46 protein-coding genes (1 of these 46 running past the window's edge) are annotated in these 57,671 nt (G+C 59.3%); 23 read left to right on the forward strand and 23 right to left on the reverse strand.

All coding sequences use genetic code 11. The annotated features are described in order from the left end of the window. Positions 1-616 precede the first annotated feature (616 nt). On the reverse strand, positions 617-1,921 hold the full coding sequence (tyrS, locus tag FKG94_RS18790; protein ID WP_142928478.1) for a tyrosine--tRNA ligase: 1,305 nt from the start codon (positions 1,919-1,921) through the stop codon (positions 617-619). A gap of 420 nt (positions 1,922-2,341) precedes the next feature. Between tyrS and FKG94_RS18795 the strand changes: the two genes are divergently transcribed. Next, positions 2,342-3,643, forward strand: coding sequence for a peptidoglycan DD-metalloendopeptidase family protein (locus FKG94_RS18795; RefSeq protein ID WP_246125257.1), 1,302 nt, complete (start codon positions 2,342-2,344; stop codon positions 3,641-3,643). Between the two features lie 6 nt (positions 3,644-3,649). After that, positions 3,650-4,783: an anhydro-N-acetylmuramic acid kinase gene (locus FKG94_RS18800; RefSeq protein ID WP_142928479.1), complete on the forward strand. Its 1,134-nt coding sequence runs from the start codon at positions 3,650-3,652 to the stop codon at positions 4,781-4,783. A gap of 22 nt (positions 4,784-4,805) precedes the next feature. Here the strand turns inward: FKG94_RS18800 and FKG94_RS18805 are convergent, their stop codons facing one another. The 5 genes from FKG94_RS18805 to argC all read right to left on the reverse strand — a co-directional run bounded on the left by FKG94_RS18805 (position 4,806) and on the right by argC (position 8,174). Then, positions 4,806-5,348: a DsrE family protein gene (locus FKG94_RS18805; RefSeq protein WP_142928480.1), complete on the reverse strand. Its 543-nt coding sequence runs from the start codon at positions 5,346-5,348 to the stop codon at positions 4,806-4,808. Then, positions 5,338-5,691, reverse strand: a complete 354-nt coding sequence (gene erpA, locus FKG94_RS18810) for an iron-sulfur cluster insertion protein ErpA (RefSeq protein WP_142928481.1) — start codon at positions 5,689-5,691, stop codon at positions 5,338-5,340. Before erpA ends, FKG94_RS18805 begins: the two co-directional genes overlap by 11 nt. A 118-nt stretch (positions 5,692-5,809) precedes the next feature. Then, the gene (locus FKG94_RS18815; protein ID WP_142928482.1) at positions 5,810-6,247 is read right to left on the reverse strand and encodes a bactofilin family protein; all 438 of its coding nucleotides are present in this window, start codon (positions 6,245-6,247) and stop codon (positions 5,810-5,812) included. Between the two features lie 84 nt (positions 6,248-6,331). Then, a complete protein-coding gene (locus FKG94_RS18820; protein WP_142928483.1) occupies positions 6,332-7,072 on the reverse strand; it encodes a DUF6776 family protein in 741 nt (246 codons plus the stop codon). Positions 7,073-7,133: 61 nt separating this feature from the next. Then, complete coding sequence (gene argC, locus FKG94_RS18825) at positions 7,134-8,174, reverse strand: N-acetyl-gamma-glutamyl-phosphate reductase (protein WP_142928484.1); 1,041 nt, start codon at positions 8,172-8,174, stop codon at positions 7,134-7,136. A gap of 190 nt (positions 8,175-8,364) precedes the next feature. On the opposite strand from argC, the gene FKG94_RS18830 reads away from it, so the two are divergent. The 5 genes from FKG94_RS18830 (at position 8,365) to hemL (ending at position 13,622) form a co-directional block, all read left to right on the forward strand. Continuing rightward, positions 8,365-10,134 (forward strand): chloride channel protein, encoded by a 1,770-nt coding sequence (locus FKG94_RS18830; protein WP_142928485.1) that lies wholly within the window; start codon positions 8,365-8,367, stop codon positions 10,132-10,134. A gap of 107 nt (positions 10,135-10,241) precedes the next feature. After that, positions 10,242-10,664: a protoporphyrinogen oxidase HemJ gene (gene hemJ / locus FKG94_RS18835; RefSeq protein WP_142928486.1), complete on the forward strand. Its 423-nt coding sequence runs from the start codon at positions 10,242-10,244 to the stop codon at positions 10,662-10,664. A gap of 80 nt (positions 10,665-10,744) precedes the next feature. Then, complete coding sequence (thiD, locus tag FKG94_RS18840; protein WP_142928487.1) at positions 10,745-11,578, forward strand: bifunctional hydroxymethylpyrimidine kinase/phosphomethylpyrimidine kinase; 834 nt, start codon at positions 10,745-10,747, stop codon at positions 11,576-11,578. Positions 11,579-11,651: 73 nt separating this feature from the next. After that, positions 11,652-12,329 (forward strand): thiamine phosphate synthase, encoded by a 678-nt coding sequence (gene thiE, locus FKG94_RS18845; RefSeq protein ID WP_179957714.1) that lies wholly within the window; start codon positions 11,652-11,654, stop codon positions 12,327-12,329. A 9-nt stretch (positions 12,330-12,338) separates the two neighbouring features. Further along, a complete protein-coding gene (gene hemL / locus FKG94_RS18850; RefSeq protein ID WP_142928488.1) occupies positions 12,339-13,622 on the forward strand; it encodes a glutamate-1-semialdehyde 2,1-aminomutase in 1,284 nt (427 codons plus the stop codon). 67 nt (positions 13,623-13,689) lie between these two features. Here the strand turns inward: hemL and FKG94_RS18855 are convergent, their stop codons facing one another. The 5 genes from FKG94_RS18855 to mrcB all read right to left on the reverse strand — a co-directional run bounded on the left by FKG94_RS18855 (position 13,690) and on the right by mrcB (position 20,380). Beyond that, positions 13,690-14,097, reverse strand: coding sequence for a hypothetical protein (locus FKG94_RS18855; protein ID WP_142928489.1), 408 nt, complete (start codon positions 14,095-14,097; stop codon positions 13,690-13,692). 314 nt (positions 14,098-14,411) lie between these two features. Next, complete coding sequence (locus FKG94_RS18860) at positions 14,412-14,768, reverse strand: PilZ domain-containing protein (protein ID WP_142928490.1); 357 nt, start codon at positions 14,766-14,768, stop codon at positions 14,412-14,414. Beyond that, positions 14,765-17,134, reverse strand: coding sequence for a DUF1631 domain-containing protein (locus FKG94_RS18865; RefSeq protein WP_142928491.1), 2,370 nt, complete (start codon positions 17,132-17,134; stop codon positions 14,765-14,767). Before FKG94_RS18865 ends, FKG94_RS18860 begins: the two co-directional genes overlap by 4 nt. Before the next feature lie 466 nt (positions 17,135-17,600). Further along, positions 17,601-17,960: a tetratricopeptide repeat protein gene (locus tag FKG94_RS18870; protein ID WP_142928492.1), complete on the reverse strand. Its 360-nt coding sequence runs from the start codon at positions 17,958-17,960 to the stop codon at positions 17,601-17,603. A gap of 83 nt (positions 17,961-18,043) precedes the next feature. Next, a complete protein-coding gene (mrcB, locus tag FKG94_RS18875) occupies positions 18,044-20,380 on the reverse strand; it encodes a penicillin-binding protein 1B (protein WP_142928493.1) in 2,337 nt (778 codons plus the stop codon). A gap of 376 nt (positions 20,381-20,756) precedes the next feature. Between mrcB and FKG94_RS18880 the strand changes: the two genes are divergently transcribed. Then, complete coding sequence (locus FKG94_RS18880) at positions 20,757-21,758, forward strand: adenosine kinase (RefSeq protein ID WP_142928494.1); 1,002 nt, start codon at positions 20,757-20,759, stop codon at positions 21,756-21,758. 119 nt (positions 21,759-21,877) lie between these two features. Here the strand turns inward: FKG94_RS18880 and FKG94_RS18890 are convergent, their stop codons facing one another. The 6 genes from FKG94_RS18890 to FKG94_RS18915 form a co-directional block, all read right to left on the reverse strand. Then, positions 21,878-23,890: an EAL domain-containing protein gene (locus FKG94_RS18890; RefSeq protein WP_179957715.1), complete on the reverse strand. Its 2,013-nt coding sequence runs from the start codon at positions 23,888-23,890 to the stop codon at positions 21,878-21,880. 324 nt (positions 23,891-24,214) lie between these two features. Then, complete coding sequence (locus FKG94_RS18895) at positions 24,215-26,590, reverse strand: DNA polymerase II (RefSeq protein ID WP_342779101.1); 2,376 nt, start codon at positions 26,588-26,590, stop codon at positions 24,215-24,217. Next, positions 26,587-27,663, reverse strand: coding sequence for a DUF2333 family protein (locus FKG94_RS18900; protein WP_142928497.1), 1,077 nt, complete (start codon positions 27,661-27,663; stop codon positions 26,587-26,589). Before FKG94_RS18900 ends, FKG94_RS18895 begins: the two co-directional genes overlap by 4 nt. Before the next feature lie 52 nt (positions 27,664-27,715). Further along, the gene (locus FKG94_RS18905) at positions 27,716-28,204 is read right to left on the reverse strand and encodes a copper chaperone PCu(A)C (RefSeq protein ID WP_142928498.1); all 489 of its coding nucleotides are present in this window, start codon (positions 28,202-28,204) and stop codon (positions 27,716-27,718) included. A 15-nt stretch (positions 28,205-28,219) separates the two neighbouring features. Then, positions 28,220-30,184, reverse strand: coding sequence for a bifunctional diguanylate cyclase/phosphodiesterase (locus FKG94_RS18910; RefSeq protein ID WP_142928499.1), 1,965 nt, complete (start codon positions 30,182-30,184; stop codon positions 28,220-28,222). A 71-nt stretch (positions 30,185-30,255) separates the two neighbouring features. Next, entirely contained in the window at positions 30,256-30,984 is a 729-nt protein-coding gene (locus FKG94_RS18915; protein ID WP_142928500.1) for a hypothetical protein, read from the reverse strand. Positions 30,985-31,286: 302 nt separating this feature from the next. On the opposite strand from FKG94_RS18915, the gene FKG94_RS18920 reads away from it, so the two are divergent. The 11 genes from FKG94_RS18920 to FKG94_RS18970 all read left to right on the forward strand — a co-directional run bounded on the left by FKG94_RS18920 (position 31,287) and on the right by FKG94_RS18970 (position 46,286). Beyond that, positions 31,287-33,092, forward strand: a complete 1,806-nt coding sequence (locus FKG94_RS18920; RefSeq protein WP_142928501.1) for a protein-disulfide reductase DsbD family protein — start codon at positions 31,287-31,289, stop codon at positions 33,090-33,092. A 341-nt stretch (positions 33,093-33,433) separates the two neighbouring features. Continuing rightward, entirely contained in the window at positions 33,434-33,880 is a 447-nt protein-coding gene (gene aroQ / locus FKG94_RS18925) for a type II 3-dehydroquinate dehydratase (RefSeq protein WP_142928502.1), read from the forward strand. Positions 33,881-33,962: 82 nt separating this feature from the next. Then, on the forward strand, positions 33,963-34,418 hold the full coding sequence (accB, locus tag FKG94_RS18930) for an acetyl-CoA carboxylase biotin carboxyl carrier protein (RefSeq protein WP_142928503.1): 456 nt from the start codon (positions 33,963-33,965) through the stop codon (positions 34,416-34,418). 47 nt (positions 34,419-34,465) lie between these two features. Then, positions 34,466-35,806, forward strand: a complete 1,341-nt coding sequence (accC, locus tag FKG94_RS18935) for an acetyl-CoA carboxylase biotin carboxylase subunit (RefSeq protein ID WP_142928504.1) — start codon at positions 34,466-34,468, stop codon at positions 35,804-35,806. Between the two features lie 26 nt (positions 35,807-35,832). Then, positions 35,833-36,717: a 50S ribosomal protein L11 methyltransferase gene (prmA, locus tag FKG94_RS18940; RefSeq protein WP_142928505.1), complete on the forward strand. Its 885-nt coding sequence runs from the start codon at positions 35,833-35,835 to the stop codon at positions 36,715-36,717. A gap of 420 nt (positions 36,718-37,137) precedes the next feature. Further along, the gene (locus FKG94_RS18945; protein WP_142928630.1) at positions 37,138-38,550 is read left to right on the forward strand and encodes a DUF3426 domain-containing protein; all 1,413 of its coding nucleotides are present in this window, start codon (positions 37,138-37,140) and stop codon (positions 38,548-38,550) included. A 247-nt stretch (positions 38,551-38,797) separates the two neighbouring features. Next, positions 38,798-39,799, forward strand: a complete 1,002-nt coding sequence (gene dusB, locus FKG94_RS18950; RefSeq protein WP_142928506.1) for a tRNA dihydrouridine synthase DusB — start codon at positions 38,798-38,800, stop codon at positions 39,797-39,799. Then, positions 39,796-40,107, forward strand: a complete 312-nt coding sequence (gene fis, locus FKG94_RS18955) for a DNA-binding transcriptional regulator Fis (RefSeq protein WP_142928507.1) — start codon at positions 39,796-39,798, stop codon at positions 40,105-40,107. The genes dusB and fis overlap by 4 nt, the downstream gene beginning before the upstream one ends. A gap of 177 nt (positions 40,108-40,284) precedes the next feature. Beyond that, positions 40,285-41,898: a bifunctional phosphoribosylaminoimidazolecarboxamide formyltransferase/IMP cyclohydrolase gene (gene purH, locus FKG94_RS18960; RefSeq protein ID WP_142928508.1), complete on the forward strand. Its 1,614-nt coding sequence runs from the start codon at positions 40,285-40,287 to the stop codon at positions 41,896-41,898. A 308-nt stretch (positions 41,899-42,206) separates the two neighbouring features. Continuing rightward, positions 42,207-43,496: a phosphoribosylamine--glycine ligase gene (purD, locus tag FKG94_RS18965; RefSeq protein WP_142928509.1), complete on the forward strand. Its 1,290-nt coding sequence runs from the start codon at positions 42,207-42,209 to the stop codon at positions 43,494-43,496. Positions 43,497-43,922: 426 nt separating this feature from the next. After that, positions 43,923-46,286, forward strand: coding sequence for a hybrid sensor histidine kinase/response regulator (locus tag FKG94_RS18970; protein WP_179957716.1), 2,364 nt, complete (start codon positions 43,923-43,925; stop codon positions 46,284-46,286). Here the strand turns inward: FKG94_RS18970 and FKG94_RS18975 are convergent. Next, positions 46,250-47,707, reverse strand: a complete 1,458-nt coding sequence (locus FKG94_RS18975; protein ID WP_246125268.1) for an AAA family ATPase — start codon at positions 47,705-47,707, stop codon at positions 46,250-46,252. The two genes, FKG94_RS18970 and FKG94_RS18975, sit on opposite strands and share 37 nt — an antisense overlap. Positions 47,708-47,826: 119 nt before the next feature. Here FKG94_RS18975 and coq7 point away from each other — a divergent pair, with 119 nt between their 5' ends. Further along, the gene (coq7, locus tag FKG94_RS18980; protein ID WP_142928512.1) at positions 47,827-48,471 is read left to right on the forward strand and encodes a 2-polyprenyl-3-methyl-6-methoxy-1,4-benzoquinone monooxygenase; all 645 of its coding nucleotides are present in this window, start codon (positions 47,827-47,829) and stop codon (positions 48,469-48,471) included. A 7-nt stretch (positions 48,472-48,478) separates the two neighbouring features. On the opposite strand, the gene FKG94_RS18985 is transcribed toward coq7, so the two are convergent. Further along, positions 48,479-48,898: an OsmC family protein gene (locus tag FKG94_RS18985; RefSeq protein ID WP_142928631.1), complete on the reverse strand. Its 420-nt coding sequence runs from the start codon at positions 48,896-48,898 to the stop codon at positions 48,479-48,481. Positions 48,899-49,238: 340 nt separating this feature from the next. Here FKG94_RS18985 and crp point away from each other — a divergent pair, with 340 nt between their 5' ends. Continuing rightward, entirely contained in the window at positions 49,239-49,874 is a 636-nt protein-coding gene (gene crp / locus FKG94_RS18990) for a cAMP-activated global transcriptional regulator CRP (protein ID WP_142928513.1), read from the forward strand. Positions 49,875-49,967: 93 nt separating this feature from the next. Here the strand turns inward: crp and FKG94_RS18995 are convergent, their stop codons facing one another. The 4 genes from FKG94_RS18995 to FKG94_RS19010 all read right to left on the reverse strand — a co-directional run bounded on the left by FKG94_RS18995 (position 49,968) and on the right by FKG94_RS19010 (position 53,290). Continuing rightward, the gene (locus FKG94_RS18995; RefSeq protein ID WP_179957717.1) at positions 49,968-50,471 is read right to left on the reverse strand and encodes a peptidoglycan recognition protein family protein; all 504 of its coding nucleotides are present in this window, start codon (positions 50,469-50,471) and stop codon (positions 49,968-49,970) included. Positions 50,472-50,591: 120 nt separating this feature from the next. After that, positions 50,592-51,386, reverse strand: a complete 795-nt coding sequence (trpC, locus tag FKG94_RS19000) for an indole-3-glycerol phosphate synthase TrpC (protein ID WP_142928515.1) — start codon at positions 51,384-51,386, stop codon at positions 50,592-50,594. A 77-nt stretch (positions 51,387-51,463) separates the two neighbouring features. Next, entirely contained in the window at positions 51,464-52,501 is a 1,038-nt protein-coding gene (trpD, locus tag FKG94_RS19005) for an anthranilate phosphoribosyltransferase (protein WP_142928516.1), read from the reverse strand. 195 nt (positions 52,502-52,696) lie between these two features. Further along, positions 52,697-53,290 carry an anthranilate synthase component II gene (locus tag FKG94_RS19010; protein WP_142928632.1) on the reverse strand — a complete coding sequence of 198 codons (594 nt, stop codon included), beginning with the start codon at positions 53,288-53,290 and terminating at the stop codon, positions 52,697-52,699. Between the two features lie 624 nt (positions 53,291-53,914). Here FKG94_RS19010 and FKG94_RS19015 point away from each other — a divergent pair. Further along, positions 53,915-56,200, forward strand: a complete 2,286-nt coding sequence (locus FKG94_RS19015) for a DUF1631 domain-containing protein (protein WP_142928517.1) — start codon at positions 53,915-53,917, stop codon at positions 56,198-56,200. 93 nt (positions 56,201-56,293) lie between these two features. Next, a protein-coding gene (gene prsK, locus FKG94_RS19020; RefSeq protein ID WP_246125261.1) for an XrtA/PEP-CTERM system histidine kinase PrsK crosses the window boundary here: on the forward strand, positions 56,294-57,671 show its 5' portion. The gene runs 707 nt beyond the window's last position; only the first 1,378 of its 2,085 coding nucleotides appear in the window; the start codon lies at positions 56,294-56,296; its stop codon lies off the right edge, out of view.

Raw genomic sequence — 57,671 nt, forward strand, 5'->3', positions numbered from 1 at the left:
AATGAATTGTTAGGTCACTTGCAAATGATAATCTTGTGCGTCTTATCATATCGCAAGCGCCCACACGCATTGCTTGATGACTTGTTAAAGAGCTCGGCCAGGGGCTGCGCCTTTGCCGATCACGGCCTTGCCAGACTGCCTGGCCCCGAACCGTGGGATGCGAATTATACGCATCTCTACGCGCTTGTAAACTGTTAATGTACTTCAACAATTCCTGTTTGGCCGGCACCGGCACCGGGCGCTGTCACTACTGTCACGCCGCCCCCGCCAACACCTGCTCACACTGCGCAAGAGGCGCGCATTATACGCACTCCAAAACTCTCTGCAAGGCATTTGTGAAAAGATTTTCAGCCCCTCTTGCAGCCCGCAGAACGAGATGACAGCCGCCACCCATATAGTGCCTGCAGCCCGCTCTCAGGTTCAGCTTCGGCGTTATTTTTTGCGCCAATAATTGAGGCCGAACAACCTCCATGGAAATAGTGCAGTTTTATAATTAGTATTCATGAAACCACTGGCTGCTTAGAAAGGAGGATGCTTAGGGTGGATATCACCTCCCGAGGCCGACAAGGACTACACCAGCCACTCGAACCTCTCGTCCCACCACTAAGCCCCACCACTATTCGATATCAAACAGGTGATACTTTTTCTTGCCCAGGCGAACAACGAAAAATCGACCGTAGAACGCCGATGCAGGCGCAAAGCTCTGCGGCAACTTCATATTATCGCCCAGCGATTGGGCGACCCCGTTTATCCAAACCGCACCGCGCCCCAGGGCGTCTTTGACCTGCTTGCCGGAGGTCGCCAGACCGCAGTCAACCAGCAGTTGTGTCATGGGCATATCCGCCAGTTCGACAGCGAGGGTGGACGAGGGCAAACCATCCAGTTTGAGCTGTTCGAAATCCGCCTCGCTGAGCTGCTCCAGCGTACCGTTGAACATCGCCGCGCTGATACGCTGCGCCGCCTGCAGGCCGGCCTCACCGTGAATCAGGCGGGTGACCTCTTCCGCCAGCACGCCCTGGGCCCTGGGACGCCCCTGGGCGGCAAGATCCTCGGCTTCGATCTGCTCGATCTGCGCGACCGGCAGGAAGGTGAAGTAGTGCAGAAACCGGTAGACATCGGCATCGGCAGTGTTCAGCCAGAACTGGTAGAAAGCATAGGGCGAGGTCTTGGCGGCATCCAGCCAGATGGTACCGGTCTCGGTTTTGCCGAATTTAGTGCCGTCAGCTTTGGTTACCAGGGGTAGCGTCAGGCCGAAAACCTGACCGCCGTACAACTTGCGGGTCAAATCGACACCGCCGACGATATTGCCCCATTGGTCGGACCCGCCAATCTGCAGGGTACAGCGGTGGTGCTGGTAAAGTTCGGCAAAATCGAAAGATTGCAGCAGCATGTAGGTGAACTCGGTGAAGGAAATACCTGCACCTTCCCGATCGATGCGCTGCTTTACCGACTCTTTGTTAATCATGTTGTTGACGGAAAAGTGCTTGCCTACATCCCGCAGGAAGTCCAGCAAACTGACCTCGGCCGTCCAGTCCAGGTTATTCACCACTGTAGCGGCATTGTCACCGCAGTCAAAATCCACAAAGCGAGACACTTGGCTTTTGAGCTTCTGAACCCAGCCAGACACTGTATCCGGGCTGTTCAGTTTGCGCTCCTGGGCTTTGAAACTCGGGTCACCGATCAGGCCTGTGGCACCGCCGACCAGGGCAATGGGCTTGTGTCCGGCCAACTGGAACCGCTTTAGTACCAACAGCGGCACCAGGCTGCCGATGTGAAGACTCGCGGCCGTAGGATCAAACCCGCAGTAAAGAGTGCGGGGACACTCCGCCAGATGGCTTTCCAGCGCGCCGTCTCCTGTCATCTGGGCTATCAGGCCACGGGCCTTCAAGTCCTCTATCAGTTTCACATCCACTGCCGACATCTTCTCAACCTTCTCAACTTTTACCCTGTTTTCACGGTCAACCCATATCCGACCACCCTATGCACGGTGGAGATAGAGCCTATCCACGCTTAATCCAGCCAAGGTTTGCAAACACTCACTTTCGTCTCGGGACTCTGAAGCGGGGCTCTGAAAATAGCCGCACACAATACCGAATCCCCAACCAAAAACAAGCCTCGGCGTCCGCCCGCGCGGACGGCGCTGCAGGCGCCCACGGCAACAGCCGGATACGGATATTTACTACGAATTCACATTAACCGGCCTCCCGGTTAGTCACTTGGGTGATATTCGTTTATTTTTCTGTTATAAACAGTCAGGTTAGCGACCTCTTTTTATTCATAAAATAGATGTCTTATGGAAACCACTGAAAACAAACGAAAAAATACTAAGCGTATGGTTTTTATGCATTTTCCGCGCAGCCATATGCTGGCCGCATCGGCCCTGGCGGTTGCGCTCACCCTGCTGCTGTCGCTGTTTCCCTCCGGGGAGGTGGAAGCCAAGCGCCACAAACAGACCCTGCTACTCACCCTGCCGGAAACCCCACTGGTCGAAGAAGACGCCATTATCGAAGCCACCATGGCACCCGAATTGCCTTGGCAGCGTCTCACCGTCAAAAAAGGCGATAACCTGTCTCTGCTGTTTCAGCGGGCCGGACTGAACGACCGCGATGTTTACGAGTTGGTAAGCAGCAACAAGCAGGCAAAATCCCTGACCCGCATACACCCCGGCCACAGGCTCGACTTCCAGGTGGACGGCAATGGCAAGCTACAGCAACTGCGCTATGTGCAAAGCCTGCTTGACAGCCAGTTGTTCACCCGCGGCCCAGAGGGTTTTAGCGCCAGCAACGAGACCAAACAGCCCGATATCCAACCCGCCTACCGCACTGCCACTATCACCAACTCACTGTTTTTAGCCGGCCAGGAGGCTCGCCTCGACACCACGTTGATTATGGAATTGGCCAATATCTTCGGCTGGGACATCGATTTCGTACTGGATATCCGCAAAGGCGACAGTTTCCGGGTACTGTTTGAAGAGCAGTTCCTCGACGGCGAAAAAATCGGCAACGGCGCTATCCTGGCAGCCGAATTCGTCAACCAGGGCAAAACCTACCGGGCGGTGAGGTACACGGATCAGGACGGTGAAAGCCAGTACTACACCCCCGGCGGCAAGGCCATGCGCAAGGCTTTCTTGAGGGCCCCGCTGGATTTCAGTCGCATTTCCTCCAACTTTAATCTGCGGCGCAAGCACCCGATTCACAAGAAAATCCGCGCCCACCGCGGCACCGACTACGCCGCGGCGCGAGGCACGCCGGTATATGCATCAGGCAGCGGGCGGGTTATTGCCTCCAGTTACAACAAAGCCAACGGCAATTACGTGTTTATCCAACACGGTAACGACATCGTCACCAAATACCTGCACCTGCACAAGCGCAACGTCCGCAAAGGGCAAAAGGTAAAACAAAAGCAGCTTATCGGCACCGTCGGCTCCACCGGCTATTCCACCGCCCCGCACCTGCACTATGAATTTGTCGTCAACGGCGTGCACCGCAATCCGCGCACTATTTTGCGCAAGCTGCCAAAGGCCAAGTCCATTCCCAAACAGGAGCAACCGGCGTTCTCTGAACAAGTAGCGCCCATTTTGGCCAAACTCGACAGCTACGGCACCACCAGGCTGGCACTGGCGGAACCGGTTACCGTCAATTAGACGCCTATGGACGGGCAAGAGCTTTATATCGGCTTGATGTCCGGCACCAGCGCCGACGGTGTCGATGCGGCCCTGGTCGACTTTGCACAGTCGCCGCCACAACTGCTGGCCCACCACAGTCACTCAATGGAAGCGGGCGTCAAGCAGCGTATCCACCGGCTCGCCACCCCGGCCGACAACGAAATTGATCGCCTCGGCGTACTCGATCGGGAGCTGGGCGCCATTTTCGCCGCTGCGACTCTGGCACTGCTGGACAAGGCACAGCTCGAGCCCGGCGACATCGCAGCCGTCGGCAGCCACGGCCAGACCGTGCGCCACCGGCCGCCCCACACCACTGAACTGCCATTTAGCCTGCAGATAGGCGACCCCAACGATATTGCCGCGCGCACCGGGATCACGACAGTGGCCGATTTTCGCCGCCGCGATATCGCCGCCGGTGGCCAGGGAGCGCCGCTGGCACCGGCGTTTCATCGAGCGGTTTTCCAATCACCGGACAACGACCGCATGATTGTCAATATCGGCGGCATGGCCAATGTGACCTACCTGCCGGCGACTGGGGTTGCACGCGGCTTCGATACCGGACCCGGCAATGCCCTGATGGATGCCTGGATACTCCAGCACCGCGGCGAGGCCTTTGACCAAAACGGTCGCTGGGCGGCCACCGGCGCGGTAGACCCGACTCTGCTGGCAAAACTGTCGGAACATCCCTTTTTCCATCAAAGCGGTCCCAAAAGCACGGGCAGGGAGGCGTTTAATGAGGGATGGCTGCAACGGGTGCTGGCCGCTATTAACCGTCCCCTGGCGGCGGCGGACGTGCAGGCGACACTGCTTGAATTGACCGCCGGGAGCATTGCCGGGGGGATTAAATCCCTGCGCGAAGACAGACGTTGTGAAGTTTTTATCTGCGGTGGCGGGGCTCACAACCAACAGTTGCTGCTGCGCCTGCAAAAACTACTGCAGCCGACGCCAGTAGCTTCCACAGACGCGCTGGGAATAGCGCCGGATTGGGTCGAGGCGGCGGCGTTTGCGTGGCTGGCTCGCCAGACCATGGGCCGACTGAAAGGCAACCTGGCAACGGTGACCGGTGCCGATAAAGAGGTCATTCTAGGGGGTGTTTACTTCGGTGATCCTGCAGACTAGTGACCGGTCAATAGCGAACTGACTAAAAATACACATACTCTTCGGTATTCACGAGTCGGTTAACTTCCGCCGGGCCAAAAGGCACTGTCTCGACAAAGGGCACCAATTCGGTTTTCTTGCGCCCCAATACACCCATACGGGTTTCGCAAACTTTAACCTGGATCACCTCGAAGGCGGTCAACCGCGCAGCCAGATCGACAATGGCTTTATAGGCTGGATAACTGTCTTTGAAAAAAATAGCCGCTTCCGGCCCGTGAATGACAAATGCCAGAGGACCGGACTCCGGATCAATCCTTCCGTCGAGGAACAGTTGTTCGGCCCGCCGCAAGGCCCTCTCGATATCCTCGGGCGAGTCCTTTTGAATGCGGGCCAGGTAGCCGTTGGGAGCCGCCGACTGAGCCTGGTCGCCGGCAATAGCGATGGGATTGCTAACATCGGCAGCACTGCCGGCAGCCAGTAGACTCAGTAGACACATACCCGCCCAGCGGGCCGGCAGCGATCTCGCCGGCAGTGCACCCATCCACAGTCTTTTCATCGACGTCAATAACAGGGAGCTAAACGGCAAACGACGCCCCACAACCGCAGGTCGTACTGGCGTTGGGGTTTTGCACAACGAATTTTGAGCCCTGCAGCCCTTCCTCGTAGTCAACTTTGGCTCCCATCAGGTAGGGGTAACTCATGGCATCAACAACCACGGTAATGCCGTCTTTTTCGACTACTGCATCGTCTTCAGTCACAATTTCGTCAAACGTAAAACCGTACTGAAAGCCTGAGCAACCGCCTCCGGTCACAAACACTCGCAACTTCAGGTCGTCATTAGCCTCTTCCTCCACCAGGCTTTTGACCTTGTTAACGGCACTTTCAGTCACCAGCAACGGCTCGGGCGTAAACACTTCGGGGGCAGTCATAGCAATCAGTTTCTCCGCACACAACCACTTCCGGGCACAGCACCCGGTGAGCGCACATCGGCGGGCTCCTGAGCAACCGCCGGACGGACGTCATTATGGCTTTACCCGACTAAAACAGTCAACTATTAACGGGCTGGCCGGATACCCCTACAGTATCCACACTCACATCGGCCTCAACCTCTCCAACCTGGGGGTTAGACGCCGGATGGCGGGGTTTTTCTCCGCTGTAGACCAGATTACCGTTGACCTGCGACCCTTTCACCATCTCGATCAGGTGATAGTGCACATTACCGTTGACCACGGCAGTAGCCCCCAGTTCAACGTGCTTGGCGGAGTGCACATCGCCAACGATACTGCCGTTGATAACAATATTCGGGGCGCGGATTTCGCCCTCGACCACACCCTTGTCAAACACGGATACCTTGGCACTGCCGCCACCTTCGGCAATGATATTGCCGCGCACCTTGCCCTCCAGGTCCAGTTCGCCGTCAAAGTGTACATCACCCACAACCTCGGTACCCTTGGCAATCAAGGTGTGATTATTCGAAAATGGCATATCGCTATTTTTCCCCCACATGCTCATGCTGTCGTCGCTCTCTCTTTGCGTTACCCGTTCTTTGGCTATTTGGCGCCGCGTCCGTCAACCCTGCTGCACCAGCCAGCCAAACTGTTTTTCCACGGTGGCGGCATTGCGACCGGTGGACTTCGCCAACAGTTCGATTCTTTCCGGCTCGAATCCTTCAGGCAGCACCAACTTGCCCTCAAGGTTCTGAAAATACTTGAAGCGCAGCCTGATATTATCGGAACCGACCTGCTCGGACAGGTCTTTCAGCGGGATCGTGCTGACAATACCCGCCTGCCGGCCGACAACATTGAACTGCAAATAACCGCTCAACACCTGATGGTTGACAGCCAGTTGCTGCACCACCACCCTGTATTGGTACTCCCGCGGTGCGCCGGTGGAGATGACATCCAGAGAACCGATGGTGAGGCCGCGCTTATTGCCTGTCGGTGCCATCAGCCCCCGATAGAAGGTGATATCCTCCTGCAGTTCGGCAATCTGGGCCTTGAGTTCAATCACCTCGCCGCGCACATCCTCACTTGCCTTGCGATCCACCTGGGCGCCGAGTTTGAGGTTGGCAACCTGTTGGCGCAGCTCATCGGCCTCCTGGGTTTTGGCAGCCACCTCCAGGCGCAACCTGTCTCTCTCGGCAACGGCCTGCGCTTGCAGCTGACCACCATTGAAGTCACCAAACAGGTAACTCCCCACCACCGCGAGCACTACACCCGCTGCTACCACCAACCCCACCGTCACTCTGCGCATGGGGCGGTAGGGCACAACAACTTTACGAAACTGCTTGCTGCCTCTTACGGCGACCATAGATTTTTCTCCGTTTTCGACCCGTTTCTGCGGTGCGCAATACCGATAACAGGACTGGATATCAGGGCAATAGCGCCACGTGATCCAACCCCGCTTCCTCGGCAAAACCAAACATAATATTCATATTCTGAACGGCCTGGCCCGATGCACCCTTGGTCAAATTATCTATCACCGACAGCACCACTACTGTATCTCTTTGCTGCGGCTGAAACACTGACAGGCGGCACATATTCGAACTTTTCACGCTGCGTGTCTGCGGGTGCTGTCCCGCCGGCAACACGTCGACGAAGGGCTCACCGGCATAGCGCTCCTCGAACAGCGCCTGCAAATCGCCCGTGGCCGCAATCGCCGTCGCGTAGAGTGTGGCGTGAATACCGCGGACCACCGGCAGCAAATGCGGCACAAAAGTCACCTGCGCCGGCACCGCCCGCTCGGGTTGCACGGCCCGCAACCCCTGCTCGATTTCCGGCAGATGCCGGTGCCCGCCGCAGGCATAGGCCTTGAAACTATCCGCTACTTCGGCGAGCAGGTTGTCAATCTTGGCCTGGCGCCCGGCGCCGCTGGCGCCACTGGCGGCGTTGGCAATCAGGCTGGCCGGATCGACCAGTTCCTGCTCCAGCAACGGCAGTAACCCCAACTGGACTGCAGTCGGGTAACACCCGGGACAGGCCACTAACTGCGCCTCGCGAATCTGCTCGCGATTGACCTCTGGCAACCCGTATACCGCCCGCTCGATCAGTTCGGGACTGCCGTGGGGCTGGCCGTACCAGCGGGCCCAGATATCGGCATCGCGCAGGCGAAAATCCGCCGACAGGTCAACCACCCGCACCCCCCGGTCGATCAACGCGGCCATCATCGCCTGCGCGACGCCGTGCGGCGTCGCAAAAAACACCAGATCGCACTCGGTCAGTACATCTACGCTGGGTGGACTGAACGCCAGCGATAAATGGCCGCGCAGACTGGGAAACAACTCCGCCACCTCAAGGCCGGCTTCGGCACGGGAGGTAATCACTTTTACCCGGACCTTAGGGTGCCGTGCCAACAGCCGCAACAGTTCGATACCCGTGTAGCCGGTACCGCCGACAATCGCCACTTCAATCATAGTTCAATTCCCCGTGGTAAACCTCGGGCCCCGCGCCTGCCGGCCCGGACAACCCCACACCGGCTTCCACACACATCACGCCGGCAAACAAACCCTTAATAATACCCCAATCTCGCGCAGAAAAATGACTTAACAGCGGGTTTACACAATAATAAGAACACAAGCCACCCGAAAACCCGATATCATACCTATGGCCGAGCCGGATGCCCCGTCACTGCGAAAAAAAATACAAAAGCGCAAACTTTTCATTATCGAGAATTTCCGCCATCAACTGGCTTATATCGACGCCCTGCCGCAACTGACACTGCTGGGTCTGATCAGCGGCATCTTTGTCGGCCTGGTCATTGTCGCCTTTCGGTGGCTGATCAACACACCGCTGAGCCACCTGCTAAGGGGCGGCAACGACAATTTCGAGAGCCTCGGTTCACTCTGGCACTTCGGCCTGCCGCTGGCCGGTGCCTGCGCTATCGGCCTGTGTCTCAGCAGGCTGGACAAAAAGCACCACCGGGTGGGCGTAGGCCATGTCTTGGACCGCCTGCACAATCACCAGGGCCAACTGCCATTGAGCAACTGGCTGGTGCAGTTTTTCGGCGGTGTCGTGAGCCTGGCCAGCGGCCAGAGTGTGGGTCGCGAGGGTCCGGCGGTACACCTGGGCGCGGGCGCCGCCAGTCAGTTGGGGCAGTGGCTCAAATTGCCTAATAACAGTCTGCGCACGCTGATCGGCTGCGGCGTCGCCGCCGCCATTGCCGCCTCCTTCAACACCCCCATGGCGGGCGTCGTCTTCGCGATGGAGGTGGTGCTGATGGAATACACCATCACCAGCTTCATTCCCGTCATTCTGGCGTCGGTCAGCGGGGCAGCCATCACCCAGTTGGTGTTTGGTGAAGGCGTGACCTTCAATGTCACCCCGGTGCAGACCACGACCTTGCTGGAGCTGCCCTACATCGCCGCCAGCGGTATTGTTATCGCCGCCTGTGCCGCGGCCTTTATTCGCCTGCACTTGGCAGTACAGAACATCCGCACCCCCTCTATCGCCATGCGCCTGGGTCTGGCGGGCCTGCTGACCGGCAGCGTGGCGGTGCTGGTGCCCCAGATCATGGGGGTCGGTTACGACACTGTGGCGGCGGCCATGCTCGGCGAGCTAAGTCTCACTCTGCTTGTCAGTATCGTTATCGCCAAGCTGGTAGTGGCGGCGACCAGCACCGGGCTGGGCATGCCCGGCGGCGTTATCGGACCGGCCCTGGTCATCGGCGCCTGCCTCGGCGGCGCCCTGGGCCTGCTGGGCAATATTATGGTGCCCGCCGGCACTGCAACCCCCGGTATCTATGTGCTCCTGGGGATGGCGGGAATGATGGCGGCGGTTGTGAACGCCCCTCTGGCAGCACTGATGGCGGTACTGGAGCTGACTTACAACCCCAATATGATTTTTCCCACCATGCTGGTGATCGTGGTGGCCTGCCTGGTCACCCGCCAGGTGTTTCGCTGTGACGGTATCTTCGTCGCAGCACTGTCGGCCGGGGGCACGTCGCTCGCATCCGGCCCCATGTATCAGGCCCTCAGTCGCGCCGGCGTGCGCAGCGTCATGGATACCCGCTTCGGCTGCAGCCGCCAGTCTCTGAGCCTGGACGAGGCGCGGCAGTTACTGACCGATAAACCCATGTGGATCGTGATAGAGGAACTCGGTAAGGAAAAATACTTGTTAAGGGCGGCGGACCTGGCCGGCTATCTGGACAACGCCCCGGAAGAAGTGCTGACGCTGGACAAGGACATTGATCTGCTGGCAATTCCCGCACGGCGCCACCAGACGGTGCCGATACACCAGCAGGCGAGTCTCTACGAGGCCCTGCAGCTCCTGCAACAGGGCGCCGAAACCCTCTATGTCGAACGCCCCAACACGCCGCTGACCTCGCCGGTCATGGGTATTATCACCAGCAGCACCATCGACAACTATTATCGATAGGCGCTGTTCAATCAGCGTTTCAATCACAATGCCCACCGGCTCGCAGCAGTGGCCTGCAACAGCGCCTCGGGCTACCATAGACGCGCATTGGCGCCTGGGGAAAATCTATGCTGTGGTTTAAAGCTTTTCACATTATTGCGGTGATATGCTGGTTTGCCGCGTTGTTTTATCTGCCGCGGCTATTCGTCTACCACGCCATGAGCGAGGATGAAACCAGCCGCGAACGCTTCAAGATCATGGAGCGAAAACTGTATCGCGCCATCGCCAACCCTTCGATGATTGCGACGCTGCTGTTGGGCGGCGCCGCAGCGGCGGCGAACTGGAGTTATTACGCCGCCAGCGCCTGGTTCTGGTGGAAACTGGCCCTGGTCGCCGTCCTGATCGGTTACCACCATGCCTGTGGACGTATCCTGCGCCGGTTTGCCGAGGACCGCATGGAGCGCAGTCACGTCTTCTTCCGCTGGTTTAACGAATTCCCCGTGCTGTTGCTGATTCCAATCGTGCTGCTGGTGGTGCTCAGGCCGGGTTGAAGACCTATTTGCCGCCGGCAGGCGGCCAAACGGCAGCCCTGTGTTAAACTTAGGTGTCCCTGTTCTAGTAGATACTGACCATGACTCAATTCGACTGCACCACCCCGGTGGTCATGTCTTTTTCGAACCATGACCCCTCCGGCGGCACGGGTATTCAGGCCGATATCGAGACCACCGCCAGTCTGGGTTGTCACAGCACCCCCATCGTCACCGCCCTGTGTGCAAAAGATACCCGGGATTTGAAAGATGTGTTGCCCGTGGAGACGCCGCTGCTGATAGAACAGGCCCGGGCCATTCTTGAGGACATGCCTGTCAAAGCCATCAAGGTGGGTTTTACCGGCAGCGTGGAAAACATCGAAGCGATGCATACGATTTTGCGGGATTACCCCAAGATTCCCGTGGTCTTACACCCTGTTACCAGCTTTTGTCACAGCGAGCTGCTGGACGCGCCCGCTATCATTCACGCAACCCAGGCGCTGCTGCTGCCGCTTGCCACGATCGTCACCCCGAACCTGGTAGAAGCCCACGATCTGGCCCAGCAGGCCGATACGATCGATGCCTGCGCCCAGGAAATTCTCGACAGTGGTTGCCGTCACCTGTTGATCAGTGGCACCAAACGCAGCCACAACAGTATAGAGAGCAGCCTCTACGGCCCCGAGGGGCTGGTAAAACACTACCGCAAGGAGCGCCTGCAGGCCTGTAACCACGGCTGCGGCGCCACCCTGTCTGCCGCTATCGCCGCCTACCTGGCGCACGGCCTGCGGCTGGTGGACGCGGTCGAGCAGGGCCAGAACTTTGCCTGGCATGCACTGGCCGGCGGTCGCCGCCTGGGTATGGGCAACCGCATCCCCAATCGCATGTACTGGGCCGACCGCAACAGCGACACACTCAACTACCAAACAGAGGGTTCTTGATTAACCGCGCCGCGGCTGCGCACAATAGCGGCGCCGACACCGCTAACTTACGTTTGAAAAGTTAAGCTCGACCATGCCCTACCCGACGATCACGTCCATGTTATATGCGATAACCGACCAGGCCCTCATGGCCGACCAGCTATACGACCAGGTCGAAGTTGCCGTCGCCCAAGGCTGCACCTGGGTGCAGTATCGCGACAAGTCAGGCGCCAGTGGGCAGAAACGCGAGCAGGCGGCCCGCCTGAGAGATATCTGCGAGGCCCACAGCGCGAGCCTCATTATCAACGATGACGTCGACCTGGCCAAAACAGTAAACGCCCATGGGGTGCATCTGGGGCAGGAAGACACGCCGCTGGCCGAGGCTCGCGACAGGCTGGGTGACCGGGCTATTATCGGTATTACCTGCCACGCATCGCCGGCTCTGGCATTGGCCGCCCAGGAAGGCGGCGCCGACTATGTCGCCTTTGGCCGTTTTTTCCCCTCCACCATCAAACCGACCGCACCGGCTGCACCCCTGACAATTTTTTCGGCGCTCCGGCGAGAGATAAACCTGCCGTTGGTGGCCATCGGTGGTATCACGCCCGCCAACGCCGGTCACCTGGTGGGCGCCGGCGCCGACCGGCTGGCGGTCTGCGGCGGTCTGTTTGGCCACGGCGACGTAAAAACCCAGATGGCCAGATTCAATCAGGCCATCCGCTCCGTCCAGTACCGTTACACACGACCGGACACACAACCCAATATCGATAGTTAAGGAATTTTCATGAGCCGCTCTGAACAATTATTTCAACAGGCCCAGGGTTTTATACCCGGTGGGGTCAACTCCCCGGTGCGGGCCTTCAAAGCGGTGGGCGGCACACCGCTCTTTATCGAGCGGGCCCAGGGCGCTTATGTCTACGACGCCGACGCCAAACGCTATATCGACTATGTGCTGTCGTGGGGGCCGATGATCCTCGGTCACGCCCACCCGGAGGTGGTTGCGGCGGTGGTGGAAAAGGCCCGGCAGGGGCTGAGTTTCGGCGCGCCGACTGAAATAGAAACTGCGCTCGCCGGCAAAATCTGCGCCATAGTCCCGGGTATGGACCTGGTGCGCTTCGTCAACTCCGGTACCGAAGCCACAATGAGCGCCATCAGACTGGCGCGGGGGTTTACCGGGCGCGATAAAATTATCAAGTTCGAGGGCTGCTACCACGGGCACAGCGACTCACTGCTGATCAAAGCCGGCTCCGGTGCACTCACCCTGGGCGTACCCAGTTCACCGGGGGTGCCGGCGGCGCTGGCGGAACACACGATCACCCTCACCTACAACGACAGCGAAGGGCTCGAGCGGGCCTTTGCCGATATCGGCGATCAAGTAGCCGGGGTCATTGTCGAGCCGGTAGCGGGCAATATGAATTGTGTGCCGCCGGTACCGGGCTTTTTACAGACGTTGCGACAACTGTGCGACGATTGCGGTGCACTGTTGATTATCGATGAGGTCATGACCGGTTTTCGGCTCGGTCTGGCCGGCGCCCAGGGCCACTATGGCGTCACCGCGGATATCACTACGCTCGGCAAGGTCATCGGCGGCGGTATGCCGGTGGGCGCCTTCGGCGGGCGCCGCGACGTGATGGAACAGATCGCTCCGCTCGGACCGATCTACCAGGCGGGCACGCTGTCGGGCAACCCGGTGGCAATGGCGGCGGGGCTGAAAAACCTGGAGCTGATCAGCCGCCCCGGTTTCTATGAACCGGTTTTCGCGCGCACCGACGCGCTGATGCAGGGACTGCGCGAGCGGGCCGCCGCTGCCGGTATTGGGTTTACCACCAATCACGTCGGCAGCATGTTCGGTGTCTTCTTTACCGATGCCGCCACCGTCACCAATTACGAACAGGTCATGGCCTGTGATGGCGAGCGGTTTAACCGGTTTTTTCACGCCATGCTCGACGCCGGTGTCTACCTGGCCCCCGCCGCTTTCGAAGCCGGCTTCATGTCCGCGGCGCACAGCGGGGAAGATATCCAATTTACGCTGGATGCGGCCGAACGGGCCTTTGCCACCCTGGCGTAAACCGGGGATTGCATCCGGCGTGCGGTTGCCGGGGCGGGCTGCACCATGCAAATCGATTGCCGGCAAGTTACCGGGGGCAATCGGACTCATCAAACGAATACTGCGCAATCGGTTCGCCGGCGAAGCTGCGATAGCTGTACACCAGCGGTATGCCTTTGGATAGTACCTTGTCCTGAACCACATCACTGGAACAGGCCGACTCCCGAAACCAGTCGCGCACCTTGCGACGCAGCTGGTCGCCATCCACCGCGGCGGAGTCGGTGAACAGGGTGTAGGTGAACCTCAGTGTATAGCGGTCGGCAACCATCGAGTCCATTCTGGTTACCTCGTCCACCATCACCGGCAAACGGGAATTTCCCGCGGTCGCAAGCTGATTCAGCTGTTCGACGTTGCTGCGCCTCTCCTCGATGGCGAAGTACAGAACGATAATGGTGATAATCAACACAACCGCCGTTGATACTGCCAGCGTCTTCATCGCCGCACCTCTGCTATTAGCTCGATGCCATCAAGCTGACCTGCAAACTTTCGAAGAGACGGACCTGCTGCCGATACGCTTGTTGTGCATCGCTGGAACCCCGCCGGGCTTGGCGGCAGTTCGAGACTTTCGCCAGAACTTCGCCAGCGGGGATACCGATGTTGCTGACAGCAAGTGCCTTGAGCGGACCCAAAAGGGGTATTGTCAGCGAGTGCCGCTTGATCCGTGCGCCCCGGCGTGCCAGGCACCGACGCCATAGGCGCGGGTGTCCTTACCTTGAGCTCGCTTTAAAAATCCCTGAGGTGACGGGCGGCTTATGCTTCCAGCAATTCGACCAGGGCCTCAATGTCTGCATCCGCCTCGTCTGACTTATCGATAATCTGGCAACCCGCCCAGTGTTGGTCCGGGTCATCCGATTCCCGCACCCACAGGCAGTCCACGCCCAACTGAATCACACGACGACCGTTGATCATCTCCGGCAAATGCAGGTCGAGTTGGTAGAGATGATCCGCCTCCAACCGCACTGTGCCCATCAACATCAAACCGCTGCTGTGAATATTTACCAGGCGTCCCACACAGGACCCGCGCAGCTTGTCGTATACTTCGATCGCCGTCTTGACTTGATGGCGCTTGAGTTTACGCTCGTAGGAACGGGATTCCTCATCACTCATTCAGCGCCTCCCTGCGGCCCCGCTTCTGCCGGCTGCATCGACTCCGCCCGGGCATTGAGGCTGTGGAATATATTCTCCAGCGCCCGCTCAAAGAAGGGTTTGGTGCTACCGGCAATGACTTTCGCCTGTCCGGCCAGCATCTCACGCGCCAATTCCAGGCCGGATTTCATCGCCACTTTTTTGCCCATTTGATCCACCAGCATATAATGGAGCGTTTTGGAGTTGTACCAAGCAACCTTCAGGCGTTTTCCCCCCTGGAACTCGAACCAGGTCCCAAACTCAATCATTTTCAGATTTTCGACCATTTTTTCTTCTTCGGCTGAAGGCCGATCCTCGGCCGGCGCGGTCTGCCCGGCTTTTTCTGCAGCCATGGTTTCCAACTTGTCGCGCATGGGGGCCGGCGCCGGTTGCGCCCGCTTGCTCTGCAACGCCAGCTTCTGCAGCGAGGTGAGTGCCTCCAACAGTTTTTTCCCTTTTGCCTGGTCGTACCCGATCGTCTCGAAGCCGGTCTCGAGAATATCCTGCAACTCCTCCTGCATCGCCTTTTGACGAACCTTGTCGGCATCGCTCTCCTTGGGCTGCAGGCTCCAGAGGATATCGTCCACCGCCTGCAATGCCCGCAACCAACTGTCCGACTGCTCGCCATAGCGCAGTAAAATAAAGGCGAGGTAATCGGACCATGGCTGCAACAGCAACAACAGCACCGCCGAGGGCAACTCGCGCTGATCGGTGCGCGAGCGGACTTCGTCATTGACGCGTATTTTTACTTCCCGCAGTTTTTCCTCGCCCTGCACCTTTTCCATGGCGCGCCGCTCCATCAGTTCCTGGCGACGCGAAATCTTTTTCGTGTAAGAGCTGAACTCCAACAACAACTCGGCAAACAGGCGCACATCATTTTTGAATTCTTCGAGAACCCGCGACACTATTGCCTTGATCTTGGTATAGATATCATATTGGGAGGTGCCGTCGTTACCGACCCACTTGACGCCAGCCTCGGCCAGGTTATTGAGCAACAGCCGGGCCGGGTGTTCGGTCTGCTCGAAAAAGCCGGTGTCGATAAACGCAATTTTCAAAAACGGCGTGTGCAGATAGCTCAACAGGGCTTTGACCGAGTCGGGCAGATTGTCATCCGATAACATGTATTCAAACAACATACCCACCAGATCGATGGTGTGCATATCGCTGCGGTCGACCGCTGCCTCGTCGTCGGACGCCTGTTGCAACTGGGTGCTCAACTGCTGTGACAGTGCCGCCACGTTTTGCGGCTGCAGCGGTTGCAGAGCATCCCCGTCGCCGCGCAAATCCTGGGTGACCGCCAGCGCCTGGGTCTGCAAGTTTTGCAGGGCACCGACCAGTTGACTGTTGGAGTAGACCGCCACCGGCTGACCACCGGTCCCGGCACCCGCCGGCGCGACCACAGGCACTCCCTGAGGCGACCCGCTTACCGGCGCGCCGTATTGGGTGACATGATTTTGCAGTAAGCGGATAGCATCGACTAAATTACCCTGGTACTGTTCGCTCGGCTGATTGGGATCGGGAGCGGGCACCAGGCCGGGCGGCGGCGTCTCAAACTGAAGACTTTGGTCACCGTCCTGCGCTGACCCGGGCCCCACTTGCGTCACCGCCGAAGGCGTTGCAGGCTGGGCGGTGCCGGGGTTGTAACGCAGGTTCGGGAGAATGCCCTCGCTGCTGAGATACATATTGGTGGCGTCGAGCACCTCGCCTATATAGGCGACGAATTCTTTGTCGAACGTTTTGTAGGCGATGATCTTCGCCTTGGTATCGACAGATACCAACAACAGAGCCTTACGCAAGGATTCACAGAACTGTATCGGACCCGCCGGGTTGCCCCGCTCATTCACTTTCTGTCCCATATTGAGCACGGAAAAACGCTGGTTAAGCGCCCACAGCGGCTCGGCGTAATAAGCTTCGGCCCGGTGGGTTATCGAGGAGATGGCGATAGTTTCCTCCAGGTCCTCGTTTTCCACCAATGACAGCATATCGCCTTGAAACTTCTCTTCCCCGGTATGGGTATCGAGTTCCTGACGCTTGAACTTAATAAAACCTTCACCCAGATAGCCGCAAAAGTAGCGCTCGAGTTCATCGGTATGTTGCTGGAATTGCGTGCGGGTGTCGTGAAAGCGCAGGCGCTCCCCGTCGTTTTTGGCCTGCTCGCCAAATTCGCACAAACGCTGGTCCAACTTGCTGAGATACAGCCTAAACAACTCCCGGCCGCGCTCCACCGCAAGTTGTTGGCAGGCCTTCAGGTGTTCAATAACCTTAGGTTCCGACAGGGGTTCTGACAGGCGCTCAGACCCAGTCGGGCGGCCGCTGCCATCGGGTTGTTGAGTACCGAATTCACTCATAGGCATCCGAATCTTGTGGGTTACTTCCGTGGCTCGCCGGACCTGCCCGGCGCGGTGCCAGCAACATAAACGAGGTGACACTACTCAAGTGTAGACAATAAATACCGGGCGCCAAGATAACGGAGTACGCATTACAAGGGACCGCAGGTAACTATTGTCCGCTGCCGTCCACTGCCCTCTACTACCGGTATCCACACCCGTCGACGCCCTCATATCCGGCCAAAACCAGCCAGTCTCTCAGCCTTGATGAGTTGCCGGCAGCCGCACCCGGTTAGTGTTCACTGTGATGTTGTACTTTTTTATCGTTATGCCAAGCCAGTACAGTATTGCCAAGTCTTGTTACCGGGCTGTGTTACAGAACCCGACTGCCGGTAAAAATATCACCTCATTGACAGCTTTCTATAGCAGTCACGTCGAGCCGTGCGACAAACTGATACTAACACTGATACTGTAACCATGACAAAGCTCACCGCGCTATATTCGCGCCGGCGCCGAGCACCGAGCGCAGTTGTGCACCGACGGCAGCGGGCGCATGGTCACTGTACCTGAGTCCCTGCCGGGCAAAGGCTTGCGCCTGATCGCGCTCATCCATGGCTGAGTAAGCACGTGCTAACACGAGGTACAATTCCGCCGAGCGGCGCTCGATACGCAGCCCCCGTTCCGCCGTGGCAATGGCATCGTCCCAACGGCCGGCGCGGTAGTGATCCCAACAACTGTCGATGACGCTGCGCAACGCCGATGATTCAACCGCCGGCGGCGCCTGCCCGGGCAGAATCGGCCGCGATGGCGGCGGTGTTTCAGGCTCGGGAACCGGGGCCTCGGGCACGGGCGACGAAGCCACTGGTACAGTGGTGCAGCCGGGGGCGACCAGCAGGGAAAAAAGGAGAGCAAAGACAACTCGACGGGTTACTACCATAAACGTTTAAACCACCGTAATACCGGGTTTTCAATAAACTGACAGGGCCCGCTGAGCACGGGTTCACTGCCGCGCACAAACGGAATCCACTGCGCCCCGCGGCAATTTTCGCCGCTCAGCAAGCCGCTGTCGATATCGATCCAGTGGTAGTCGACGGCGATGGGTTTCTCAAATACCAGTGAACGCGTGGCCAGGCCCGCGTAAATATCGCCCCATACCCTGGCCGCTCCGGTGGCGCCCGTCAAGGGGGTCTGGCCATTGTCGTCCAATCCCAGCCAGACCACTCCCAGGTGATCGCCACTGAAACCGGCAAACCAACTGTCGCGCTGATTATTGGTGGTGCCGGTCTTGCCCGCCAGCGCCAGGTCCTCGTCGATATGGCGATAGACGCTGCGCCCGGTGCCGGTGCGCATCACTGCCTGCATGGCGTATTGCAACAAGTGAATGGTTTCGGCCGCAAAGCGCTGCTCCACCTGCAGGGGATAGCGACTTAGCGGCTGCCCCTGCGCATCCAGCACTGCGCGCACCGACCGCAGCGGCGTAAACACACCGTCAGCGGCGATAGTGTGGTACATCGCCGCCACCTCCATCGGCGCCAGTTCAGCCGCACCCAGCAATACCGCCGGCACCTGCGGCAACGGGCGCTGGACACCCAGCCCGGACACAGTTTCCAGCACTTTACCCAACCCCAACTGCATGCCCAGTCGCGCCGTAGACTGGTTGTAGGATTGTGACAGAGCCTCGAGCAACGACACCTCGCCGTGATCGCGCTGGGAAAAGTTGCGCGGCTGCCACAACTCGCCGTCGGGTCCGGACACCGTCACCGGAGTATCGCTGAGGCGGGTGGCGAGGGTGTATTGCTGCGACTGGGACAATGCCTGCAGGTAAATCGCCGGTTTTATCAGCGAACCCACCGGCCGTCTGGCATCCAGAGCCCGGTTGAAACCGGCAAAGTGCGGGTGGCGTCCACCGACCACTGCCAGGACTTCACCGCTACCCACCGAGGTCAGCACGGTCGCGCCCTGCAGGGTACCCGCCTCCATGGCGTAATCGCGCTCCAGTTGCTGGATACGGCGCTGCAGCACCCGCGCCACGCGGGACTGAACCGACGGCGCCAGCGTGGTAAACACCTGCAGCCCGGCGGCCTGCAGATCATCAGCGCGATAATCGCGCCGCAATTGACGCTTCACCAGGTCGATAAAGCCCGGGTGATCATGCAACCGGCGCTTGTCGCTGGCAACCACGCCCAGGCTGCTGCCGATAGCGGCCTCTTTCTCCTCGACCGAAATCAACGCCGCCTCCGCCATCAGCGTCAATACCAGATCCCGCCGCTGTTTGGCCCGCTGCGGATAGCTCCAGGGATTGTAAAACGAAGCACCTTTTACCAGGCCCACCAATAGCGCTATCTGCGGCAGCGCCAACTCATCCAGCGGCTTGCCGAAATAGTGCCGCGCCGCCAGCGCAAAACCGTGAATCGCCCGCGGGCCGCTCTGACCCAGGTAGACCTCGTTGATATAAGTTTCGAGAATTTCCGCTTTGCCATAGTGAAACTCCAGCAACAGCGACATGCACGCCTCTAGTATTTTGCGCGACAGATTGCGGTCGTGGCTGAGGTAAAAGTTCTTTACCAACTGCTGGGTCAAGGTGCTGCCGCCCTGGACAATTTTACCGGCGCGCAGATTGACCCAGGCCGCGCGCGCCACCCCTTTGAAGGAAATCCCCCGGTGCTCGAGAAAATCCTGATCCTCCACAGCAATCAGCGCCTCGCCGAGCAACGGGGGAATCTCGCTCAGGCGGATCAACTCGCGATCTTCCATATGGGCGGGGAAAATACCGCCGATAAGCTGCGGATCAAGCCGCGCCAGGGGCACCGCCTGGCCGGCGTCATCCGTGAGCCGGACCAGGCGCGCTCCGGCAAACTCCAGACTCAGCTTGCGCGCCGGCTCCAGCCTGTCCCAGAATTGGAAACTGCGACTGAAAACCTGGTATTGGCCGCCGCGCTTGACCATATCACCGGGGCGTCGCAACTGGTCCGCGGGCCGGTAATCGAGCCCGTTCAGTTCAAATTCGAAGTCCTGCGGTGACAGCGGCAACCCTTCGTAGAGTTCCAGCGGGCGGGCGTAAACGCGGGCCGGCAGGGCCCACTTCTTGCCGTCGAACTTCGACCGCACCACATAGTCCAGATACACTACCGCGACGACCAGCACCAGGCCCAACCCCGACGCCAGACGCCAGTACCAGGCCAGTTGCCAATACCAGGCCAGTGCTCCGCGAACCCGGCCTTTTCCGCGCCGGCGCCGGGTTCTACGGCGTCTCGAATAACGGGCCATAACTAAACATCAATATCCGGTTACAACAACTCAATACAACTGCACCTTGCAATAGCATCACACGATAGCGCCTCAAAACCGCACCTGAGTGCCGTGCTTCGGCACTGTAAAGTGCAGAACACCTGTTTCGAAACTGCTCAGGAGTTCGGCATTGTAGCGGCAAGTGCGCAAAAGCATAGAAAAAATACACCTCATGCTCACCGACCATCGCCGCCATCACGGCAGATGGCGGCAGGCACAGTTACCAATGGCACAGTTGCCTTTCACCACCGGAGTTGCGCATAATGCGCACCCTCAGGGCACCGGTCGCATGGCCAAAACCCGCTATACTCTGAGCAAACCCCTCCCGTTAATCGAATGGAAGAAGAAAGCTGCTATGTCTCAATATCATGTTTATGGCCTCGGCGCCGCCCTGGTTGACACGGAAATAGAGGTCACCGATGCAGACCTCACCGGCCTCGGGGTCGATAAGGGCCTAATGACACTGGTGGACGAGCAGCGGCAGCACGAGATTACCGATTATCTTTCCGGCCACCTGGTCGCCTCCAAACGGGCCAGCGGCGGCTCGGGCGCCAACACCGTTATCGCCTGCAGTTATTTCGGTGCCAATGCGTTTTATTCCTGCAAGGTGGCCAACGATGACAACGGCGAATTTTACCTGAATGACCTGCGCGCCGCCGGCGTCGGCTACCACCACAACGGCAAGCTCGACAGCGGTATCACCGGTAAATGCCTGGTGATGATTACGCCGGATGCAGAGCGTACCATGAATACGTTTCTCGGCATCAGTGAGACGGTATCGGTCAATGAGTTGCACGAAGAGGCCATCAAGGCGTCTCAATACGTCTATATCGAGGGATACCAGGTCACCTCAGACAGCGGCCGCGAAGCCGCCATCAAACTGCGCCGGGTCGCCGAGGACAACGGCGTAAAAACGGCGCTCAGCCTCTCCGATCCGGCCATGGTGGAGTTTTTCCGCGACGGCCTGCAGGCGATGATCGGCGAAGGTGTGGACCTGTTGTTCTGTAACCGCGATGAAGCACTGGGTTACACGCAGACCGACTCCGTCAAGGCCGCGGCGACAGCGCTGCAGCGGGTCGCCAAGACCTTTGCGATAACCCTGGGAGCGGAGGGGGCGGTGATCTACGACGGCGAGCGACTGATCAATATCGAAGCCCATCCGATAAAGGCCGTGGACAGCAACGGCGCTGGCGATATGTTTGCCGGTGCCTTCCTCTACGCCGTTACCCAGGGCTTCGACTTCGAAAAAGCGGGACAACTGGCCAGCTATGCCGCCGCGGTGGTGGTCTCGCAGTTCGGGCCACGGCTGCGCCCACAGCAGCACGAGGAAGTCCTGCGCCATATTCTCGACAAGTAAAATATCCACCTGGCCGCTGGCGCCGGAGGCTGTCGAGCCAGACCACGGTGACACGCGCTTCAGGCACTTGCTTTCGCCTCGAGCGCCTGCAGCGAATACCATCGGCGCCAGGCCAATATTCAAGAGCGTTGCGGCAGCGCACCCACACTGGGCAGCGGTGCCGGCATGGCGATGCCGTAACCCTGCACATAGTCGACGCCGACGGCCCGCAACCATTCCAGCAACACGTCGTTCTCCACATATTCGGCCACGGTTTTGATACCCATGACATGGGCCAGGTGGTTGATGGTGCTGACCATGGCGAAGTTGGTCGAGTCCTCTTCCATACCCTTGACAAAGGTGCCGTCAATTTTCAGGTAATCGATCGGGAAGTCTTTCAGGTAGGCAAATGACGACAAACCGCTGCCGAAATCGTCGAGAAAAAACTTGCACCCGCTTTCACCAAACAACTCCATAAACTCCACCGCCCGCTGCAGGTTGCTGACGGCGACCGTCTCTGTTATCTCAAAATGCAGCAACTTGGGTTTCACCGCACTTTCCGCCAGTTCATTCCAGACAAATTCACAAAAGCTCTCATCGCCGAGGCTGACGCCCGACAGATTGACGGCATAGCTTTCCTCGGGCAGGCCGGCATCGCGCCGCCGGCGCATATACTGCAGCAGGTTGCGCACCACCCAGCGGTCAATCTCATCCATCAGGCCATAGCGCTCGGCGGCGGGAATAAACTCCACCGGCGGAATCAATTCCCCCTCCGGGCTCATCATTCTCACCAGCACTTCATAGTGGGGCAACTCACTCAACAGCGGCGCACTGGCCACTATCGGCTGGCGGTACAGTACCAGCCGATTTTCCGCCAGGGCCTCATTGATTTTCACCACCCAGTGCATTTCGCTGCGCCGCTGCACCAGCGCGTTATCGTTGTGGTAAAAGTGAATGCGATTGCGCCCCGCCTCCTTCGCGGCACAGCAGGCGGCGTTGGCGGCCGACAGCGCCTGGGCCTCGGAATCAATATTCTGGTCGATCATCACCGCGCCGACGCTGATGCCAACCTTATACTGCTGTTCATTCCACAAAAATCGAAATGCCTGCAGTTCGCGCAACAGGGTATCGGCCACCCGCTGGGTACCCGCCAGCGTACAGTTGCGCAACAACACGCCAAACTCGTCGCTGCCGAGCCGGGCCAGCACATCCTGGCTGCGCATGCGCTTGCCAAACAACACCGCCAATTGCCGCAACAGCTCATCTCCCGCCGTGTGGCCGCAAGTGTCATTGATCAATTTAAAATGGTAGAGGTCCACATACAGCAATCCATGGCTGATTTCACCGCTTGCCGCCTCGGTCACCGCGCGCGCCAATTCAGCCTCAAAGTGATGGCGATTGGGCAGTTGCGTCAACACATCATGGTTGACCTGCCAGTTTAAATGGGAGGACGCGCCGGCGGCCTCGTTCACCGACCGCAGGACCATCACACTACCGCTGATATGATTGGCGCTGTTGCGCAGCGGTATCACCTGCGCGGTAACGATCACCGGGCTTGGCTGATCGGCGCTGTAGAGCTGTACCTGACCTTCGACCTGTACCCGCGTCCCGCGCGCGAGGGTCTCCATAACCAGCGACGGCAGAGGGCGCTGGCCTTCGGCATCATACAATGTGAACAACTGATCGACAGGGACGCCCAACCCCTCGTGTGTGGATAGCCCCAGAATCTGGCGGGCCACCGCGTTCAGGGTCTCCACCTCCGTGCGGGCATTGGTGGTTATTACCGCATCGGACACATTGGCCAGTGTTGCCTGCAAGATATCTCGCTGCTGCAACAAATCTTCTTTGAACCAGTCGCCCTCGGAGACCTCCCGCAACAACAACTGACAGTAGTCATCTTCAACCACCCGCGCCGCCAGCAGCGTCAGCCTTACCTCCCGACCGCTGCTGGAGAAGCCGGTCAGATGTGTAGCCACCGGCAAGCGGGCGTTTTTGATCAGAATACTGTCGGCGCCGCGAATCTGCTCGTCGCTCAGGCCGGGAAAAATCTGGCGCAGGGGTTTGGCTTCACTGTTGGCCTCGGCCAGCCCGAACAGGTTTTTGGCGGCCGCATTTAACTGATAAATACGACCCAGGCGGTCAAAAGTAACCACAGCATCACTGATCAGTTGTAGCAAATCGCCAGATTCGGAGGGAGGCGGGGCACCTTTTGGCAACGGACTGTTGCCAAACGCAGTTAGAGGTCGAGACGGTTTAGACGGCACTTCCTTCACAGTGTCAAGCTGATCACCCCGTTATAATTTATACCTGTCATCCCGATCACAGACTCCCCCGCACAAAATGTGACCGAGATCATTGTCAAAGTGTGCCACAGTTAACACACCTATGGTAAACAATTTTTCCCGCCAAACACTTTTTACCTACTGCCAGTAGGTGTAAAAGCCGGCAGCCGGAAATCAATTGTGAAATGACCGGCGTTACAACAGGCGGATTTGGCGGTCGACGATATCCGCAAACGACTCGCCCAGCACCTGCAGAATACTGTCCGCCACCGGGCGCAGCTGGCGATCGATATACTGTTGATAGGCCAGCACAGGGCCGCCCTGGCGGCGTTGCAGTTGCACCGGCGCCGGTCCATTGACGGTGAGGACGTAACTCACCCAGTCGCCGGGCTTGGGCCGCGCACCGGTCGCTGCCCGTAATTGGCGCGCCGCCTGGACATGGGGCGGTACATTTTTTTGATAGTCGTCCAATTTGCGCCGCAGGCGCTTGCGATAGACCAGTTCCTCATCGCGCTGACCGGCCAACACTTCCGCCACAGTGGTGCGGATGTAAGTCGCAAAAGGCTGGTTAAAAAAGATGCGCCGGTAAAGCTCCAACTGAAAGCGCCTGGCCAGCGGCGTCCAGTCGGTGCGGACATTCTCCAGCCCTTTGAAAACGATCTCGTCTTGCCCGGCGCGGCTGACGACGCCTGCATAGCGCTTCTTGCTGCCGATTTCAGCACCGCGCACCGTCGGCATAAAAAATTTCCGGTAGTGGGTTTCGAACTCGATTTCCAGGGTGCTTTCAACCCCAAAGTCCGCCTTCAGACTCGCCTGCCACCAACGGTTCAGACCGCGCTCCAGCTCAGAGCCGATGCGTTGTGCCTCAGTGTCGGTTTGGCAGGCCTCGAGCCAGACGAACAGGGAATCCGTATCGCCATAAATCACCTGGTAATCGCGGGCTTCGATCCATTCGCGGCTGCGCTGAATAATTTCATGACCGCGCAGGGTGATGGAACTGCTGATCCGCGGGTCAAAAAAACGACAGCCGGGCGACCCCAAAACCCCGTAAAAGGAATTCATAATGATCTTGATCGCCTGCGACAGCGGACTGTTGCCATCGGCCTTGGCCTGCTCCCGCGCCCGCCAAAGCTCGCGGATGATTTCCGGCAGCAGAGCGCCCTGTTTGGCGAAGCGGGCACCGTTAAACCCCGGTACACAGTCAGCGTCGGACAACCTATCAATCTCGGCGCGCCAAAAAGCGCAGGGATCGATGCAGAAGCTGCGAATAATGCTCGGGTACAGGCTCTTGAAATCCAGCACCAGCACATGGTCGTAGAGCCCCGGGCGCGACTCCATGACATAGCCGCCCGGACTGACGACATCCGACTGCAACTCGCCCAGATTGGGCGCCACGAACCCCGCCCGGTGCAGGCGCGGCAGATAGGCATACTCGAATGCCGCCACCGAGCCGCCGACACGATCCAGGGCCAGCCCGGTCAACTGGGCTTTGGCCAGGGCAAAGGCCAGCAGATCGGTCTGCTCAAACACATCCCAGACCAATTCACAGTCGCGCAGGTTATAGGCGGCCAGGGAAACTTTGTCACGCTGAAACAGCTCGGTAATATCGCGACCGCGATCTTTGCCGGTCAACAGCTTGCCCTGGCCCAGCACCGCCCGCGCAACGGCCTCCAGAGAAAAGCTTTCAAATGAATAGGTGGCCGCCCGCAGCAGTTCGATACCATCGAGCGCGACCCGACCGGGAATGCTCACATAGCGGCGTTCGCGGGTGCGCTCCTCGCGCCAGTGGCAGGCCTGCCCGCCGCGCCCGAGCGCCAGGGCCATGCCGTAGCGGCGGCATAGTTTTTCCAGCACCCAGAGATCGAACTGAATAAAGTTCCAACCGATCAACAGGTCCGGGTCTCTGGCCGCCAGCCAGGAAAAGAACTGTTGCAGGCAGTCCTGCGCGGAGGCGCACCACTGAATCTGCACCTCTGCACCGTCCGCCGCCGCAGCAGTCCGGTCACCGACCATGAACACGAAACGGTCGCGCCGCCCGAACACGCCGATGGAATAGAGTTCACGCGCATCCATGGACGTTTCGATATCCACCGACACCACTTCCAGCTGCGGTCGATGGGGTTGTGGCCGCAATACCGGGTCGACCAGCGTCGGGCAACCATCGAGCAGTTGCGGCTGCCCCTCGATGGTGACGCCACCGGTGATGAACCTCTCCATCAGATAGCGCTCGGACGGGCGAATGTCCGCCTCCCAGACGGCGATGCCCTGCGCTGCCAGTCGCTCGCGCCATTGCTGCGCGCGCTTGTGACTACGGCTGTATAACGCGAGCACCGGTTCGCCCAGATAATTGCTGAGCGCAACCTCGGCAGTGCGCCAGGCGCCGGTGCCAAGCACCTCGGGCAGTCGAGCGGCCTCGGCACGGCTGACGAAGAATACCGATTCCTGCCGCTCGATCAGCACCCGTAGCGGACCCTGCAGCGAAGCGAACCAGAGTTCGAGCTGAATACCGCGGGCGCTGTCGCGCCAGTGTCGGGTCAGTAAAAAGCCCTGCATAGCGTGACGGGTTTTCACCCCTGCGCCAGCAGCTCCCGCAGATCGATAATGGCGGCGTTGGCGCGGGAGATATAGGAGGCCATCACCAGCGAGTGATTGGCCAGGAAGCCGAAGCCCCCGCCGTTGAGAATCATCGGGCTGAATACGGTTTCCTGCGTCGCCTCAAGTTCGCGAATGATCTGGCGCAGACTGATCAACGCATTTTTCTTCTCCAGCACCTGGCCAAAATCCACCTCTGCCGCTTTGAGGAAATGAATCAGGGCCCAGGCAGTGCCGCGCGCCTCGTAAAACACATCGTCGATCTCCAGCCAGGGTGTCTTCACCATCAATTCGCCAGGGGTGGTGGTGGATTGGCTGGCCCGGTCATCGCCGGCCAGGTCGGTATTCACCCGACGCTGGCCGACACTGGCACTGAGGCGCTGCGACAGGCTGCCGAGGCGGGTTTCCACCGTGCTGAGCCAATAGCGCAGATTGTCCGCGCGGGCAAAAAACTGCGCGTTAAGCTGGTCTTCGTCGGCCAGGCGCTCCTGGTAACCGCGCAAAAAACGTACCCCCTGGCGATACTCGGATTCCGAGGCGGGCACCGCCCAGCTGTCGTGATCAAAATTGAACCGCGATTCGGCCAGCGCCAGATCGGTGTCCTCGGTGGACTGCGACTGGGAGCGGCTAAAGGCCTCACGCATGGCTTTGCTCAAGTCTCGCACCTGGATCAGCACGCCGTATTCCCAGTGCGGCAGATTGTCGAGCCAGGCCCCCGGCGGCAGTATGTCGTTGGACAGAAAGCCGCCCGGTTTCGACAGCAACGTATCGGCGACACGCACCAGCGTCGCGGTCGTCGTCGCCCCGGTCACCAGGCCCTGCTCGCCGCCGGCCAGGCGCAGCGCGGCGGCGTCCCGCACATCGAAGGTATCGGGTTCACTGCTCCAGTACCAACCGACCACCAGCGCCAGTACCAGGTAGAGCATCACCAGGACCAGACCCGCCTTCAACCAGACACTCCCGGACTTGACATCGGCGCGCAATTCCGTGAACCACTCGCCTATACCGCGGGTTATTCTCCCCCAGACATTTCCGCCCTTCTCAAGCGCCATAGTTGCCTTCCACCAATCAATCAGTCAGTTGATATTTACCGTAAGTTAGTGATCACAGACGCTTGATCTCAGCCTCGACCTCGACTTCCCTATCGCCGGCGAACAACAGCGTCATCGGAAACACCCCGCCGGCCTTCAGCTCCCCGCGCAGGCCAAACACCATCAAATGGTGGCCGCCCGGCTTTAGCTCCACCTCACTATAAGCCGGCACCTGCAATTGCGCTACCGGTCGCATGCGCATCATACCGTCGACATGCTCGTGGGTGTGGACTTCCATCTTGCCGGCCAGCTTTGAACGGGCCCCGATAAGCTGGTGCGGCTTAGCGCCGGTATTGCGCAGGTGCAAAAACACAGCCGCCACTGGGCTCCCCGGCGGCGGCAGTCGCAGGTAGGCCTTGGTCACCTGAACATTCTTCACCCCGGTATTTTTCACCCCGGTATTGTCTGTCTCGACGTCGGCCAATACCGGCGCCGCCCACAGGGTCAGGCTGCACAGCAGCAACAGCCCCGACCAGCGTTCATATAACTGTCCCGCTCTCATTAAACCACTCCCCCTCTAGTCACCTGGCGCCCGGGCGCCGTCAATCGATTGTTTTGGTCTGCCCAAATGATATCCCTGCCCGCCGTCCACACCAAGTGCCGACAGCGCCTGCCACTCAGCCGCCGACTCGACCCCTTCGGCGAAAATCCTGACATCGCAACTGTGGGCGATCTGTACCAGCGATTTTACAAAAAACTGATTATCCGCACTCTGCTCTATGGACTGTATGAAACAGCGATCGATCTTCAACATCTTCAGGTGAAGACTCTGCAGGTAGCTGAAATTCGAGCCACCGGCGCCAAAGTGATCGAGCGAAAGGGCTGCGCCGCACTGTTGCAACAGCGCCGATATCTCACGCACCGCCGGCTCGGCCAGAGAGAGGGTTTGTTCGGGCACCTCAAACACAATACGCCCGGCAAACCGGCCGTGGCGCCGCAGGAATTCGCCCAGCCAGCGGCGAAAGCCCTGATCTTGAATGGACCGGGGAGAAAGATTGACACAATAGTCAATCGCCGTGTCCTCATGCGGCTGCGCCAGCAACAGTTCGAGAATCAGCTTGTCGAAGGCAACACTGAGATTAAACCGCTCGGCCATGGGTAAAAACACACCGGCGTTGAGAATCCGGCCATCGTCGCGCAGCCGGCACAGTACCTCGACACAAACCGGGTGCCCGTTGAGATCGACGACCGGCTGGTAGTGTAACAATAACGCCCGCTCCTGCAGGACTTCCTGCAACAACTCCCGCCACTGCCCGGCCGCCCGCGCCCGCAGGTCGCGCTGCCCGGGCGGCGGCGTGAACAGGCGCCAACCCACCGCCCGGTGCTGGGCCTGGCGCAGCGCGGCATCGGCTTCACTCAGCAATTGGTGATCGGGCCCGACCGTGGCGGCAAAAGCCGCCCCCAGGTGCAGTCGCAGCCCGTATTGGCGATCGAACCAGCTCAGGTTGCGCAATGTCGTGTGCAACTGTTCCACACTCTGCTTGACCTCTTCGCGGTGCAGCCCCGGTAAAAACACGCAAAAATCGGCCCCGCCGCGCCGCGATAGGATGGCCTTGCTGTAATCGCCGGTGTACTCGCGCAAAGCCAGCGCCAGCTCGAGCAGGCACTGATCGCCCGTTGCCCGCCCGAACTGATCGTTGAACGCCTGCAGATTGCCAATGTTGATCAGCAACAGCAAACCGCTGCTGCCGCCCGTCTCGGCGTTGATATACGCCTCGAGGCGGGCGTCGAAGTCACGCCGGTTGGACAACTGGGTCACCGGGTCCAGATAGGCTTGCCGGCGCAGGGTCTCACTAAGTTCCACCTGTTCTTGAAACATAGCCTGGGTTTTTTTCACCATCCGATTCATGGCGACAACCATACGACGCAGCTCGCGGGTGCGCGGCAGCTTGTCCTGCACCGGAAACTCGCGCCGGCAAATGGCCTCGGCCTGATTCTCGACCCGGCGCAGCGGGCGCAGCAACAGGCGCAGCCCCAGACCTGCGAGACCGTAACTGAGCACGGCGGTGAAGACAAACAGCCAGAACTGCTCGCGGGATACCCGCCACAGATCGCGATAGGCATAGCCCGGGTGCCCCACCACGATAACCTCGCCCAGCCGGTACCAGCCCGACAGCACCTCGGCGCGCCCGGAGGGCTCCGGCAGTTTAACGAAATCCACAAACCAGCGCGGCACGCCTTCGATATTGATCGGCCGCCCGCGCTCCACCACCGCCTCGCCATCGAGATTGAGATAGACGATGCGGCGGTAGTAGCCGCGGTCGAAAATAACATCGACCATGGAATTGATCTGGGCCAGGTCTTTTTCCTGGGCGGCGTGAGAGATGGTAAACCCGAGTGAGGTGGCGGTGTCCTCAGCGAGCGAGCGCATCTGTTCGTAAAAGTAGGTTCGGGTGTTAAAAACGCTGACCACCAGGTTGCCGGCTAGCAGGCAGGTAATCAAAAAAGTAATGGCAATGATCAACTGCCTGAGTAACGTCACTATCTAAATCCTTCGTCTAACACAATACCCGCACCGATGAGGCGAGGCCCGACCGGCGTTTGCTGTACCGGTCAATCGATCGGCGGCAGCAACAGAATCTTCGGGCGCTTGCCCAGTTTGATGTCGCCGCGCAGGCGGTAGCCCGCCACCGCCTTCTTCATCTGCTGGTAAATCCAGCGTCCCTCGGCATCACTGCGGGCAACGATCAACAGCGAGACGTTCTCCTGGCGGGCCTGGCGGGCAATCGCCTGCAGATACTCGACGGTGTCATTGTTCTGCTGCTCGAGGCCCGCCTCCGTCAGCGGAAACTCATTGTTCGTCCCGATGTACTCCGGTTGCCGGGCCTTCAGCGACGCCACCGCCTGCGCCAACTCCTTGGCCAGAGCTTCGATATCGGCATTGTCGGCCTCCACAAGACGCGCCCGCTCGATCAGGGCCCTGGCCTTTCCATAATGCTGCGCCGCAGCCGCCTCCCGGGCCAACTGCAGGTAGCGCGCAAGTATCATCCGCAAACCGGCCAGCGCCTGCTCGTTGCCCGGCTTCAACATCAGCACTGCCTGAAAGCGGTCAAAGGCATTGTCGTGCAGCGGTGCGGTCAGGCGATCCGCTGCCAGTGCCTGTTCGGCATCGCCTAACAGTTGCCTGACATCGTCATCGACGGTGCGCACCGGGCGCGCCGGCGGCGCGGGCTTGGACTCGGGGGCGGGCGCTGCCTCCGGCAGTGGCACCAACACCGGCACCGTCTCACAGCCGGCCAGCAGCAGAGGTAACACCCATGCGAATTGTCTAATTATCTTCATAAATCTCATTAAACACCGACTTGGCTGCAAATACCGTGAACCGCACCGATAAAGCACCGGGACAAAGCTTCAAAGTGGTTATCAGGTGATCCCGGGCTGGCGCCGCCAAAGCTTACTGCCCTGCGCATAATTAGCCCTGAATTACTGACCTTGGGTCTGTGGTCCTTATTAAGCGGTCCTCTAGGTGATCCTTTTGTGATCCTCTAGGCGACCACCCGGGGCCGGTTCAGCTACAATGGAGCGAACTCTGCCTGAAAGCATAGGTCAAAGCAACGCCCTTCAATCAGACAAAAAGTGGATTTATGCGCCAGACACGCCAACTTCTCCCCAACGCTTTCAGGATGTTTTGTATTTGCCTGCTCGGCGTCGGCCTCGCGGCCCAGGCGCAGTTCGATGCCGTCAGTGGCAGCGCCACAGAAACCGGCGGCTGGGGGGTGCAGGAGTTCCTGCCGGTGGAGGAAGCCTACCAAGTGGAGGTCGACGTTACCGATACCGAGCTGCTCCTGCTCTGGAATATCGCCCCGGGTTACTACCTTTACAAGGAGCGCTTTCAACTGCAAGCCAGCAGCGAGGGACAGCCGCTGGCGCTGGCGCCGGTCTACCGGGAGGGCAAAGTTAAATACGATGACTATTTCGAGAAAGAACTGGAAGTCTTCTACACTAGCACCGATATAACGGCTGCGCTGCCACAGCCTGTACCGGCAACCTTCGAACTTACCGTGACGTCACAGGGTTGTGCCGACGCCGGTCTGTGCTACCCGCCGCAGAAAGCGCATTTTCGTATCGACCTCGCCGACGGCAGCGTCACATCGTTTACGCCGGTGGCGACCCAGGCGGACACCACACCGGGCAGCGCTGGCGGTGCCGGTGCTGCGGCCCCGGCCGGCAGTGACGCCTTCCTGCCTTATATCCTGTTGCTGGCCATCGCCGGCGGCGCCATCCTCAACCTGATGCCCTGTGTGTTCCCGGTATTGTCGATCAAGGCACTGAGCCTGGCATCGGCCGGCGAGTCGCCCCAGCACCTGCGCCTGCACGGCTGGGCCTTTACCGCTGGTGTGGTGATGGCCTTTTTGGCGGTGGCCGCGGCGATGCTGGCAACACGGGCCGGCGGCCAGGCCGTCGGCTGGGGCTTCCAGTTGCAGTCACCACTGTTTATCAGTTTTCTGGTCTATCTGTTCTTTATCATGGGCTTGAGCCTGTCCGGCATGATCAACTTCGGCACCCGACTGATGGGCGTCGGCCAATCACTAACCCAGGGCTCGGGGCTCAGGCCCTCTTTCTTCACCGGTGTGCTGGCCGCGGTGGTGGCAAGCCCCTGCACGGCACCGCTGATGGGCACTGCCATCGGCTTTGCCATGACCCAGACCACCGCCGTGGCGCTCGGTGTCTTTGCCGCGCTCGGCTTTGGCATGGCACTGCCGTTTTTGCTGCTGAGCTATGCGCCGCGCCTGGCAACCTACCTGCCGGCGCCGGGCCCCTGGATGGAGACCATGAAACAGGCGCTTGCCTTCCCGCTCTATCTCACCGCCGTATGGCTGCTCTGGGTACTGGGTCGCCAGGTGGGCAGCGATGCGGTGGCGTTTCTCAGTATCGGTGCCGTCCTGGTGACCTTTGCCTTCTGGCTCGCCAATCAATCGCTCAGCAGCACCATTGGCCGCCTGCTGCGCGGCACCGCGGTCACGGCATCGCTGTTGGGGGCGGCGGCCATTCCCCTGCTGGGACAGTCGGCCGGCGAGGAGGATCACTGGGAGCCCTACACGCCGGAGCGGCTGGCCGAGCTGACAGCCGCCGGCGAACCCGTACTGGTCAACCTGACGGCCGACTGGTGTATCACCTGCCTGGCCAATGAAAAAATCGCCCTCAACACCGAGCGGGTCAACCAGGCGTTGGCCCTCAACGACATCTATACCCTCAAAGGCGACTGGACCAACTACAACTCGGATATCACTGAGTTACTCAACCGCTACGGTCGCAACGGCGTACCGCTGTACCTGTTGTTCCCGGCCCGCAAAGGCGCCGAGGCGGAAATCCTGCCACAACTTCTCACCGAGGCACTGGTGCTGGACGCTATCGAGCGCGCCGCTTTGACACAAACAGCGCAAAATTGAAGCTGTTCGGCGTTTTTCCTGGCCAAAAGCCGGTATATTTCACCAATGTCGGCAATCAGGGGGGTAACCTTGCCCGTTTGGTGCCGAAAACGCTAAAAATGACCACTGAACCACAGTCACAATAAGACAAACTTCGCCAAACTTGCAGGTAAATGCGGCTAATTTCAAAAAAAACAGCCCGAGCGTGGACAGCTAGGTAAATATGCGGCAAACTCCCGCCTGTTAGCGCCCAGGTCGGGGACCGCCCTGCGCATCGCTAATGTCTGGGTTTCCCAATGGCTTGATTAAACGTCGCCTGATTGAGATAGCTGATAAATCGCTGCTAAATAATAGGACCAACAATGTCCACCATATTGGTATTACACGGGCCCAACCTGAATCTGCTCGGTACCCGCGAGCCCGACATCTACGGCGCCGATACCTTGGAAAGTATCAACCAGCGGCTCACTGCGCTCTGTATTGACGCGGGCCACCACCTGCAGGTTTTGCAAAGCAACGCCGAATACGAGCTGATCAATCGCATCCACGATGCGCGCCAGGAAGGGGTCAATTTCATTCTGATCAACCCGGCCGCCTTTACCCACACCAGTGTGGCGCTGCGCGATGCGCTGGCCGCCGTGGCAATACCTTTTATCGAGCTGCACCTGTCCAACGTTCACAGCCGTGAGGCATTTCGCCGGCACTCGTATTTTTCCGATATCGCCGCCGGCGTGATCTGCGGGTTCGGCGCCCTGAGCTATGAATTGGCTTTACAGGCCGCCTTTGCACAGTTGAAAACCTCGGAATAATGCAGCGGCTGTCAATTGTGTAAAGGCGATCCGGTCTACCCGCAGGCATTGTCAAAACCCTAAAACGATTAGAGAGACGTCAATGGATATTCGCAAAATTAAAAAATTGATTGAACTGCTCGAAGAGTCAGACATCGGCGAGTTGGAAATCAAGGAAGGAGAAGAGTCGGTGCGGATCAGCCGCAGCTCCGGCAACCCGCCGGCACAGCCCTTGGCCCCGGCGCCCGTGGTGGCCGCCCCGGCCCCGGCACCGGTCAGTAGCGAGCCCGTGGCCGAGTCCCGCGAGACCGGGCAGATTCCGGCGGGTCACCTCATTAAGTCACCCATGGTGGGTACTTTTTACGCCGCCCCCAGCCCGGGTTCTCCCCCCTTTGTCGAGGTGGGTAAACATGTGAAACCCGGGGATGTCATTTGCATCGTCGAAGCCATGAAAATGATGAACCAAATCGAGGCCGACAAAGCCGGCACAGTGGAAGCTATCCTGGTTGAAGACGGCGAACCGGTGGAATTTGACCAGCCCCTGATAACGATCGTTTAACTGACCTGTTCACGTCTGGGTGACGATTGGGCCGAGGAGCTGCCACCATGTTTAAAAAAGTACTGATCGCCAATCGGGGCGAAATTGCGTTGCGCATACTGCGCGCCTGTAAAGAACTGGACATCGACACGGTTGCGGTACACTCGCAGATCGACCGCGACCTGAAACATGTGCGCCTGGCGGACGAATCCGTCTGCATAGGCCCCAACCGCTCGCCGGAGAGCTACCTCAATATACCGGCCATCATCAGCGCCATGGAGATTACCGACTCTGTCGCGGTGCACCCCGGTTACGGTTTTCTCGCGGAAAATGCCGACTTCGCCGAGCAGGTGCAAAAAAGCGGCTTTGTCTTTATCGGGCCCGACCCCGACGTGATCCGCCTGATGGGCGACAAGGTGTCGGCCATCGCCGCAATGAAAAAAGCCGGGGTACCCACAGTGCCCGGTTCCGACGGCCCGCTGCCCGAGAGCAAAGAACGCTGTGTGGAAATCGGCCGCCAGGTCGGTTATCCGGTCATCATCAAGGCGGCTGCCGGCGGCGGCGGCCGCGGCATGCGGGTGGTGCACACGGAATCGGCGCTGCTGAATTCCATCCACGTCACCAAAGCGGAGGCCAAGGCCGCCTTCGGCGACGATACCGTCTACATGGAAAAGTTCTTACAGAACCCCCGCCATGTGGAAATCCAGGTGCTCTGCGACGGCCAGGGCGGCGCCATTCACCTGCACGACCGCGACTGTTCGCTGCAGCGGCGCCATCAAAAAGTCCTGGAGGAGGCCCCCGCCCCGAACATCCCCCCCGAGGTGCGCCGCGACGTGCAGCAGGCCTGTGTCAACGCCTGCCTTGAGATCGGCTATAAAGGGGCGGGAACCTTCGAGTTTCTCTACGAGGACGGCGGTTTCTACTTCATTGAAATGAACACCCGTATTCAAGTCGAGCACCCAGTTACGGAAATGATCACCGGAATTGATCTCATCCGCGAACAGATACGTGTCTGCAGCGGCGAGCGATTGTCGATCAGGCAGGAAGACGTCAAGGTAAACGGCCATGCCTTTGAGTGCCGTATCAATGCCGAAGACCCGAAGACGTTTATGCCCAGCCCCGGGCGGGTAAACAACTTCCACGCCCCGGGCGGCCTCGGTGTCAGGGTGGATTCACACCTTTACAGCGGCTATAGGGTACCCCCCGACTACGACTCTATGATCGCCAAGATCATCACCCACGGGGACACCCGCGAGGTAGCGCTGAGACGTATGCGAAATGCACTCGACGAACTGGTGGTGGACGGCATTCGCACCAACACGGCACTGCAACAGGAGTTGGTACGGGATTCCGATTTTGCCAAGGGCGGCGTCAATATCCACTACCTCGAGAAAAAGCTGGGCATGTAACTGCGCACGCCTGCACAGGAATCGCCATGGCCTGGCTGCAATTGCGAATACACACCTCCCGCGCGCAATCCGGCACTGTCGAGGCAGCCCTGCTGGCGGCGGGCGCCGCCTCGGTAACCTTCGAGGACGCTGCCGATCAGCCCATTCTGGAACCGGCACTGGGCGAGACGCCGCTGTGGGAGGCGGTACGCATCACCGGCCTGTTCGATGCTGCCGTCGATACCCGCGGCGCCATCGATACCGCCGCCGCCCACTGCGGCGGTAAACTGCCCCGCCATACCTGGGAGTTGCTGGAAGACAAGGACTGGGAGCGGGAGTGGATGCAGCACTACCACCCGATCCGCTGCGCCGGGAACCTCTGGATTTGCCCCAGTTGGACTGCGCCGCCGGACCCGGGTGCGGTCAACCTGTTGCTGGACCCGGGCCTGGCGTTCGGCACCGGCACCCACCCGACCACCTTTTTATGCCTGCAGTGGCTGGCCGCACAGACACTCAGCGGTACCACCGCAGTGGACTATGGCTGCGGCTCGGGCATTCTCGGTATCGCCGCCCTGCTGCTCGGTGCCGAGCGGGTGGTGGGCACCGATATCGATCCCCAGGCGCTGGCGGCCACACACCGGAATGTGGCGCGCAACGGCCTGGCTGTGGATCGCTTTCCCGTCTACACACCCGCTGCCTGCCCCGGCCTGGAGGCCGATCTGGTAATGGCCAATATTCTCGCCGGTCCGCTGATGGAGCTGGCCCCGACCCTGACGGCATTGACCAGACCCGGCGGCCGGCTGTGCCTGTCGGGCATTCTGGCGACTCAGGCAGAAACCGTGATGGCCGCCTATACTCGGGACTTTGACTTTGCGCCCGTACAACAGCGACAGGAGTGGGTTTGCCTGAGCGCGGTGAAAGCCGCCCGCTGAGGGCCGATATCAACAGCGATAATAACACCGGCTGCAGTGTTGCCGGCCGCCGGCTGGCGCGAAATTGAGAAACGGTGCAAAAAACGACCATCGATCGGCCCCAAAGTTAGAATACACTTGCGCTATAGCCTATAAACCATTGCTATAAGTAAAAAAAAGCGCTTGAATAGGAGGCTGTCCCTAGCCTGGATATGGCCGATGTGTCGGACCAGCCAGTGGGACACGCGCCAGTGGGACACGCTGAAGTTGGCGTTTGGCGCAGAGCATGTGGATCGAGCGGCATTTCAGGCTCGACTATCGTTGGTAACTGTACCGTATGGCACGGTTGTAGGTGTGCCGCATGGCACGACAGCAATATCCGGGCTAACGGCACTCAAACTGAGATTACCCCGGCCAAAGGCATAGGAACCCAGCCAGATTATGACGGACACGGTTACGCGCTGCCCGGCGTGTAGTACTTCATTTCGCATCACCGAAGCCCAGCTCCAGACAGCCAAGGGGGCAGTGAGGTGCGGTTCGTGTCTGCAAATCTTCAAAGCTCTCGACCACCTGATCGAATCCGCCCCGGCGACTGCCGCCAAGGCGACCCAAAAAACGACCGGCAAAAAGCCGGCGGCCAAACCCACCGCCAGTCGCAAAGCCAAGACCGCAACCACCAAGCCCAAACCGAGCAAACCGGCGGCGGCCAAACAAACCGGTCTGAAGTTTGATCAGGCGGCGATCGATACGGAGTCCGAGGGCGGCAAATCCCTTTTCGACGATATCGACGACGACACGCTGATCAGCGACGATATGGACCTGGGCGAAGAAAAGAAAGCCGCCGATCCCGAAAACAACCTGGGTACATTGAGCGACAGTTTTCTCGAGCTCGAACGCTGGCAACCGGACAAAAAATCCTTATTCGACCGCGAAATCAACGACACAGAGGCACAGGAATCAGACACCGCTGACGAGTCCTGGGCCATCGACCTGCTGGAAGAACTCGAGGACGAAGAACCCGAAAGCGCTGCGCCGGCAGAGACCGACCGCTTTACCGACGAGTTCAACTACGACAACGGCAACACCTTCGCCGCCCTGGAGGAAGAAGAGGAGCCGGTCTTTGAGGCGCCCGAGGAACAGGGCTGGAAAAAGAAGGAGCGGGAGCGCAAAAAGAAGGACCGGGAGCAACAGCAAGATCCGATCACCGCGGACGATCACGACGAATTCGAGTTGGCCCTTGAGGAGGTGGAGGAACTGGATGACAGCAGCTACCAGCAGCCTGCCATCAGCCTGCGCGCGCACCAGAGTGATCGCGCGGCATTACTCAGCGGTATCGAACCGGCCCCCGTTGAAATGGCCTGGGACAGCGGCGGCCGTTTCTTCGGCGCAAAACTGCGTTGGGGGATGCTGGCGACGGTGGCGGGGCTGATCTTCATTATCCAACTGGGCTGGTCCCAGTTCGACCGCCTGAGCCGCGTGGAGCCCTACCGCGCCTGGTACAGCGTGGCCTGCAGTGTGTTCGGTTGCAGGCTGCCGAACCTGGTGGCCCAGGAGAAAATTCGCGCCTACAACCTGGTAGTGCGCAGCCATCCCAAAGCCGAAGAGGCGCTGGTGGTCGATACGATTTTGCTCAACACCGCCACTTTCGAGCAGCCGTTTCCGAATCTCGTGTTGCGTTTCAGCAAGCTCGATGGCAGCCCGGTGGCGGCGCGCATGTTTACCCCGCGCGAGTACCTGGGCGGCGAACTGGCGGGCAGGACACAGATGCCCAGCGGACAACCGGTTCACCTGTCGCTGGAAATCGTCGATCCGGGTCGCGCCGCGGTCAACTACAGTATTGCCATAGCCCCTTGAGAAAGCCCCTTGAGACATAAGCCCCTGGGACCTCGTCACAGCTCCCCGGTGCGCCCCTTAACCACCTGATGGATAAGGGCCTGCAGGCCGGCACATGAATAATGTCGCAGCGTGTAACTTTTCTATTCGATTTGTCATATTACGCCTAAAAAAGAGCCAATTTGTGCAAATTCTGCTTTGCTCGCTGGCGCTGTAGCGGGTATCATACCCCACCTTTTTTGGGCTTGGCAGGCGGGAGAAAAGGCAATTGTTTCATATCGGCCCCTATCGGATTGATAGCCGTGCAGTACTTGCACCTATGGCCGGCATCACGGACAGCCCCTTCCGCCAACTCTGCCGGCGTCTCGGCGCCGGACTGGTGGTATCGGAAATGCTCACGGCGGATACCGGACTCTGGCACAGTCGCAAATCCAACTGGCGGCTGCGCAGTGACGGTGAAATGCAACCCCGCTCGATACAGATAGCCGGCGCAACACCGCAGATGCTGGCGCAGGCGGCGCAGGCTGTTTTGCAACACGGCGCCCAGATCATCGATATCAATATGGGATGCCCGGCCAAGAAAGTCTGCAACAAGGCGGCGGGATCAGCGCTTTTGCGCGACGAGCAGCTCGTCGCGCAAATCCTTAATGCGGTAGTGGGCGCCGTGGATGTACCTGTTACGCTGAAAATACGCACCGGCTGGAGCCCCGAAGTACGCAATGCCACACGGATTGCACGAATTGCCGAGGATGCCGGGATTGCGGCACTGGCCGTGCACGGTCGAACCCGGGCCTGCCGGTTTCAGGGCCGGGCCGAGTACGACACCATCGCGGCGGTGGTCGATGCGGTATCCATACCCGTGTTTGCCAACGGCGATATCGCCACCCCGGTCGACGCCCGGCGGGTGCTCGACTACACCGGCGCGGCAGCCGTGATGATTGGCCGCGCGGCTCAGGGACGACCGTGGATTTTTAGGGAGATTGACACCTACCTGCGCACCGGCAGCCTGCCATCGCCGCCGCCGCTCGGGGAAGTCAGGGATGTTTTGCTGGACCATTTGCACCAACTCCATCGCTTTTACGGCGACTATATGGGGGTTCGTATCGCCCGCAAGCACCTGGGCTGGTACCTGAAGACGCTCGCCAGCGGCGGGCAGTTTACCAATAACTTTAAAAAAACTTTCAATCAGCTTGAAACTGCAGAAGAACAACATGCCAGCGTTCAATTGCTGTTTGAACGACTGAATACTGAAGAGGACAAAGCGGCATGAATACAGCGGACACGCTAATTGCGGATGCACCCAACGACAGTTCCAACTCGCCCGCCAGTGCCTTTGCGGGCATCAATCACAACCAGTCCCTGCGCGATTGCGTGGACCAGGCCATGGATAACTATTTCAAGCACCTCGACGGCCAGGGCGTTACCGATGTCTACGACATGGTGATGGCGGAAGTCGAGGCACCGATGCTGGAGGTGGTGATGAAATATACCCGCCACAATCAAACCAAAGCCGCCCAGGTACTCGGACTCAACCGCGGAACCCTGCGCAAAAAACTCAAGCAGTACGGTCTGCTGTAGCGACCGTTCGGCGACGCGTCACAGGCCGCTCTAGCGGCCACCAGCGCCATCCCTAATGCCCGGTACATCCGCCTCTACCCGGCAACTAGGGCCGAGTCTCTGAATCTCAAGCCGGGGGGTGAGTCCGCCTCACCTCGTTGGTATTTTTTAGAGCCATACATTGAAAACGGTATCCTCATGACAACCCCCTCCCAGGCCGCCGATCCGGTTCGCATCAAGCGCGCCCTGATCAGCGTTTCCGATAAAAACGGTATTGTCGAACTTGCCACTGCCTTACACGAACAAGGTGTGGAGATTCTATCCACCGGCGGCACCTACCGCTTATTAAGTGACCATAACATTCCCGCTGTGGAAGTGTCGGACTACACCGGATTTCCGGAAATGATGGCTGGCCGGGTCAAAACCCTGCACCCGAAAGTGCACGGGGGCATCCTCGGGCGCCGCGGTGTCGACGACCAGACCATGGCAGAGCACGATATTCATGCTATTGACATGGTAGTCGTCAACCTTTACCCGTTCGAAAGTACCGTGGCCGACCCCGACTGTTCCCTGGCAGACGCCATCGAAAACATCGATATCGGCGGCCCCACCATGGTCAGGGCCGCCGCCAAAAATCACGCCGCCGTCACTATCGTCGTCAATACCGCCGACTACGGCCCCCTGCTCGAGGAGATGCGGGCCAACGACGGCTGCACCCGCCACCGCACCCGCTTTGACCTGGCGGTGAAAGCCTACGAGCACACCGCCGCCTACGACGGCGCCATCGCCAATTACTTCGGCCGCCTGGTGCCCGGCGGCAACGAGACGTTTGCGCGTACCTTCAACACCCAGTTGCGCAAAGCCCAGGATATGCGCTACGGCGAAAACCCCCACCAACAAGCCGCCTTCTATACAGAACCACGGCCGCAGCCGGCAAGCGTTGCCGCGGCCCGGCAACTGCAGGGCAAGGCCCTGTCGTTTAACAATGTCGCCGATACCGATGCGGCCCTGGAAACAGTCAAGCTGTTCGAACGCCCCGCCTGTGTCATCGTCAAACACGCCAACCCCTGCGGCGTCGCCGAAGCGGCCGACCTGGGCAGCGCCTATGAGCGGGCCTACGCCACCGATCCGGAATCGGCTTTCGGCGGCATTATCGCGTTTAACCGGGCGCTGGATGCCGAGACTGCCGCGGCCATCGTCGAGCGACAGTTTGTCGAGGTCATTATCGCGCCCGGGGTCAGCGACGCCGCCATCGCGGCGGTCAGCGCCAAGAAAAATGTGCGCCTGCTCAGTTGCGGCGACTGGAGCGCCGGGCAGCCCGGCGGTTTTGACCATGGTTTTAACGACGGTTTCGACTACAAGCGGGTCAACGGCGGGCTGTTGGTGCAGGAGCGCGACCTGGGTATGAAAACCGCAGCGGATTTGCAGATAGTCACCCGCCGCCGGCCCGCACCCGAACAAATTGAAGACCTGCTGTTCGCCTGGAAAGTTGCCAAGATGGTGAAGTCCAACGCCATTGTCTACGCCCGCGACAAGCAGACGGTAGGGGTCGGCGCCGGCCAGATGAGCCGGGTAAACTCCGCCCGTATCGCCGCCATCAAAGCCGAACACGCCGGCCTCGAAGTGCGCGGCTCGGTGATGGCTTCCGATGCTTTTTTCCCGTTTCGCGACGGCATCGACAATGCGGCGGCGGCGGGCATCAGCGCCATTATCCAGCCCGGCGGCTCGATGCGCGACGAGGAGACCATCACCGCCGCCGACGAGCACGACATTGCCATGGTGTTTACGGGGATGCGGCATTTCAGGCACTAGGGTAAATGGCGCTTCCTTAAAACAAGGATGTGCCACTTGATCGGTCTGTCGCTGGGTGGGGTCTTCAGAAACACGTCGTGAACCCATCCATGGGGACTTCCCGACAGCATCCCTGCTGTCGAGAGTTTCTGAAGACCCCACCCAGCGACAGACCTACCTCCGATATCCTTATCGAGATCGATAAAGATTGCGTGAGGATCAGTAAATTGCGCATATCAGCTTGAAGAACTGCTACCCGAAACTCGGCCGCCACGACGACTAAAAAACTACAAACTCGCAAGCAATCAGCGCAGGAAAGTGAACCCATTATGACAAATATTTTAGTAATCGGCGGCGGCGGTCGCGAACATGCCCTGGCCTGGAAAGCGGCCCAAAGTGAGACGGTAGACACTGTCTTTGTGGCGCCCGGTAACGCCGGCACGGCCCGCGAGCCAAAGCTGGAAAATGTCGCCATCGATGTGATGGCATTTGCGGAGCTTGCCGATTTTGCCGTCGCCAAGCGGGTCGACCTGACCATTGTCGGCCCGGAGGCACCGCTGGTGGAAGGCATAGTCGACTACTTCAACGCCCGCGACCTGCGCTGTTTCGGCCCAAGTAAGGGCGCCGCCCAACTGGAAGGGTCGAAGGCCTTCACCAAAGACTTTCTCGCCCGCCACAATATCCCCACCGCCGCCTATGCCAAGTTTACCGAGCTGCAACCGGCACTGGACTACCTGCGCGAACAGGGCGCGCCCATTGTGGTCAAGGCCGATGGCCTGGCCGCCGGCAAAGGCGTAATCGTCGCCGAAACCCTGGCGCAGGCCGAGGCTGCCGTGACGGATATGCTGTCGGGCAATGCCTTTGGCGACGCCGGCTGTCGGGTGGTGATCGAAGAGTTTCTCGACGGCGAGGAAGCCAGCTTTATCGTCATGGCCGACGGCAGCCATATCCTGCCCATGGCCACCAGCCAGGACCACAAGCGCGCCGGCGACGGCGACAGCGGTCCCAACACCGGCGGTATGGGCGCTTACTCACCGGCACCGGTGGTCACCGACAGCGTGTATCAACGGATCATGGACGAAGTGATTAACCCCACGGTGGCCGGCATGGCTGCCGAAGGTAACGCTTACACCGGTTTTCTCTACGCCGGACTGATGATAGATGCCGGCGGCACCCCCAAAGTCATTGAGTACAACTGCCGCTTCGGCGACCCGGAAACCCAACCCATCATGCTGCGCCTGCAGTCGGATCTGGTAAGCCTGTGCGAAGCGGCACTGGCCGGCAGGCTCGACACCTGCACCACCGAGTGGGACCCGAGGCCGGCAGTCGGGGTGGTGCTGGCCGCCGGGGGGTATCCAGCTACCTACCGCAAGGGCGATGTCATTGAAGGGTTGCCGGAGGGCGGGGGCGACGGGCAAAAAGTTTTTCACGCCGGTACCGCAGAGGCCGGCAGCCAGGTGGTTACCAATGGCGGTCGGGTATTGTGTGTCACCGCACTCGGCACTGATGTCGGCGCGGCCCAGGCCCGCGCCTACCGGCTGGCGGGCGAGATTTGCTGGCCCGGTATTTACTACCGCCGCGACATTGCCCATCGAGCCATCACCCGGGAACAGGCGTAACAGCGCCGGGGTTTCCATCGGCGCCGGGGGGCGCTATTATCGCTGCTCCCCTGCCCGATAGCTTAACATGTCGCTGCCATGGCCTCTGCAAGATACGGTGTTCTATGGCGAATGATGTCGGATTGCCGCCGGCACTCTCCCTTAACCGGGCGCCCGCGTCAGTCGCCGGCGCCGGTGCGCGAATTTGCTGCGACAATTGATAAGCTCAGAGCTTTATATAACAGGTCCACAATTGCAGTGAATGAACCTGGCACCGCAATTGACCAGTTCCGCAGCAGCATTGACAGGCACAAAGCGGCAGCCGGTAAATCCAACCCTTCAGTTAAGAAGCTCAGGGCTGCTGTTAAAAAGCTCAGGGCTGCGCCTGACAGGTACAAGGCTTTGGTTGGCGGACTTGGCGCTGTCTGCACACTGCTGGCTGGTTTGATGCTGCCCAGTACAGCCGCGTCCGGCGCGCTGACAATCGATCGGGACACGGGCATCGTCGATCTCGCGCCCCATGTGGATATCCTGCCCGATCGCGAGGGCCTGCTGCGGCTACCGGAAGTCCTGGCCCAAAGCGACCGCTTCTCGCCGTTTCCCACCGACCGTCTGTGGCTGGCCCCGGGCGCCACCGCCTACTGGCTGCGCTTCTCGCTGGACCATCGGCCGCAGGCGCCGGAGGAGCTGTTCCTGTCGATCCTGCCGTCCGACCTCGACTATATCGATCTGTTCCAGGTGCGCGAGGCCTCCGGCGAGATCGTCTTACACCGCCAGGCAGGCCTCGCCTACCCCCGCAACCACGACAGCCTGCAACAGGCCAACTACCTGTTCACACTGCCCAAAACCACTCCCGGTGCAACGACCTATTACCTGCGCCTGCAGTCGGACAAAGCAATCAACCTGTCCATGCGCCTCAGTCGCGCCAGCCATCTGCTGGTCGAGAGCGCGCGCATCAACTGGTGGGCCGGCCATCTGTTCGGCATCCTGACACTATTGATCCTGGTGAACCTCTCGCAAATCTGGCGGGACAAAAGCAAGAATCCGCTGTGGTACAGCGGGTTTCTGCTGATGGCGCTGCTCTATATCGCCGCGCGCTGGGGCTATATCAATCGCTATTTGCCCGATTACGTGCAGTTGTTCGACCTGGCCATCGCCCTGTTCGCCTACGGCACACTGCTGTGTTACAGCGAATTCAGCCGCAGTTATTTCAAAACCCGCAAACAATTGCCGAAGTGGGACCTGGCACTGCGCTTCTACACCGGCCTGACCATCGGCGGATTTTTAGTGACGCTGTTGATTCCGCGGGGACTGGCCGGCGCCCTCAGCGCGACCCTTGCCATCCTGGGCATGCTGATGTTTTTCACGCTCGGTATCTTCGCCGTTTTTCAGGGTATGAGAAGAGCGCACTACTACACCATCGCGCGGGTGATCACCACCCCGATCATGCTGTGCTATATCCTCAGCCTTTATCAGATACTGCCCTGGAGCTACTACATCGTCTGGCTGCTGCTGGCGGCAATAGCGCTGGAGGGCATAGTGATGACCTATACCCTGGTCCAATACTCCGTGAGTCGGTTCGATCACCGCATGCGTCACCACTACGAGACCACTTTGCAGAGAAACACCAGGCGCAGCTACGCGAAAACCATGCGTCAAATCGATCGCGAACTGCGCACACCGATCAGCGGCGTAATCGGTATGGCCGAGCTGCTGCTGGACACCTCATTAACCCGCAGTCAACGCGACCAGGTGCAAACGATTCGCCGCTCCGGCCACTCGCTGTTGAAATGGTTAACCCGCCTGTGCGACTGGTCAAACCTGCACCATGACCGCATCGCCTTCGACAGCGTACCCTTCGAACTGAAAACACTGATGGAGGAGTTTGCCGAGGACTGTCGCGAACAGGCCGAGGATCGCAAAGTCCGGCTGACCCTGAGCCTGGACCCCCGCTTACCGGAGCTGCTACAAGGCGACCCACACCGCTTGAAACAAATCCTGACGGGCATTTTCGAACACGCACTTTATTACAGCGAGCAGGGGACCCTGGCGCTGGAGTTGCGACCGGCGACGGAAAAAAATACCTGGGAAATCACCCTGGCAGACGACCAGAGCGGACTCCAACCCGAGGAGGTGGCGGCCCTGACCAACGCCGGCGCCGGCGATGAATTCATTGCCTCACAGGCCATCGCCCCGCAGTTTGTATTACCGCAGCGGGACTGGTTCGTCGCCCAGCGGCTGGCCGTGCATATGGGCGGCGATATCACCCTGAGCCTGGCAGGCGATGCCGGCGCCCGCTATACCTGCCGGGTGCAGATTCCCCCGCACACGCTGTTACAACGCAGCGAAGCCGATTACAACGACCTGTTGCGCGAGCGACGGCTGCTGGTAGTGGACGACAGCGCCTCGAGCCGCAAAGTGGTGAGCAAACGGGCGGACCGCTGGGGCATGCGTGTCAGCAGCGCGCCCAGCGGCCGCGAGGCACTGGCGATACTGCACAGCGTGACCAATCTCGGCGGGCACTTCGATTTGATCATTCTCGATCACAATATGCCGGGTATGTCGGGGCTGGAGTTGGCCGAGCGCATTGACCGCGATCCCAAACTGCGCCACACCCCCATGATCATGTTGTCCGGTGCCGGCAGCCTGCCGAGTCCGGAAAAAGCGCGGGCAGTGGGGATCAGCCAGTGCCTGAAAAAGCCGGTCAGCGCCAGGACACTCAAAATAACCCTGGCCGAAGAACTCACCGTGGCGCTGGCCCGCCGCGGCGAACATCAACCCGCCATCACCGCCCGGTCGCGAGCCCAGTGACGCAGCGCGCTGATTTTTTCCGCCATCACCACTGACAGCGGATTGGTTTTGCTAAGCTGCTCGGCCAGGTGGGCATCGGTCACCGCTTCCCCGCGCGCCGCCGCACTGTAAAGCGCGGCGACCACCGCCTGCTCGATTTCAGCCCCGGAGAAACCCTCGCTGAGGTCGGCCAGCGCCGGCAGGTCAAAACCGTCGGCCTGCAGCTCGCGCTTGCCCAAGTGAATGGCAAAAATATCCTGTCGCACCCGGGCATCCGGCAGGTCGACAAAAAAGATTTCATCGAACCGCCCTTTGCGCACCAATTCCGGCGGCAAGCCGCTGATGTCGTTGCTGGTGGCTACCAGGAATACCGACGGACGCGACTCCGCCATCCAGGTCAGCAACGTGCCCAACAGTCGCCGCGAGGTGCCGTTGTCGCCGTCGCCCTGGGTCATGCCTTTTTCCAATTCATCCAGCCACAGCACGCAGGGTGCCATCAACTCCGCCAGCTTCAACGCTTCGCGCAAATTGCGCTCGGTCTCACCCACGTATTTGTTGTACACCATCCCCATGTCCAGCCGCAGCAGCGGCAATCCCCACAACCCGGCCACCGCCTTGGCGGCGAGACTCTTGCCGCCGCCCTGCACCCCCAGCAGCAGGATGCCCTTGGGGCAATCCAGCCCCTGCCCCTGTGGATTCAAAAACACCTGGCGGCGCTCGGCCAGCCAGTTTTTCAGGTGCACCAAACCGCCAACCCCGGCAAAGGTCTCGGTCTGGTACTCGAATGTCAACACACCCTCCATATCCATCAGTGCAAACTTGGCTTTGTTGACCGCCGGCAAATCACTTTCGGTGATCGCGCCGTCGTCGACGATGGCACCGCGCGCCAGGCGTCTGACTTCCGCGTGAGTCAGGCCTTTCAGGTTGGCGACCAACTGTTGCAGCGTGCGGTTGTCGGTTTTGATGCGGCCGCCGCCCTTGGCGGCCGACCACTGCTTGGCCTCCTCCCGGATCAGCGCCAGGATCTCCTTCTCATCGGGCAGCCGCAACTGCAGGGAGGCGCTGTAGCGTGCCAGCTCCGGCGGCAAACTGAGGCGGTGGCTGATCAACACCAGGGTATGGGGAACGTTTTTGTGGTTGAGAACAATATCTTTGATCAACCGGATATGTTTCGGATGATCATCCATAAACGGGTGGAGGTCGCACAGGGCAAACACACCGGCCTCCACCTGCCGCTTGATATGCTCGAGCACCGCCGCCGGCTCGCAGTTCTCGCTCTCGCGCTGTATCTGCAAGCCAAAGCTCATTCGGCTCAAGCCGTCGGTCAGCGACCAGCGAAACAGCGGCGAGCGCTGGCGCTGGGCGACTTTCAGCAACAGATCGAGGGCGCGCTTCTCTTCGTAGGTTTCGATCACCACCAGGGGGACTCGGGTCTCCAGCATCAGGGCCAAATCTTCACTACCTGCCACGTATCGGTTCCTTGTCTTGTTATTCGCCGTATTATTGTGGCCTGAAGCCCCGCCATTCACAACAATCGCCGCCATGAGCTACAATAGCGTACATGACTGACCGCCGACTCTCCCCCCTCGATCACCTGCTGGTCCAAGCCGACCGCGCCCTGCGTACCATCAGCCGCGGCACCCCAAGCCACAGCCGCCGCTCGCCGGCCGAGAATGTGCCCGAAAACGAGATGAGTGCCGAGGAGCAGCGCCACGCCGCCGGGCTGATGCGGGTCAACCACACCGGGGAGGTCTGCGCCCAGGCGCTGTATCAGGGCCAGGCGCTGACAGCCAAGTTACCGGAGGTGCGGGATGATATGGAGACAGCGGCAAACGAGGAGATCGACCACCTGGCCTGGTGTGAAGAGCGCCTGGAGCAATTGGACAGTCACCCCAGCGTCCTCAACCCCCTTTGGTACGGTTTGTCCTTTGCCATCGGTGCCTCGGCGGGGCTGGTCAGCGATAAAATCAGCCTCGGCTTCGTTGCCGCCACCGAAGACCAGGTCTGCCGCCACCTGCGCGGCCATTTGCAGGACCTGCCCGAAACGGATGGCAAGAGCCGCGCCATCGTCGACCAGATGCTGGTCGATGAAGCCAAACATGGCCACACTGCCCTGGCCGCCGGGGGCCTGCGCTTTCCCGCCCCCGTCAAAGGCTTGATGCGCCTGGCCTCAAAGGCCATGACCAGCACCAGTTACCGTATCTGACGCCCGGTTAAGCCTCCACCAACTCGTAACTGTGGGAAATCTCCACACCGCCCGCTTCCAGCATGATCGAGGCGGAACAGTACTTGGTGGCCGACAGCTCTACAGCCCGCTTTACCTGAGTCTCTTTGAGACCGGTGCCGGTCACCACAAATTTGAGGTGAATGCGGGTAAACGGCGAGGGTACCCCCTCGGCGCGCTCGGCCTCCAGCGCCACCCGGCAGTCAGAAACAGCCTGACGCGCCTTGCGCAGGATACTCATCACATCGAAAGCGGCGCAGCCCCCCAGACCGAGCAATACCATCTCCATCGGTCGGACCCCCATATTGCGGCCGCCATGGTCGGCCGGACCGTCCATCACCACGCTGTGCCCGCTGCCGGATTCGCCGAGAAACATGGCGCCGTCAACCCACTTTACCGTCGCTTGCATATCCACCCCTCCACCTTTACTGCCTGTTGCCTTTGCAATGCCCGCCCGCACGGCTGCGAACCGGGCCGGCAAGCCTACCACATAACCGCAACTGGCACTCATTTCACCCTATCGGTTGCGCTATGTCTAAGTTTTTAACCTATATGTAGGCTCTGTATCGCAGAGGCTATACCTGCGCGGATGCTTTATGCGATCATCTGTCGCCGTCTCCGGCGGGTGTCCGCTTTACCGCTGGGTAGCGGAAATCCACCGCAAACCGGGTAAACTACATACAACGCAATAATCTTGTGGTAGTTTTTAGGATTTAGAATAAAAAGCGTTAACTATTGAGGAACTACTCTTGGTCGCCGTGTCTCTTACGCCCCATATGAAAAATGTTGACGAGTTTTTAAGTCATTGCCATCGCCGCCGTTATCCCGCCAAAAGCACCCTGATTTACGCTGGCGATAAAAGCGATTCACTCTACTACATCATCAAAGGCTCAGTGACCGTCTTGATCGAAGACGACGAAGGGCGGGAAATGATCGTCACCTACCTTAACGACGGCGATTTTTTCGGCGAGATGGGCCTGTTTAACGAAAAGGACTCCCGCAGCGCCTGGATCAGGGCAAAAACCGAGTGCGAAGTTGCCGAAATCAGCTACGGTAAATTCCAGGAGCTGTGCGAAGTTCACCCGGAGTTCATTTTTGCCCTCGGCGAGCAGATGGCCCGGCGCCTGCGCAACACGACCCGTAAAGTCGGCGATCTGGCGTTTCTCGATGTTACCGGCCGGGTTGCACGCACGCTGCTGGACCTGTGCAAAGAACCCGATGCCATGACCCACCCCGACGGTATGCAAATCAAAATCACCCGCCAGGAGATCGGCCGCATCGTCGGTTGCTCACGGGAAATGGTGGGACGGGTACTGAAAACCCTGGAAGACCAGGGCCTGGTTTCGGTTAAAGGCAAAACCATGGTGGTGTTCGGCACCCGCTAAGCCCAACTGCTACAGACAATTCATCACACCGGGCGTGAGCGGGCTGAGGAGCCAGGAGGGAGACCCGGGGCAAACCTGGAGGGAGAAGGCTCTTCACGAGATATCCCGCATAAATCGCTGCATTGGAAAGAACTTCCCCGGACACCGGGTGGCCTCACCCGCGATCCTGCCATGACCGGCGACATTGCCCGGCAAGATGGCGTATCTCGACATCAGGGTTCTCGTCAGCCCCACCAAAGCGAGGTACTGTGGCTCCGGTACCGTTGTCACGTCATAGTTACCGATCAGGCAAATACCGATGCCGCGAAAATTGCGATCGGTGTTATTGCCGGAGACGTGTGCACCCCAGATATGGAGTTCGCCCCTGGAATCATTCGCTATCTCCCCCATACCCAGGCCGTTGCCGTTACCGTTAACATAGTGGTAGGGAATGGCGTCAATCGGGTCCTGCGCCTGGCGCTGGCGGTGCACTTCCTGCAAAAAAGCAATGTCGCCGAAGGCGCCGGCGCTGTGGTGAATAACGATATAGCGCCATCGCTGTTGCCAGTACAGCGAGCCAATGCCGACACTGCCGACCAGCAGCATCGACTTCAGCATAAATCTACGCCCGATCATGGAGCAGCGCCGCAACCTCTATCGATATATGGGATTGGGGTGAAAAAAGCGACAGCCGGCATCCCGTTTGTCAGCCCGCCGCCCCGATGGTTTGGAAAGCAATCAATTGAACATTTCCAACAGCTTCATGCCCGGATCGGCTTCGCGCATAAACGCCTCCCCGACCAGAAACGCATTGACGCCGTGACCGCGCAGCGCCTTGACATCATCGATGGTGTGAATACCACTCTCGGTGACGATCACCCGATCGCTGGGAATCATATCGAGCATCGCGAAAGTGGTGTCCAGGGCGACGTCAAATGTATGCAGATTGCGATTGTTGATGCCAATCAGTTTATTCGGCAACTCCAGTGCCAGGGCCAGCTCGGCGCTGGTGTGCACTTCCACCAACACGTCCAGTTCAATGCTGTGGGCCAGGTCGTTCAGCGCGCGCAAACGCGCAGGGGTGAGGGCGGCTACAATCAATAAAATGCAGTCGGCACCGATCGCCCGCGCCTCGTATACCTGGTACTCATCGACAATGAAGTCTTTGCGAATCACCGGCAGTTGCGATGCATTCCTCGCCTCTTTCAGATAGCTTTCGCAGCCCTGAAAAAAATCGGCATCGGTCAGCACCGAAAGACAGGCGGCACCGCCCTTCTCATAGCTGATCGCGATCTCCGCCGGATAAAAATCCTCCCGGATCACGCCTTTGCTGGGGGAGGCTTTTTTAATCTCGGCAATCACCGCCGCCCTACCCTGTTGAATTTTGGCCTCTATGGCCGCCACAAACCCGCGCGGTGGGGATTGCAGGGTAATCATATCGTGCAGTTGCGCCGCGTCGGTAACGGCTCGGCGCGCGGCGACTTCTTCGTGTTTGCGGCTGATGATCTTGCGTAAAACTGTGGGTGTATCCACCGGGGTCAAACTCCTAGGGCCTGTCTACACTAATTGAGTTAGCTCTGTTGGGCCTGAACAGGCTGCTTTGTCGGCGGCTAAGCGCTTTTTTGGTATTCCGTAAAAGCCGCCAGCTCGGCGATTTTTTCTTTTGCCAGGCCACTGCCAATGGCATCCTGGGCCATCAGCACGCCCTGCTCCAGGCTCGAGGCGACACCGCTGACGTAGATGGCCGCCCCCGCATTGAGGGCGATAAGGTCGGCGGCCTTGTCGGCGTGCTCGCCTTTGCGCCGACCCAGCGCATCCTGAATCAGGGCCAGAGATTCGGCGGCGCTGGCTACGGTCAGGCCGTCCAGGGGGCGCTGAGAAACACCGTAATCACCCGGCTGAATACGATAGTCGCGAATATCGCCGTCACGCAACTCAACCACGCGGGTGGCGGCGGCAATGCTGATCTCATCCAGCCCGTCCTCGGCACAAACCACCATAACATGCTCACTGCCGAGTCTCTGTAAAACCTGCACCATCGGCAGGCACAGCGAATCGGCAAATACGCCGATCACCTGGCGTTTGACACCGGCGGGGTTGGTCATCGGCCCCAGCATATTAAAGATGGTACGCTGTGCGATCTCCTTGCGCGGGCCAACCGCATGCTTCATAGCGCGGTGGTGGGCCTGGGCAAACATAAACCCCACCCCGATCTCCTCCACGCAGCGGGCCACTTGCGCGGGCGTGATATCCAGGTGCACGCCGGCAGCCTCCAGCACATCGGCACTGCCGGTGGCGCCGCTGGCGGCCCGATTGCCGTGCTTGGCCACGCGGCCGCCGGCGGCGGCGACAACGAAGGCCGCGGCGGTCGAGACATTAAACAAATTGGCGCTGTCGCCGCCGGTGCCGCAGGTATCCACCAGGTAATCGGCCTCGACCACCACTTTGGTGGCCATTTCACGCATCACCAGGGCCGCGCCGGTTATTTCATCGATAGTTTCGCCTTTCATCCGCAGGGCCACCAGGAAAGCCCCGATCTGCGCCGCGGTCGCCGCGCCCGTCATTATCTGCTGCATCACTGCCGTCATCTGCTCGGTGGTCAAGTCCTGCTGTTCAATCAGCACAGCCAACGCCTGTTTAATATCCATAGCCTGTTTCACTCATTATCACATTATCACTATCACCCATGTCGGTACTCATACCTGCAGCGCACACCTGCGATCCAGACCCGCGGCTCACATCATCAGCCATGACGGTGGTCGTACCGATTACTCATACCCCTGCCCATACCCGCTACCGGCAACACCTGTCCGAGGCGCCGGCCCACGCTCTTGCACCGCTGTCTAGCCAGCCGCCTGCTGGAGGTCGAGAAAATTCTGCAGCAAGTCATGCCCCTGGGCTGTCAGTATGGATTCCGGATGAAACTGAACCCCCTCAATCGCCAGGTTGCGGTGGCGCATGCCCATGATTTCATCCACCTCGCCGGTTTCGGTGCGGGTCCAGGCGGTCACTTCCAGGCACTGCGGCAGCGTGTCTTTGTCCACAATCAGCGAGTGATAACGGGTGGCCTCGAACGGGTTGGCCAGGCCGCGAAACACACCGGTGTTATCGTGGTAAATCGGCGAGGTCTTACCATGCATGACACGAGCGGCCCGCACCACCTTACCACCGAAGGCCACACCGATGCTCTGGTGGCCCAGACATACCCCCAGAATCGGTACAGTGCCGGCAAATGCCTCGATGGCGGCCACCGATACACCCGCCTCCTTGGGTGTGCAGGGCCCGGGCGAGACTACGATTTTCTCCGGAGCCAGCGCGCGGATACCCTCGACAGTCACCTCATCGTTGCGCACCACCTGTACATCAGCCTCTAACTCTCCCAGGTACTGCACCACGTTGTAAGTGAAGGAATCGTAATTATCGATCATCAACAGCATACAATTACCCATATACCCCGAACCCGACCCCGGAATGCATAACGCCGGCGATAATAGTCGGAATTAATCTAAAACCATGACTAAACGTCGAATTAATTTACAACAGTAACTCTACCCGCGCGACGGATACCGGCGATCGCTATCGGCAAGAGCGGCCGCGCAGTATAACACCAACCTTTAGCCCTGGGCTCATCAAGCTACTTTCTTTATATTTTTCAACAGGATACCAATTATTTTTGAAGCGATAAAAGAGGCTGTGGACGCCACCGCCAACAGCCTCACCAGCGTTGTTTGCCGCAGCAACATTCAGGCCTGAATATTGCTTGCATTATTGCTCAAACGTAGGTTGATACATTTTTAAAGCACCTTCAGCAATATAGAGGTAGATGTAACCCGCCTACTTAACGATGATGGCTGCCAGAGCTGTGAGCTAATCGCTGGCTCAGCTTGATATGTGGGCATATAATTGGTTCTTCAGGGGTTATTACAGCTGTTAGTACCGCCGGGTCTTAGCGAGCTGAGAAACGGACGTCGACTCACTAACAATGGCGCGGATTTCAACTGTATCAAAATTGCAACACTCCTGGCAGATACTGATAAGAAGACGACTCGAGGCTTGTACCAATGACATCATCTGATAAAGACAAGGAGAATCTTGAGGTGATGCGCCCGAGGAACGGCAAGGGCCAGGTCAAGCTCCCCAAGCTCCTGGCTCAAATCAGAGAAGACACCCTGTTCACCACCAACCAGTGTCTGGAAAACCTGTTTGCTGTCTGTGATGACCTGTTTTACGACCTGTCCAATCGCGCCTCCAGCAACAACGAGCAAGCACTGTACTTCGAGTCCATGCGGGAGATCAGAATAAAGAAGCAGGGCGTCATCAGTGTGTTCCAACAAACCCTGTCGGCCAGCTTCGCCAACCTGATCCACGGCAAGAGCACCGCCACCAGCCCGACACCGCCGGATTCCTCGACCAATCCGAGCCTGTCGCTGGTCGAGAACGACGACCTGGAGATCGAGTTGGCGATCTCCAGTATGGCCAACCGCACCCGCAAGCTCTACCTGGGCACCCTCTATGAGCTGACGTTGCGGCTCGATCATCTGTTTCCGCAGATCGAGGTCACCGAGAAGAACAACCCGCTCGACCCGGAGCACATCTGCCACGCCTTCTCCCACGCCTGTAAAAAGCAGTTGGAAATCAGCATCAAGCCGCAGATCATTATCTTCAAGCAGTTCGAGCGCTATGTGCTGAACCAGTTGGGACACTGCTATTCCGATGCCAACCAGCTGCTGATCAATACCGGCATTTTGCCAAAGATACCGCGCAACCTGCAGCGCCAAACCGGCAGCGAGACTGCGGCCAAGTCGGGCAACGCGCAAGAGGCAGCCAACGCGGCGAACGCCAACGCCGCAGCCGAACCCGGCTACGCGGCGGCGCCGGCCTATCACTTCAGCCTGCCCGAACTCAGCTCGATACTGTCCAGTATCCGCGCCATGGGGCCGACGCCGGCGCTCAGCTTTTACAACACCTATGCCGAAAATCCCGGCCCGGCGATGGGTGTGGCCGAACTGGTGCATATGCTGACAAAGACCCAGTCCATCGTCGACAACGCCCACAACGACAACGGCCCCAAAAATTACCTGCACCCCATTGTGTCGCAGTTGCTGGCCCAAAAACACCCCGAGCAACCCCAGGCGCTGAAACAGTCCGAAGACGACATCATCAACCTGGTGGCCATGTTCTTCGAGTTTATTCTGGACGACGACAATATTGCCGCAGCGATCAGGGCGCAGATCAGCCGCCTGCAAATCCCTATTTTGAAAGTTGCGCTGAAAGACAGCAATTTCTTCAACGACGGCTCGCACCCGGCGCGCTGCCTGATCGACACTATCGCCGGCGTCGGCGTCAGTTTCGATGAGAGCAAACCACTGGAGCGCGATGCGGTCTACCAGAAAATAAAAAAGATCACCCAGGCGATCAACAATCAATACACCTTTGACGAATCCATTTTTGCCACCATGCTGGCTGAGCTGCGCCAGTACCTGCAGAAAGAGCAGCGTAAATCGGCGATGGTAGAGCAGCGCACCACCGAGGCAGAGGAGGGCAAGTCGCGCATCAAGGTTGCGAAAAACGCAGCGCGCAAACTGCTGATCAAGAAACTGCGGCAAACCTCTCTGCCCGATAAGATTCGAGACTTTCTGATCAGCTCCTGGCTGAACGCGCTGATCATCACCCATTTGAAGTACGGTGAAGAAAGCTCCGAATGGGTGGAATCGGGCCAGACGGTCGACGATCTTATCTGGGCCTGCCAGCAACACAACGATGCCAAGGCGCAAAAGCGCATCAATGCACTGGTGCCGGACTTGCTGGCCCGCATCGCCGATGGGTTGCAGATTATCAGTGAACACCCGGATTCGCAGTCCAGCAAACTGAAGGAAATCGAGGAAATACTCTACAAGGCCGAGAAAAACGAGATTCAGGCTGCCGACTGTTCACCGATTACTGAAGATCAGGCCGAGTCCATCATTCCCGAGAGCGAAGAAACCGCCGGCGACGGCAAATCGAGTGCGATCCAACGGCAAAAAGACCGCTATGAAGCACTTACGTACGATTTTATCAAACAAGCCGAGCAGCTTAAAACAGGAACCTGGCTAAACTACAAGGACATCGATACCGGTAAACTCCTGCGCTGTAAACTGACCACAAAACTGGACAACACCGACACTTATATCTTTGTCAATCGCTTCGGCTTTAAAGCGCTGGAGAAGCAACGCAAAGAATTTGCCTATGATATGCAACAGGGGCGTGTCGGTGTTCTGGAGAGCGGGCCGTTGTTTGAGCGCATTATCGGGCAGGTCATGGGTAATCTCAAACAAATAGCCAAACAGGACCCCTCACCGGCGACATAGATCCCCATGCCCGGGGCCGCGTGTGTGGCAAGGGGGTTGAGCCACTCAGGGAATATCTATAGGCTATAGCGTCACATTATTAAACAACAATTTATGCCGCCACATGTTATCTTTGCGGCATTGAGCTACCCCTGCCATTTGCCCATGGGATACAGCAACGTCACTTTCTCCGCCTACACGAGCGCCAGCCTGTTTTGGTTCGTTTTAAGCGCTATATTTGCTTACCATCGTAGACAAGGGGACGCGCCGAGAGCATTGGTTATCGCCAGCGCGGTCAACGCACTTTGGCTCATCGCCTATGCTGTTCACCAGAAGACGCCGCTGTTCAGTGCTTTCCAGCTTCTCATCGGCGAAACCGTGCGCTACTGCATGTGGATCGCAGCACTGTCCTACATACTCAAGCATTTCACCCAGCGCGAGCCGCCCAACACCATCCGCCTGATTTTGTTTGGTGGCTGCGCAGTGGCACTGCTGCTGGTGCCCCTGTCACTGGCGTTTGCGCGGGAACAGGCGCAACCGCTCACGATCTGGCTGGGTCTGTTCCTGTCGATCATCGGCCTGATCGGTATCGAGCAGGTGTATCAGAATACCCGCAAAAACCGTCTGGTGAAGCTCCTCGGTATCAATCTCGGGGCGCTGTTCGTTTACGATATTTATTTGTACTCCCATGCGATGATTTTCAGCGGCATGGATAGCGAGCTGGTGCAGGCCCGCGCCGTGGTGGCCATAGTGACGGCCCTGGTACTGACCGCCGGCGCCGCCGTGCTGCCGTTTAAGGGCGAACAGACTGCCGCCATCTCAGTATCGCGCCCCATTGTGTTCTATACCACCTCCCTGACTGTGGCCGGTGGCTTTATTACGGTGCTGGCGCTGGGCGGCTACTACGTCAAACTCTACGGCGGCGAGTGGGGCACGGTGGTCTATACGCTGCTCCTGTTCGGGGCGCTGATTACCATTACCGCCGCCTTTGCCTCCCAGACCGCCCGCCAAACCCTGAGTGTCCTGATCAGCAAACACCTGTTTCGCCACAAGTACGATTACCGCACCGAGTGGTTAAAGCTGATTCAACAGCTTTCGCAGCCCACCAGTGCCCGCGACGTGCACCGCCAGGCAATTACCGCTGTCGCCTCCATCTTCAAAAGCCCGGGCGGCGCCCTGTGGCTGCGCAAAGGCCCGGTGATGGCGCCCTATTTCCAGATGAATATGGAGCAGTTTCCGCCGGAACCGATCGCCTCGGCCTTCTGCCGCACACTGCGCGAGGACGAATGGGTCTTCGCCCCGCAATCCACAGATGACACCGCCCACAGCCAATACAATGAGTTCCTGCCCGGCTGGAGCCAAAAAGCCAAAGATTTATGGATCATCTTTCCACTGTTGATCGAGCGGGAGTTGATCGGCTTTATGGCACTGGCCAAGCCCAAGGTCGACGCCTCGCTTACCTGGGAAGACCTCGATCTGCTGAAAACCGTCG

Origin of the sequence: Exilibacterium tricleocarpae (assembly GCF_007004655.1) — a bacterium.
GTDB lineage: Bacteria > Pseudomonadota > Gammaproteobacteria > Pseudomonadales > Cellvibrionaceae > Exilibacterium > Exilibacterium tricleocarpae.

Coding starts and splice junctions, on each gene's coding strand:
- accB (WP_142928503.1), top strand. CDS start 33,963: ATGGATATTCGCAAAATTAAAAAATTGATTGAACTGCTCGAAGAGTCA.
- aroQ (WP_142928502.1), top strand. CDS start 33,434: ATGTCCACCATATTGGTATTACACGGGCCCAACCTGAATCTGCTCGGT.
- FKG94_RS18880 (WP_142928494.1), top strand. CDS start 20,757: ATGTCTCAATATCATGTTTATGGCCTCGGCGCCGCCCTGGTTGACACG.
- FKG94_RS18815 (WP_142928482.1), bottom strand. CDS start 6,247: ATGCCATTTTCGAATAATCACACCTTGATTGCCAAGGGTACCGAGGTT.
- FKG94_RS18905 (WP_142928498.1), bottom strand. CDS start 28,204: ATGAGAGCGGGACAGTTATATGAACGCTGGTCGGGGCTGTTGCTGCTG.
- FKG94_RS18995 (WP_179957717.1), bottom strand. CDS start 50,471: ATGCTGAAGTCGATGCTGCTGGTCGGCAGTGTCGGCATTGGCTCGCTG.
- hemJ (WP_142928486.1), top strand. CDS start 10,242: ATGCTGTGGTTTAAAGCTTTTCACATTATTGCGGTGATATGCTGGTTT.
- FKG94_RS18915 (WP_142928500.1), bottom strand. CDS start 30,984: ATGAAGATAATTAGACAATTCGCATGGGTGTTACCTCTGCTGCTGGCC.
- thiD (WP_142928487.1), top strand. CDS start 10,745: ATGACTCAATTCGACTGCACCACCCCGGTGGTCATGTCTTTTTCGAAC.
- mrcB (WP_142928493.1), bottom strand. CDS start 20,380: ATGGCCCGTTATTCGAGACGCCGTAGAACCCGGCGCCGGCGCGGAAAA.
- accC (WP_142928504.1), top strand. CDS start 34,466: ATGTTTAAAAAAGTACTGATCGCCAATCGGGGCGAAATTGCGTTGCGC.
- FKG94_RS18860 (WP_142928490.1), bottom strand. CDS start 14,768: ATGAGTGATGAGGAATCCCGTTCCTACGAGCGTAAACTCAAGCGCCAT.
- purH (WP_142928508.1), top strand. CDS start 40,285: ATGACAACCCCCTCCCAGGCCGCCGATCCGGTTCGCATCAAGCGCGCC.
- trpD (WP_142928516.1), bottom strand. CDS start 52,501: ATGGATATTAAACAGGCGTTGGCTGTGCTGATTGAACAGCAGGACTTG.
- erpA (WP_142928481.1), bottom strand. CDS start 5,691: ATGACTGCCCCCGAAGTGTTTACGCCCGAGCCGTTGCTGGTGACTGAA.
- FKG94_RS18900 (WP_142928497.1), bottom strand. CDS start 27,663: ATGGCGCTTGAGAAGGGCGGAAATGTCTGGGGGAGAATAACCCGCGGT.
- argC (WP_142928484.1), bottom strand. CDS start 8,174: ATGATTGAAGTGGCGATTGTCGGCGGTACCGGCTACACGGGTATCGAA.
- FKG94_RS18800 (WP_142928479.1), top strand. CDS start 3,650: ATGGACGGGCAAGAGCTTTATATCGGCTTGATGTCCGGCACCAGCGCC.
- prmA (WP_142928505.1), top strand. CDS start 35,833: ATGGCCTGGCTGCAATTGCGAATACACACCTCCCGCGCGCAATCCGGC.
- FKG94_RS18795 (WP_246125257.1), top strand. CDS start 2,342: ATGCATTTTCCGCGCAGCCATATGCTGGCCGCATCGGCCCTGGCGGTT.
- FKG94_RS18920 (WP_142928501.1), top strand. CDS start 31,287: ATGCGCCAGACACGCCAACTTCTCCCCAACGCTTTCAGGATGTTTTGT.
- purD (WP_142928509.1), top strand. CDS start 42,207: ATGACAAATATTTTAGTAATCGGCGGCGGCGGTCGCGAACATGCCCTG.
- tyrS (WP_142928478.1), bottom strand. CDS start 1,921: ATGTCGGCAGTGGATGTGAAACTGATAGAGGACTTGAAGGCCCGTGGC.
- FKG94_RS19015 (WP_142928517.1), top strand. CDS start 53,915: ATGACATCATCTGATAAAGACAAGGAGAATCTTGAGGTGATGCGCCCG.
- FKG94_RS18985 (WP_142928631.1), bottom strand. CDS start 48,898: ATGCAAGCGACGGTAAAGTGGGTTGACGGCGCCATGTTTCTCGGCGAA.
- hemL (WP_142928488.1), top strand. CDS start 12,339: ATGAGCCGCTCTGAACAATTATTTCAACAGGCCCAGGGTTTTATACCC.
- thiE (WP_179957714.1), top strand. CDS start 11,652: ATGCCCTACCCGACGATCACGTCCATGTTATATGCGATAACCGACCAG.
- FKG94_RS19010 (WP_142928632.1), bottom strand. CDS start 53,290: ATGCTGTTGATGATCGATAATTACGATTCCTTCACTTACAACGTGGTG.
- FKG94_RS18865 (WP_142928491.1), bottom strand. CDS start 17,134: ATGAGTGAATTCGGTACTCAACAACCCGATGGCAGCGGCCGCCCGACT.
- FKG94_RS18945 (WP_142928630.1), top strand. CDS start 37,138: ATGACGGACACGGTTACGCGCTGCCCGGCGTGTAGTACTTCATTTCGC.
- coq7 (WP_142928512.1), top strand. CDS start 47,827: ATGACTGACCGCCGACTCTCCCCCCTCGATCACCTGCTGGTCCAAGCC.
- FKG94_RS18975 (WP_246125268.1), bottom strand. CDS start 47,707: ATGCTGGAGACCCGAGTCCCCCTGGTGGTGATCGAAACCTACGAAGAG.
- FKG94_RS18855 (WP_142928489.1), bottom strand. CDS start 14,097: ATGAAGACGCTGGCAGTATCAACGGCGGTTGTGTTGATTATCACCATT.
- FKG94_RS18820 (WP_142928483.1), bottom strand. CDS start 7,072: ATGGTCGCCGTAAGAGGCAGCAAGCAGTTTCGTAAAGTTGTTGTGCCC.
- FKG94_RS18970 (WP_179957716.1), top strand. CDS start 43,923: ATGCTGCCCAGTACAGCCGCGTCCGGCGCGCTGACAATCGATCGGGAC.
- FKG94_RS18830 (WP_142928485.1), top strand. CDS start 8,365: ATGGCCGAGCCGGATGCCCCGTCACTGCGAAAAAAAATACAAAAGCGC.
- fis (WP_142928507.1), top strand. CDS start 39,796: ATGAATACAGCGGACACGCTAATTGCGGATGCACCCAACGACAGTTCC.